Annotated in this window: 47 protein-coding genes, 6 tRNA genes and 1 riboswitch (1 of these 54 running past the window's edge); of the genes, 43 read left to right on the forward strand and 10 right to left on the reverse strand. The window is 35.1% G+C overall.

Annotated elements, in window-relative coordinates:
• The first annotated feature begins 331 nt into the window (after positions 1-331).
• From KKG99_16400 to KKG99_16410, 3 genes are all read left to right on the forward strand, one after another.
• The gene (locus KKG99_16400) at positions 332-766 is read left to right on the forward strand and encodes a hypothetical protein (protein MBU1014581.1); all 435 of its coding nucleotides are present in this window, start codon (positions 332-334) and stop codon (positions 764-766) included.
• An 11-nt stretch (positions 767-777) separates the two neighbouring features.
• Positions 778-3831 (forward strand): T9SS type A sorting domain-containing protein, encoded by a 3054-nt coding sequence (locus KKG99_16405; GenBank protein MBU1014582.1) that lies wholly within the window; start codon positions 778-780, stop codon positions 3829-3831.
• Positions 3832-4893: 1062 nt separating this feature from the next.
• A complete protein-coding gene (locus KKG99_16410) occupies positions 4894-6777 on the forward strand; it encodes a tetratricopeptide repeat protein (GenBank protein ID MBU1014583.1) in 1884 nt (627 codons plus the stop codon).
• Positions 6778-6937: 160 nt separating this feature from the next.
• Here the strand turns inward: KKG99_16410 and KKG99_16415 are convergent, their stop codons facing one another.
• Both KKG99_16415 and KKG99_16420 read right to left on the reverse strand, forming a co-directional pair.
• Entirely contained in the window at positions 6938-8398 is a 1461-nt protein-coding gene (locus tag KKG99_16415) for a hypothetical protein (GenBank protein MBU1014584.1), read from the reverse strand.
• A 400-nt stretch (positions 8399-8798) separates the two neighbouring features.
• Positions 8799-8873 (reverse strand) — tRNA-Val (locus tag KKG99_16420).
• 219 nt (positions 8874-9092) lie between these two features.
• Here KKG99_16420 and rpsU point away from each other — a divergent pair.
• The 18 genes from rpsU (at position 9093) to KKG99_16510 (ending at position 24229) form a co-directional block, all read left to right on the forward strand.
• Positions 9093-9287, forward strand: a complete 195-nt coding sequence (gene rpsU, locus KKG99_16425; GenBank protein MBU1014585.1) for a 30S ribosomal protein S21 — start codon at positions 9093-9095, stop codon at positions 9285-9287.
• Positions 9288-9379: 92 nt separating this feature from the next.
• Positions 9380-10255 (forward strand): tyrosine-type recombinase/integrase, encoded by an 876-nt coding sequence (locus KKG99_16430; protein MBU1014586.1) that lies wholly within the window; start codon positions 9380-9382, stop codon positions 10253-10255.
• A 16-nt stretch (positions 10256-10271) separates the two neighbouring features.
• Positions 10272-10568, forward strand: coding sequence for a ribosome-associated translation inhibitor RaiA (raiA, locus tag KKG99_16435; GenBank protein ID MBU1014587.1), 297 nt, complete (start codon positions 10272-10274; stop codon positions 10566-10568).
• Positions 10569-10764: 196 nt separating this feature from the next.
• A tRNA-Thr gene (locus KKG99_16440) sits at positions 10765-10837 on the forward strand.
• 29 nt (positions 10838-10866) lie between these two features.
• Positions 10867-10948: transfer RNA gene (locus tag KKG99_16445), tRNA-Tyr, on the forward strand.
• A 50-nt stretch (positions 10949-10998) separates the two neighbouring features.
• Positions 10999-11071, forward strand: a tRNA-Gly gene (locus KKG99_16450).
• Positions 11072-11076: 5 nt separating this feature from the next.
• Positions 11077-11148: transfer RNA gene (locus KKG99_16455), tRNA-Thr, on the forward strand.
• A gap of 59 nt (positions 11149-11207) precedes the next feature.
• Positions 11208-12395, forward strand: a complete 1188-nt coding sequence (gene tuf, locus KKG99_16460) for an elongation factor Tu (protein MBU1014588.1) — start codon at positions 11208-11210, stop codon at positions 12393-12395.
• A gap of 79 nt (positions 12396-12474) precedes the next feature.
• Positions 12475-12547 (forward strand) — tRNA-Trp (locus KKG99_16465).
• Between the two features lie 16 nt (positions 12548-12563).
• Entirely contained in the window at positions 12564-12761 is a 198-nt protein-coding gene (secE, locus tag KKG99_16470) for a preprotein translocase subunit SecE (GenBank protein MBU1014589.1), read from the forward strand.
• Positions 12762-12817: 56 nt separating this feature from the next.
• A complete protein-coding gene (gene nusG, locus KKG99_16475) occupies positions 12818-13360 on the forward strand; it encodes a transcription termination/antitermination protein NusG (GenBank protein ID MBU1014590.1) in 543 nt (180 codons plus the stop codon).
• 49 nt (positions 13361-13409) lie between these two features.
• Positions 13410-13856 (forward strand): 50S ribosomal protein L11, encoded by a 447-nt coding sequence (gene rplK, locus KKG99_16480; GenBank protein MBU1014591.1) that lies wholly within the window; start codon positions 13410-13412, stop codon positions 13854-13856.
• 50 nt (positions 13857-13906) lie between these two features.
• A complete protein-coding gene (rplA, locus tag KKG99_16485; GenBank protein MBU1014592.1) occupies positions 13907-14602 on the forward strand; it encodes a 50S ribosomal protein L1 in 696 nt (231 codons plus the stop codon).
• A gap of 26 nt (positions 14603-14628) precedes the next feature.
• Positions 14629-15150: a 50S ribosomal protein L10 gene (gene rplJ / locus KKG99_16490; protein ID MBU1014593.1), complete on the forward strand. Its 522-nt coding sequence runs from the start codon at positions 14629-14631 to the stop codon at positions 15148-15150.
• A 53-nt stretch (positions 15151-15203) separates the two neighbouring features.
• On the forward strand, positions 15204-15578 hold the full coding sequence (gene rplL, locus KKG99_16495; protein MBU1014594.1) for a 50S ribosomal protein L7/L12: 375 nt from the start codon (positions 15204-15206) through the stop codon (positions 15576-15578).
• A 138-nt stretch (positions 15579-15716) separates the two neighbouring features.
• Positions 15717-19526 (forward strand): DNA-directed RNA polymerase subunit beta, encoded by a 3810-nt coding sequence (gene rpoB / locus KKG99_16500; protein MBU1014595.1) that lies wholly within the window; start codon positions 15717-15719, stop codon positions 19524-19526.
• 79 nt (positions 19527-19605) lie between these two features.
• Positions 19606-23895, forward strand: a complete 4290-nt coding sequence (gene rpoC, locus KKG99_16505) for a DNA-directed RNA polymerase subunit beta' (protein ID MBU1014596.1) — start codon at positions 19606-19608, stop codon at positions 23893-23895.
• A gap of 16 nt (positions 23896-23911) precedes the next feature.
• A complete protein-coding gene (locus KKG99_16510) occupies positions 23912-24229 on the forward strand; it encodes a DUF3467 domain-containing protein (GenBank protein ID MBU1014597.1) in 318 nt (105 codons plus the stop codon).
• A gap of 58 nt (positions 24230-24287) precedes the next feature.
• On the opposite strand, the gene KKG99_16515 is transcribed toward KKG99_16510, so the two are convergent.
• Positions 24288-24695 carry a transposase gene (locus KKG99_16515; GenBank protein ID MBU1014598.1) on the reverse strand — a complete coding sequence of 136 codons (408 nt, stop codon included), beginning with the start codon at positions 24693-24695 and terminating at the stop codon, positions 24288-24290.
• Positions 24696-24838: 143 nt separating this feature from the next.
• Here KKG99_16515 and KKG99_16520 point away from each other — a divergent pair, with 143 nt between their 5' ends.
• From KKG99_16520 to KKG99_16530, 3 genes are all read left to right on the forward strand, one after another.
• Complete coding sequence (locus KKG99_16520; protein ID MBU1014599.1) at positions 24839-25357, forward strand: redoxin domain-containing protein; 519 nt, start codon at positions 24839-24841, stop codon at positions 25355-25357.
• 26 nt (positions 25358-25383) lie between these two features.
• Complete coding sequence (gene trxA, locus KKG99_16525) at positions 25384-25749, forward strand: thioredoxin (protein MBU1014600.1); 366 nt, start codon at positions 25384-25386, stop codon at positions 25747-25749.
• An 86-nt stretch (positions 25750-25835) separates the two neighbouring features.
• On the forward strand, positions 25836-26456 hold the full coding sequence (locus KKG99_16530; GenBank protein MBU1014601.1) for a WbqC family protein: 621 nt from the start codon (positions 25836-25838) through the stop codon (positions 26454-26456).
• Here KKG99_16530 and KKG99_16535 read toward each other — a convergent pair whose 3' ends face one another.
• Complete coding sequence (locus tag KKG99_16535; GenBank protein ID MBU1014602.1) at positions 26457-28529, reverse strand: HDIG domain-containing protein; 2073 nt, start codon at positions 28527-28529, stop codon at positions 26457-26459.
• A 194-nt stretch (positions 28530-28723) separates the two neighbouring features.
• On the opposite strand from KKG99_16535, the gene KKG99_16540 reads away from it, so the two are divergent.
• Together KKG99_16540 and KKG99_16545 are read left to right on the forward strand one after the other, a co-directional pair.
• A complete protein-coding gene (locus tag KKG99_16540; GenBank protein ID MBU1014603.1) occupies positions 28724-29503 on the forward strand; it encodes a C40 family peptidase in 780 nt (259 codons plus the stop codon).
• Between the two features lie 86 nt (positions 29504-29589).
• A riboswitch (FMN riboswitch) is annotated at positions 29590-29738 on the forward strand.
• A gap of 138 nt (positions 29739-29876) precedes the next feature.
• A complete protein-coding gene (locus KKG99_16545) occupies positions 29877-32465 on the forward strand; it encodes a TonB-dependent receptor (GenBank protein ID MBU1014604.1) in 2589 nt (862 codons plus the stop codon).
• Positions 32466-32542: 77 nt separating this feature from the next.
• Here KKG99_16545 and KKG99_16550 read toward each other — a convergent pair whose 3' ends face one another.
• Positions 32543-34516 carry a DUF5017 domain-containing protein gene (locus KKG99_16550; protein MBU1014605.1) on the reverse strand — a complete coding sequence of 658 codons (1974 nt, stop codon included), beginning with the start codon at positions 34514-34516 and terminating at the stop codon, positions 32543-32545.
• Positions 34517-34528: 12 nt separating this feature from the next.
• Positions 34529-37192, reverse strand: a complete 2664-nt coding sequence (locus tag KKG99_16555; protein MBU1014606.1) for a TonB-dependent receptor — start codon at positions 37190-37192, stop codon at positions 34529-34531.
• A 500-nt stretch (positions 37193-37692) separates the two neighbouring features.
• Between KKG99_16555 and KKG99_16560 the strand changes: the two genes are divergently transcribed.
• From KKG99_16560 to xerD, 6 genes are all read left to right on the forward strand, one after another.
• Positions 37693-39162, forward strand: coding sequence for a bifunctional metallophosphatase/5'-nucleotidase (locus tag KKG99_16560; GenBank protein ID MBU1014607.1), 1470 nt, complete (start codon positions 37693-37695; stop codon positions 39160-39162).
• Between the two features lie 387 nt (positions 39163-39549).
• Positions 39550-40425: a prephenate dehydratase gene (locus tag KKG99_16565; protein MBU1014608.1), complete on the forward strand. Its 876-nt coding sequence runs from the start codon at positions 39550-39552 to the stop codon at positions 40423-40425.
• A gap of 6 nt (positions 40426-40431) precedes the next feature.
• On the forward strand, positions 40432-41589 hold the full coding sequence (locus KKG99_16570; protein MBU1014609.1) for an aminotransferase class I/II-fold pyridoxal phosphate-dependent enzyme: 1158 nt from the start codon (positions 40432-40434) through the stop codon (positions 41587-41589).
• Between the two features lie 6 nt (positions 41590-41595).
• Positions 41596-42687: a bifunctional 3-deoxy-7-phosphoheptulonate synthase/chorismate mutase type II gene (locus KKG99_16575; GenBank protein MBU1014610.1), complete on the forward strand. Its 1092-nt coding sequence runs from the start codon at positions 41596-41598 to the stop codon at positions 42685-42687.
• A 23-nt stretch (positions 42688-42710) separates the two neighbouring features.
• Positions 42711-43547, forward strand: a complete 837-nt coding sequence (locus KKG99_16580; GenBank protein ID MBU1014611.1) for a prephenate dehydrogenase/arogenate dehydrogenase family protein — start codon at positions 42711-42713, stop codon at positions 43545-43547.
• A 43-nt stretch (positions 43548-43590) separates the two neighbouring features.
• Positions 43591-44514, forward strand: a complete 924-nt coding sequence (gene xerD, locus KKG99_16585; GenBank protein ID MBU1014612.1) for a site-specific tyrosine recombinase XerD — start codon at positions 43591-43593, stop codon at positions 44512-44514.
• Positions 44515-44713: 199 nt separating this feature from the next.
• Here xerD and KKG99_16590 read toward each other — a convergent pair whose 3' ends face one another.
• Both KKG99_16590 and KKG99_16595 read right to left on the reverse strand, forming a co-directional pair.
• Positions 44714-45178: a hypothetical protein gene (locus tag KKG99_16590; protein MBU1014613.1), complete on the reverse strand. Its 465-nt coding sequence runs from the start codon at positions 45176-45178 to the stop codon at positions 44714-44716.
• Positions 45179-45199: 21 nt separating this feature from the next.
• Positions 45200-46006, reverse strand: coding sequence for an SDR family oxidoreductase (locus KKG99_16595; protein ID MBU1014614.1), 807 nt, complete (start codon positions 46004-46006; stop codon positions 45200-45202).
• Between the two features lie 158 nt (positions 46007-46164).
• Here KKG99_16595 and KKG99_16600 point away from each other — a divergent pair, with 158 nt between their 5' ends.
• From KKG99_16600 to KKG99_16625, 6 genes are read left to right on the forward strand one after another with little or no spacing between them, the layout of a single operon-like run.
• Positions 46165-47361 carry an aspartate aminotransferase family protein gene (locus KKG99_16600; GenBank protein MBU1014615.1) on the forward strand — a complete coding sequence of 399 codons (1197 nt, stop codon included), beginning with the start codon at positions 46165-46167 and terminating at the stop codon, positions 47359-47361.
• Positions 47358-48032 carry a leucyl/phenylalanyl-tRNA--protein transferase gene (gene aat / locus KKG99_16605; GenBank protein ID MBU1014616.1) on the forward strand — a complete coding sequence of 225 codons (675 nt, stop codon included), beginning with the start codon at positions 47358-47360 and terminating at the stop codon, positions 48030-48032. Before KKG99_16600 ends, aat begins: the two co-directional genes overlap by 4 nt.
• Positions 48033-48038: 6 nt before the next feature.
• Positions 48039-48512: a nucleoside deaminase gene (locus KKG99_16610; protein ID MBU1014617.1), complete on the forward strand. Its 474-nt coding sequence runs from the start codon at positions 48039-48041 to the stop codon at positions 48510-48512.
• Positions 48513-48546: 34 nt separating this feature from the next.
• The gene (locus KKG99_16615; GenBank protein ID MBU1014618.1) at positions 48547-48915 is read left to right on the forward strand and encodes a DUF3127 domain-containing protein; all 369 of its coding nucleotides are present in this window, start codon (positions 48547-48549) and stop codon (positions 48913-48915) included.
• A 2-nt stretch (positions 48916-48917) separates the two neighbouring features.
• On the forward strand, positions 48918-49571 hold the full coding sequence (locus tag KKG99_16620) for an NAD(P)H-binding protein (protein MBU1014619.1): 654 nt from the start codon (positions 48918-48920) through the stop codon (positions 49569-49571).
• A 5-nt stretch (positions 49572-49576) separates the two neighbouring features.
• On the forward strand, positions 49577-50470 hold the full coding sequence (locus tag KKG99_16625) for a DMT family transporter (protein MBU1014620.1): 894 nt from the start codon (positions 49577-49579) through the stop codon (positions 50468-50470).
• A 120-nt stretch (positions 50471-50590) separates the two neighbouring features.
• On the opposite strand, the gene KKG99_16630 is transcribed toward KKG99_16625, so the two are convergent.
• On the reverse strand, positions 50591-50971 hold the full coding sequence (locus tag KKG99_16630; protein MBU1014621.1) for an HU family DNA-binding protein: 381 nt from the start codon (positions 50969-50971) through the stop codon (positions 50591-50593).
• Positions 50972-51769: 798 nt separating this feature from the next.
• Here KKG99_16630 and KKG99_16635 point away from each other — a divergent pair.
• The 5 genes from KKG99_16635 to KKG99_16655 all read left to right on the forward strand — a co-directional run bounded on the left by KKG99_16635 (position 51770) and on the right by KKG99_16655 (position 57043).
• On the forward strand, positions 51770-52072 hold the full coding sequence (locus KKG99_16635) for a helix-turn-helix domain-containing protein (protein ID MBU1014622.1): 303 nt from the start codon (positions 51770-51772) through the stop codon (positions 52070-52072).
• Position 52073: 1 nt separating this feature from the next.
• Positions 52074-53651, forward strand: coding sequence for a site-specific DNA-methyltransferase (locus KKG99_16640; protein ID MBU1014623.1), 1578 nt, complete (start codon positions 52074-52076; stop codon positions 53649-53651).
• On the forward strand, positions 53651-54805 hold the full coding sequence (locus tag KKG99_16645; protein MBU1014624.1) for a hypothetical protein: 1155 nt from the start codon (positions 53651-53653) through the stop codon (positions 54803-54805). Before KKG99_16640 ends, KKG99_16645 begins: the two co-directional genes overlap by 1 nt.
• A gap of 2 nt (positions 54806-54807) precedes the next feature.
• Positions 54808-55590: a TdeIII family type II restriction endonuclease gene (locus tag KKG99_16650; GenBank protein ID MBU1014625.1), complete on the forward strand. Its 783-nt coding sequence runs from the start codon at positions 54808-54810 to the stop codon at positions 55588-55590.
• 382 nt (positions 55591-55972) lie between these two features.
• Entirely contained in the window at positions 55973-57043 is a 1071-nt protein-coding gene (locus KKG99_16655) for a Fic family protein (protein ID MBU1014626.1), read from the forward strand.
• Positions 57044-57374: 331 nt separating this feature from the next.
• Here KKG99_16655 and amrB read toward each other — a convergent pair whose 3' ends face one another.
• Positions 57375-57671: the final stretch of an AmmeMemoRadiSam system protein B gene (gene amrB, locus KKG99_16660; protein ID MBU1014627.1), read on the reverse strand. Its footprint extends 789 nt past the window's final position; the window shows 297 of its 1086 coding nt (coding positions 790-1086); its start codon lies beyond the right edge, outside the window; it ends in the stop codon at positions 57375-57377.

Below are 57671 nucleotides of genomic sequence, written 5' to 3' on the forward strand. Positions count from 1 at the left end.
AAAAGATAATTCTAAAATTGTTGACAAATTATTCATATGTTGCTTAAAATAGGATTTTTAACACATTGATTGATCTGTATTTTTTTGTTAAAAAAACTAAAAAAAACCTTTTATTTTTATAAATTATATTACTATATTCGCATTTAATCCTATTTATTAGTAGGATGTATTGTTTATATGAATGCAGAAGATAAAACACCTATATATGTAATGCAATACAAGTCAATACATTACATAACTCTTAGGCTTTTAAACCAGAAAAAATATACTTAAATATTAACCATTTAAATCTTTAAAATAATAATACATACATAATAAAAAGCGATCTCATATGAAAAATTTTTACTTTCTAATTGTTTTTACAACCTTAATTCTTTTTTCAGCAAATAGTCTTTTTGCACAGCAAAGAATAAATACTGAAGATAAGATTATTGAGAGTTGTTTAACCTTTCCACCTTTATTGGAAAAAATTCCAACGATGGTTAAAGAACAAATCATGGAATACTTAATACTTGACCATGGAGTTGAATTTCAATTTTCACCAAACCTTAAAATCGATGGTAAAAGTGTTTCTTTAATTTCCAAAGACCAACTGGTACAAAACAAGCCCTACTTCGATTTTTTTACATTAAACATTGAAGTTGATAAAGTTGTTACAACATATTATTTAACGTACAACCTCGATAATGAAGAACATATAATTCCAGTGACCATTCATTTTGAAAAAAAAGATTTGGATTGGAAAGTGATTAATTATACCATCTAAAAAAAAATATCATGACACAACGAATTATAAACAAAAGTCTTAAGCTAACATTTCTTTTTGCTTTAATCATTTTCACATTCAAAGCAGCAGTGGCTGTAGGTCCACTTCAACATTTTAACAACGGACGAATTAGAATTGGAAATGGATGGCAGTACTCAATAAATGAGTATGGGAACTTATTACAACCATGGTATTATAACGGGAGTAATTTTACATGGTATAAGCTTACTTACTCTAGTTATCCTTTAGATATTAGATGGGGAGTTGGTGGTGACGGAACCAGTGAATGGAATACTAATGGAGATATGATAAACAACCCGACCATGGTCAATCAAGTGATTGACTATAGCGGTTTTACTGTGACAGATGCCGGCACAGGTGCAGGATATGGTACTATTATAACCAGAGGAGACATAACCATAGGAGGGTCAGAGTTTTTAGCAGAAAATACTTATACTTTATTACAAACAGAAGCTTATATCTCCATAAAAACTAAATTAACAAATAAAAGTGGCGTAAATGCATCAAATGTTAGGGTTTGGGTAGGTACCCGTGATGATTGGGTTGGGACTGATGATGGCCCAACTAAAGAAAGAGGGAATTTAGTTAATGGTGCATTTGAAATGATATCTAATGCTGCTGATCAGGCAAAATCAATTCTAATTTATTCGGGTAACGAAGCTGCTATGTTTTATAGCAATTCTGACAGGGTCCAGACATCGATAAATTGGTGCTGTAGTTTTACCAATTCTACCAATCAAAATCCGGCCACCAGCCAAATAACCCATGACAATGATGGATCCTATGCTATGTTTGTTAGGCTTAATGACCTGTCAGCTGAAGAAAGCGATGAATTCACCTGGTATTATGCAGCAGGATCTTTAGCAGAAATAAATGATATAATAGCGGCTGTTGCTGCTGCTGCTACTAATGTATCATATACTTCTTTTGATTATAATTACTCGTATCATCAATCAGGAACTGCTTACACTATTGTGGTTCCTGATGGATCAACGGCTCCTACGGCAGAGCAAATAAAAGCAGGTGTTGATTATACGGGTGCCACAGTTTTAATAGATACCAGTTATGTTATTACCGAAAATGTTGATACTACAATTTGTTTTACTGGCTTAACAATTAATACATGCTACGACATATACACAGTTACTGAATATGGTACTCCAGTTTCTGAGTTTTCGGTAATTAAGAAAACAAATACTTGTACATTAGAAAATGATGCACCTGTAGGTTCATTGATCGCTGATCAAACTACTTGTTTTAATACAGCTATAACAGGTCTCGCATTAAACATTACAGATGAATATCCGGGAGATGAAACCTTTACTGTTACAGGTACATCTTCTAACACTAATATTGTGGAAAACAGTGGAATAAGCATAACCGGTACCGGTGCCAGTCGATCTATTTCGATTACCCCCAAGACAGGTGCAAGTGGAACGTGTACGATAACCATTGGTATAAACGATAGCGAATATAGTCCTGCTCCACCATCCTTAAAAAATGGAGTTATTCACCAAACTACAGTAACATTTGATGTAACTGTGCGTAATGATTTCACTCCGGGAGCAATTTTAACTACCGGTGAAGCTATTTGCTATGGAAGCGGCAACCCATCCGTAATTGGAAATTCAATTGCTGCCAGTGGTGGTAATGGAACAATAACTTATAAATGGGAATCATCAACTGATGGTTTTGCTACAGCGGGATCAGTAATCGGTGGAGCAACAAATGCGACTTATGATCCTCCGGCAGGGTTAACAGAAACCACTTCATATCGTCGTTATGCACACGATGGTGCCTGCAATACTAATTTTGAAGTTTCAACAGGAACCTGGACAGTAACTGTTCAAGAACCTTTAACGGTAATTGCTCAGAATGTTATCGTTTATTTAGATGCTGCGGGAAATGGTTCAACCACTGCCGCATTGGTTAACAATGGATCATTTAGTTGTAATGGAATTGCAACGATGACTCTGAGTAAAACGAATTTTACCTGCTCAGATATTGGAGAAAACGTGGTTATTTTAACAGTAACAGACAATAGTGCTTATGTTTTAACAGCAGAAGCAATCGTTAAAGTTGTCGACAATATAATTCCAACAGTACGTACCAGAAATGTAACAGTAAACCTGGATGGAAATGGAGCTGCTTCAGTTACTGCTGCTATGATAGATAATGGATCTTATGATAATTGCGGAATTGAATCTATTGAACTATCAAAAACCAATTTTAATTGTTCAAATATTGGTTTAAACCCAGTAATCCTAACAGTAAGAGATGTAAATGGAAATGTAAACACCAGAACGGCGTTTGTAACAGTTCGGGACATTACAAATCCTCAACTTACACTGGTTGGGCCAATTGCAATACAGAGGGTAGATGGTCATTATGTAAAATATGATATTCGTCAACTTGTTGATCTTGTAACCGACAATGCAGATGCATGCTCTGGAAATCTGACTTGGGCTATTACCAAAGCTTCAAGTGATGAGCCTGATGACGCTCGAGGTAACGACGACGGCAGTACAGTGAATGATATTGTAATTCCTGGTGACGGGCAGGAAATTGAAGTACGTGCGGAAAGCTCAACCAGAGGAAACGGACGCGTTTACACAGTTTATATTGAGGCTGAAGATGCGAGTGGTAATAAAACTGAAAAAAACATGTTAATTACAGTTAATGCCAGAGGAAGATACACTGCAATAGATGATGGACCTGCATATTGGGTTTTTTCGGGTGCTGCAAGGGTTCAAGCAAATGCTGCTTTAGCAACCACTATGATGCAAAATACTCCTAATCCATTTAAAAGTACTACTACAATTTCTTTTAGTTTAGAAAACAATGAGTATGCTAATCTGGCAATATACAGTATGTCCGGACAACTAATCAAAACATTGGTTTCTGAAGTAAAACAGGCAGGGAATCATACAGTTGTTTGGGAGGCAGATGACAATAAAGGTATACTTGTACCCCCCGGTATGTACATTTATATTTTAAAAACGAAAGAAATACAGTACTCAAATAAGATCATTTTACTCAAATAAAATTTATTTGATTTCTGATTAATCTGAGCACCCCATTAAATACCATTAATGGGGTGCTTTTTTTTGAACCACATTAATGTAATTTACAAGTTTAAATAATACTGCTAAAGATTGTTTAATAATTGTTATTGCACTTTAAAATCTATCTATTGAAGCAACAAGACCTATGGGATTTTTAGAAGTTCTATGAGATGACCTTTCTCCGAACTTGCCGGGGAGGCTCATAATTGAACTCTGGTGGGGCTTACGGGATTCGAACCTGTGACCTACCCGACTTGCAGTCGGGACGTTCTGATCAAACACTTTCTGATAAAGAATTCTTGTCCTCCATAAATATTAATATAATCTCGTAAAATATATTTGACTCTATCAAAAAAAAATGGAGATTGAGGAAAAAAAACCTTTAATAATGTCATAAGTAAAAACAAGTCGCATTAATTTGAAGTTTTCTAAAAATATCATAAATTTCCCTATGGAATTTTTGAATACTCTGACAGAAGTAAACATGTTAATAAAAAATTACCTTCTCCTAAAATTATTTACAAATAGATCATTTTTAAATTTAAGGGGTAACTTGGAGGATTTTCAAAATGTATATTGTTTTAGTCGTATTAGTAACAAAATAAATAAGAGCCTACAATTAACCTAATTTACCAGTATCTTATAATAATGGTATCAGACGATTAAATAAATGGTTTCACTTGACTTTAATGTCATTTCAATCCCGCAGCAAGCGGGAAAGAAATCTAAAAGAATAAGGGATTCACATGAAAAGAGTGTTTTTCAGTTCCTTACCTACTTCTATATGGCAATCAAAAGGCTTATAAATTCTTAATTGAAAATGATTTATTCTTAGGAAGCCAAAAATATTAACATTTTTAATATATTTGATTTTCAAGTTGGAAGAAGATAATGCAAACAGATACAATATATAACTCATTCTATTTCTCAAATACTTAAAAGATGTTTTACGTTATATATCAGCACCTTAAATCATTTTTTAGCATAAGTATAGGATATGACTCCATATAGGTATTAATTATAATGATAAAAACTTTTAGATTGAAACAGAAGGATGGAAGTGAATATCAAAATCTGAACGAACCCAAATTTGTTCTGTTTACCAATGTATTCGATATTTCTAAAAATGGCATTATTTTATTTTTCTTATGCGCTGTTCCTATTGTTTTATATTATCGAACAATCAATTACGAATTTGTTTGGGATGATATTCATCATTTAATCACCAATCAATATCTTAATCCCGTTAATTTTGAGAACCTATCCCATTTCTGGAAAGAAGTACATTGGGGATTATATATTCCGGTAAGCTATACTTTATGGGCTTTCATTAAGGAGTTATCTCTTTTACTTAATCAAACCCCTGATTCCACCCATCTATTTCATCTTGTCAATATCTTATTACATATTATTAATGGATTATTGGTATTTACTTTATTAAGACAATTTATTAAAAATTCTTGGTATGCATTGATTGGTGCACTCTTCTTTTTATTACATCCCATTCAGATAGAAACCGTTGCTTGGATTTCAGAATTTCGTGGCTTACTATCGTTTACTTTCGGGTTTTCAGCCTTGTACCAATACCTAAAAGGGTGTTATTACAAATACAATGATCATGATTTAAAGTTATCCCTACGATATTATATTTATGGTTGGTTACTATTTGTTGCTGCATTGTTAAGCAAACCTTCTATGGTGGTTATACTCTTTTTTGCTCCAATTTTAGAATACTATTTATATCACACTCCGCTAAAAAAACTACTTATTCGAATTTTACCATATTTATTGCCTGTTTTGGTCATCACTATTGTTACAATGCTAGAACAAGGAAATACTGCAACTCATCCTTATCCATTATGGATAAGGCCCTTTGTTTTTAGTGATTCTTTACTTTTCTATTTGAAAAAAATTTTCGTCCCCTTCGATTATGCTGCGTCTTATGGCCGTACCATGATTTATCTAGAGGGAAAATGGTGGTTTTACTCATCCTGGTTATTGTTGTTAGGGTTAGGTGCACTTATGTATAAGTTTCGAAAGAAATACCAATTAATTATCCTAGGTGCAGTTTTATTTGTATTTGGTCTTTTGACGGTATCTGGTTTAATTAGGTTTGATTTTCAGGTATGGTCAAATGTTGCCGACCGTTATATATATATTTCCATGTTTGGTATGGCACTCATCTTATCCTCTTTTCTGGAACAAATGAGTTTTAATAAAAAATATTTTTTTTTGATATCTTCTATATGTTTAGTTGGTCTATCAATGGTTACCTGGCTGCAAATACCTGTTTGGAAAAACGATCTTACATTATGGAGCAACGGTATCAGAATAGTACCTCAAAATTCTTATTCGTGGAATAATAGAGGCGTGTATTATTTTGGACAGAAACAGTATGATGAAGCACTTATTGATTTTCAAAAATCTATCGAATTAGACTCAAACTTTTCTCATCCATATTATAACAAGGGTCTTATCTATATTGAACTCAATAAATATGATGAGGCAATTCTTAATTTAAATCTTGCCATCAGCTTTGATCAAAGTAATGATAAAGATTTTTTTATCAAAAGAGCCGAAACTTATATTCAACTAAAGAGATACGAAAATGCTATTCAGGATTATAATCGTGTAATTGTGATGGGAGGAGGAAATACAGTTTTATACAACCATTTAGGTTTCACAAATTTAATGGCAGGGAGCTACGATTCTGCTATAATGAACTTTAATAAGAGTATTCTTTTAGATCCAAAAAATGAAAGTGCTTATTATAATAGGGGTATTGCTTATACGAATTTGAAAAAATATGATTTAGCTATTCAAGACTATGAAAAGGCTATTCAATTAAACCCACGATATGAAAAGGCTATCAGTGCCTTAGAGATGGTTTCCAAAATTAAACTCAATACTCAGACTGAGAAGTAATTTATGTAAAACCTGATCAGGAAATTATCAATAATATTTTTAAATATTATTGATTCAGGCTGGCACAATCTCTTATCTTAGATGGTGAATACTGAGTTATCTAAACTCTAATGCGGGTTTTAACGCTGTAAAAAGCCATCAAAAAATGTTATATTACATACTATATTCTTGAAAAACGTTTAATAAAAAGTTTGAAAAGTAAACTAGCCAAAAGTAGTGGAATGTTTAATATGAGGAATATATGAATGTTTTTCAAATAAGGGAATTCACCAAAATGAAAAGCTCTCCCAAAATAATGGTTACATATATATACTTCTCTGATAAAACTCAATATTATAATGACAACTACGATAGTAAACCAGATGATTTTTCTTTTTTGAGGTAAATAACTAATCCAATTCAGGAAAAATATAAATGGCATAAAAAGCAGCATATGAACCGTAAAAATGTGTCTCACAAGAGTTGTGACATGAAAAGATGCGATAAGCACAGAGATAATAATCAGTGATAAGAATAATAGAGATTCCTTTTTATGGTGTTTAAAGAATGGAATAAAACCCAAAATTGAAAAAATGAATACCGGATTTGAAACCAAAAGACCCGGGGTATTATTTTCTGTTCCCAACGACCAATTTATATATGAATGGATGTTATTAAAACTTGTAAATAAATTATCAATCCCACTAAAAAAATTGCCGGATAGAGAGGTGAAAAATGATAATTCTTCTTTGAAGAAAGGGTTGTACTTATTGCTTTTCAATATAAGTTCGCCAAACGCTGAATAATTATAGAAAAGCAACAGACCAATAAATAAGCCCATTATAAAGCTGCAAATTATTACCATTTTTATGGTAGACTTGAAGTTTTTAAAGATAGCGTATTGATTTATAGTTATCACATAAAAAAAGAGAGGTATAAAAAATAGTATATTTTGCAATTCTACAATTGTAGCATACCCTAACACAGCCGAAATCGCGTAAAGGTATAATTTCCAATGCTTTGAATTTTTGCTGAATAAAGCCAAGGTTACTGCCAGTGTTACGCTCATCATTGAAGGAGCATGCGAAAACAAGTGGATACTTTCAAGGTGGTTTAGGGTGGCAATACCTGCGATAATCATAACAATCAGACAGGTCCAAAATCTAAATAAAAATATTTTAAAACATATTAAAAAGAGCAGAAGCAATCCAATCACTCCACATATGTTGGGTAATAGGGTTGATGTAATGATATCGAAATTAGGGTTATTGGCTAATTTTTCAGGAATGATTAATTTGATAAAATCTGCATAAGCGAGAAATGGAATTATGCTGAATGCATTTCCAGGCAATCTATCAGAGTATAGTTTCCCATCTTTAACGGCATAGTCTGGCGGGAAAATTAATACCATCCAATATTTTTCAACTGATAATTGATGATCATGGTAGATAGAACTAGCCAAAGCCATATGTCCGCTATCATTGCTTGAATTAATACCGGAAGAGCTGATGAAATAATAAAAATACAGCAAGAAAAGAACCAAAATAAGTATCCATTTTTGCGGATTGGTTAAACTTGCTCCCTTAATATTATAACTTTTACTAAGAATATTTTGTTGCTGATCAACTTTAGTAATTTTCATTGATCTCATATTTGATTTTTACCTTTAAAACCTACATGTTTTATTAAATTATTTGCAAAAACTCGATAATCCTACTTAAAATTTTATCTCTATATTAAGAATATCTTGTAACTACAAATATAACAGAATGCTTCTGATTCAATTTAGTCAAGATATTTATTGATAACCCATCTATCATTTTATAAATATTTCTATTCCATATTCTGTAAAATTAAATATTCAAATAAATATAAGGCTTTTAAATGTAAAAAAATTTAACTTCTACAAAATTGCAATTTGATCAATATCAAAAAGTTACTATTCCGGAAAATATTCTTTAGCTTTTCTATATAAAAATTATCGGTTCGGCGCGCTTCTTACTGCCATTTTTTAAGTGATATAACGGAGATATAAACTTCGGTGGGTCGTACGGGATTCGAACCTGTGACCTCATGCCTGTCAAGCATGCGCTCTAAACCAACTGAGCTAACGACCCTAAGGATTTATGAATTCAGGATCTCCCTGCTTAAAATCGGGACGCTCTAAACCCTGCCTGCGGCAGGCAGGCAACTGAGCTAACGACCCAAAATCTGCGCAAAAATATAAAACTTTCAATTAATTTTTATCATTTTATATAATGTATTTGCTTAATTTAAAACTAATATCTATTTTTGCACTCCCTAAAAAAATTAATTTTAAAAGAAAGAGGTAAAAAATGATTATTATTCCTGTAAAAGAAGGCGAAAATATTGACAGGGTTTTAAAAAAATACAAACGTAAATTTGAAAAAACCGGTGTTGTTAAAGAATTACGTGAAAGACAAAAATTCACTAAGCCATCAATTGTAAATAGAGAGCAACGATTAAAAGCGATTTATATTCAACAACTTAGGCAAAACGAGGAAGGATAATCCTTCGGATCAAGAATAAAATAAAAGAAATATTTGTTTCAGGTTGTTTATGTTGTAACTTTGAAACAGATGTTTCTTTTTTATTTTAAGTATTGACTGAGAAATTCATACAATATATACAGTTTGAGAAAAGATTCTCAACGCATACGATAAAAGCCTACCAAACTGACCTGGATCAGTTCTATCAGTATCTTGATGTTCATTACGATATTAATGACACTAAAGAAATTAACCATCATATTATCCGATCATGGATAGTTCTTTTAATAGAAACCTCGATATCAACACGTTCTGTTAACCGCAAGCTTTCAACTTTAAAAAGCTATTTCAAATTTCTGTTAAAAGAGGGTCTTATAGAAAAAAATCCTATGCAGAAAATAATAGCACCAAAATCATCAAAACGGCTTCCTGTTTTTATTGATCAAGACTCTATAGATTTATTACTTGATGAAATTGATTTTGGCAAAGGCTATTCAGCTTCGCGTGATAAGATAATAATTGAGCTGTTTTATTCCACCGGAATGAGGTTAAATGAGCTGATAAACATTAAAATATCCGACATCAATTTCACTACCAAAACGATAAAAATATTTGGGAAAAGAAACAAAGAGCGTTTGGTACCCTTAAGTTCTGAGTTCAATTTTAATTTATTGGATTATACTGAATCTCTTAAAAAAGAATACCCAGACAGTACTTATTTTTTCGTTACCAATAAAGGTGAGAAACTCTATGAGAAATTTGTATATCGCCTTGTAAATACTTACCTTAGTAAAGTAACTACTATAAACAAAAAAAGCCCACACATATTGCGACATACATTTGCTACTCACATGTTAAACAGCGGTGCTGATTTAAATGCAATAAAAGAAATCCTCGGTCATGCCAATTTATCTGCTACACAAGTATATACGCATAACACGATCGAGAAACTGAAATCAATATATAATCATGCCCATCCAAAGGCTTAAAGAAAGGAGATGAATTATGAAAGTAAGCATCAATTCGGTACATTTTAAGACAGACAAAAAATTGGATTTATTTATTACAGAAAAGCTTAACAAACTAGCGACAATTCATACTGATCTGATCGGAAGCGATGTTATGTTAAAGCTTGCCAACACGGATAATCCTGATAATAAAATTATAGAAATCAGATTATTGATTAAAGGCAATGATATTTTTGCAAAGAAACAGAGTAAAAGTTTTGAAGAAGCGACTGATCTTGCAATTGACGCCTTAAAAAAACAACTAAAAAAACACAAAGAAAAACTAAAAAATTAAAAAATCATAAGTTGAACAAAAAATATATAAATTCTTTGTTTATTAATTTTTAATATGTATTTTTGCAGACCTTTTTAAGAAGAGGTCTGTTTTTTGTTTAATGAGCATTGATTAATCTGCTAATATTGAGTTAATTGAAGGAGTTAATATAGTTGCCTGTAAACGAATATATTAATAATTCTAAATACGAATAAAGGCCGATATAGCTCAGTTGGTAGAGCAGCTGATTTGTAATCAGCCGGTCGGCGGTTCGAGCCCGTCTATCGGCTCAATTCAAAAAAATTGAATAATAATCGTTGGGGAGATTCCAGAGCGGTCAAATGGGGCAGACTGTAAATCTGTTGGCGCAGCCTTCGGAGGTTCGAATCCTCCTCTCCCCACAACAATTTTAGTGAATCGAGCATTAATCAGACTTTTAGGCTCAAAAATTGCGGGAGTAGCTCATTTGGTAGAGCGAAAGCCTTCCAAGCTTTAGGTGGCGGGTTCGAGCCCCGTCTCCCGCTCAAAAGCCGATGTAGCTCAGTGGTAGAGCACTTCCTTGGTAAGGAAGGGGTCACGAGTTCAACTCTCGTCATTGGCTCTAAATCGAAAATATTAATATTAAATCATATTTTAAAACATAATTTAAACACTTTTGTTATGGCCAAAGAAAAATTTGATCGCGCGAAACCGCATGTTAACATTGGAACCATTGGTCACGTTGACCACGGTAAAACTACGTTGACTGCTGCGATTACACTCAATCTACAAGCTTTAGGGTTAGCCGAATTTAAATCCTTTGATTCAATTGATAACGCTCCTGAAGAAAGAGAAAGAGGGATCACTATCAACACTGCACATGTTGAGTATTCTACTTACAACAGACATTATGCACACGTTGACTGTCCGGGTCACGCGGATTACGTTAAAAACATGGTTACAGGGGCTGCCCAAATGGACGGTGCTATCCTTGTTGTTGCCGCTACTGACGGTCCAATGCCTCAAACACGTGAACATATCCTTTTAGCCCGTCAGGTTGGCGTGCCTAAATTGGTTGTTTTCATGAATAAAGTTGACATGGTTGACGATGAAGAGCTTCTCGAACTTGTTGACATGGAAATCAGGGATCTTTTGACTTTCTATAAATTTGATGGTGAAAACACTCCAGTTATTCAAGGTTCAGCATTAGGTGCATTGAATGGTGAAGAAAAATGGGTTGCAAAAGTTATGGAATTGATGGAAGCTTGTGATACATGGATTCCATTGCCTCCACGTGATATTGACAAACCATTCTTAATGCCGGTTGAGGATGTATTCTCAATTACTGGTCGAGGAACAGTTGCTACAGGAAGAATTGAATCAGGTATCATAAATACCGGTGATGCAGTTGATATCATTGGTATGGGTGCTGAGAAATTAAAATCAGTTGTTACCGGAGTTGAAATGTTCAGAAAAATTCTTGATAGAGGTGAAGCTGGTGACAATGCCGGTTTACTTTTAAGAGGAATTGACAAAGATGAGATTACAAGAGGTATGGTTATTGCCAAAACCGGTACTGTAACTCCTCACAAACATTTCAAAGCAGAGGTTTACATCCTGAAAAAAGAAGAAGGTGGTCGTCATACTCCATTTCACAACAAATATCGTCCACAATTCTATTTCAGAACTACCGACGTTACTGGTGAAATTATGCTTCCTGAAGGAGTTGAAATGGTTATGCCAGGTGACAACTTAACTATTAATGTACAATTAATTTCAGAAATTGCAATGCACCAAGGTCTTCGTTTCGCTATCCGTGAAGGTGGCAGAACTGTTGGAGCTGGTCAGGTAACTGAAATCATTAGTTAATAAAAACTATATTGACAGATAAAGGTATTCTGCTTTAGGCAGTTACCTTTATCTGTCATATAAAAACATGTTTAAATAAACGGGTGTAGCTCAATTGGTAGAGTAGTGGTCTCCAAAACCATTGGTTGTGGGTTCAAATCCTACCACCCGTGCAAAAATATTAGATAAATGGCTAAATTATTAAAGTTCAATTACATTAAAGACAGCTACGATGAACTAGTTCATAAAGTGGCTTGGCCGACTTGGAGTGAATTGCAAAATAGTGCAATCGTGGTATCCATTGCTTCCCTTATAATAGCATTTGTTATTTATTTGATGGATATGTCATTTCAAACAATATTAGAGACTTTTTATAGTCTGTTCTAGTATTTGGTATCTAATATTTTATTTGATAATAAATCAATAATAATTCCAGAGTTAGTATGAGCGAACAAATAAAAAAATGGTATGTTGTTCGGGCGATTAGTGGAAAAGAAAAAAAGGTAAAAGAATACCTTGAGAATGAAATTAATCGACTGAACCTTAATGATTATATATCGCAAGTACTGATTCCGACCGAAAAAGTTTATCAGGTTAGGAAGGGAAAAAAAATCAGCAAAGAAAGAAACTATTTCCCTGGTTACGTTCTAATTGAAGCAATATTGGTTGGTGAAGTTCCACACATTATTAAAAGTATACCTAATGTTTTGGGATTTCTGGGAACTAAAGGAGAAGCCGATCCAATCCGTCAATCCGAAGTTAATAGGATACTCGGAAAAGTTGATGAATTAGCCGAACAAGGCGAGGAAGCAAACATTCCTTACATCGTAGGCGAATCGGTTACTGTTATAGATGGCCCTTTCAACAGTTTTAGCGGAATCATTGAAGAAATCAATGAGGAAAAGAAAAAGTTGAAAGTAATGGTGAAAATTTTCGGTAGAAAAACACCGCTTGAACTTGGATTTATGCAAGTTGAAAAGGAATAAGATTATCAAATATTTAGCCCAATTATAAACTCTATAAGTTTAAAACAAAATGGCAAAAGAAGTTAGTGGATTAATTAAACTACAAATTAAAGGTGGTGCTGCAAATCCTTCTCCTCCGGTAGGTCCTGCATTAGGAGCTAAAGGGGTTAATATTATGGAATTTTGCAAGCAGTTTAATGCTCGTACACAAGATCAGGCTGGTAAAATTATCCCTGTGATTATTACGGTGTACAAAGACAAATCCTTTGATTTTATTATAAAAACACCCCCGGTAGCTGTTCAAATCATGGAGGCCGCGAAAATTAAAAAAGGTTCACCTGAGTCAAACAGAACCAAAGTTGCTACCATTACTTGGGAACAAGTAACTGCAATTGCGGAATCAAAAATGGTTGACATGAATGCTTTTACAATTGATTCGGCAGCTAAAATGGTTGCAGGAACTGCTCGGAGTATGGGTGTTAGAATAAAAGGACAAGCGCCTTTTGCTAAAAACTAAATGCAGTTGCGTTTAGCTTATTAGTCAATAATTATTTAAGCAATTAGAAAATGACTAAAATTACAAAAAAAAGAAAAGAAGCCATAGCGAAATACAATAAGGACGAAGTCTATACACTCGACAAAGCTATTGAAGTAGTAAAGGATTTAACCTATACCAAATTTGATGCTTCAGTTGACATAGATGTTCGACTTGGTGTAGATCCAAGAAAAGCAAACCAGATGGTTAGAGGAACTGTAACCTTGCCTCATGGCACAGGTAAAACAATTCGCGTTTTGGTGCTTTGTACTCCCGATAAGGAAGAAGAAGCTAAGGCTGCTGGCGCTGATTATTACGGTCTTGATGAGTATATTGATAAGATTAAAGGTGGATGGACAGATATAGACGTTGTAATTACAATGCCTAGTGTGATGGCGAAAGTTGGTGCCTTAGGTCGAATTCTTGGACCTCGTGGACTGATGCCTAATCCAAAAACCGGTACTGTTACCATGGAAGTAGGAAAAGCAGTAAATGACGTGAAAGCAGGTAAAATTGATTTCAAAGTTGATAAATTTGGTATTATACATGCAGGAATTGGCAAAGTATCTTTTGATAAAGCACAACTGTTGGATAATTCAAAAGAGTTTATCAATTCAATTATCAAGTTAAAACCAACTGCTGCTAAAGGCACTTACGTTAAAAGTATCTATATGTCCAGTACCATGAGTCCTGGTATACAAATTGAACCAAAATCAGCAACCTTATAATTGACTGGTAAATAGAATTTTTAGTTATGACAAGAGAAGAAAAAAATCAGTTTATCGAGTCTTTAACGCAAGATCTGAATAACAGTAAGTATTTTTATATCGCTGATATTTCCGACTTAAACTCCGAAGCAACTACACGCTTAAGAGGAATGTGTTTTAAAAAAGACATTAAACTGAAGATGGTTAAAAACACCTTGCTTCGAATAGCAATGGAAAAAACCAATAAAGACTTAGAACCTCTTTACGATGTTCTTAAGGGAACTACTTCACTAATGTTCGCAGAGGCTGGCAATACGCCGGCAGTATTAATTAAAGAGTTTAGAAAAAAGAGCGATCGTCCGATTTTAAAAGGTGCTTATGTTGAAGAGATGACATACATCGGGGATAATCAACTTGACTTTTTGATTAATATTAAATCTAAAAATGAACTTCTTGGAGAACTCATCGGATTACTTCAATCTCCTGCAAAAAATGTTATTTCAGCATTACAATCAGGCGGTCAAACATTAACCGGTGTACTCAAAACATTATCAGAAAGGCCTGAATAATAGGCTTTAAGTACTTAAAGATTAAATTAAAAACAATTAAAAACAAAAATAAAATGGCAGATTTAAAAGCTTTTGCAGAACAATTGGTTAACTTAACAGTAAAAGAAGTTAATGAATTAGCTGGTATTCTTAAAAATGAATATGGTATTGAACCAGCAGCAGCAGCAGTGGCTGTAGCAGCTCCAGGTGCAACTGAAGAAGTAGCAGCAGAAGAACAAACCTCATTCGACGTAATTCTAACCGCAGCTGGACAATCAAAACTAGCAGTAGTTAAATTGGTTAAAGAACTTACAAGTTTAGGTCTTAAAGAATCTAAAGAATTAGTTGATTCAGCACCAAAAGCAATCAAAGAAGGTGTTAGTAAAGACGAAGCTGAAGCTCTAAAAAGTCAGTTAGAAGAAGCAGGTGCTGAGGTTGAGGTTAAGTAAGTAGTTAAGCATTATTTACTGATTAGAGAGACGAAGACTATCTTCTAATTATTATTGGATTTCGAGTCTGCTTCTGGATTTTGGTAATAAATTAAACTACTAACCAGTCCGCATTAGGCGGGCTAAAACTTGAAAACCTTGACAATTCAAAAAACTGAAAGAATAAACTTCGCATCAACCCGCATACACACGGAATACCCTGATTTTCTGGATATTCAATTAAAATCTTTTCAGGATTTTTTCCAATTGGAAACAAATCCTGAAAATCGTGTGAATGAAGGTTTGTATAAAGTTTTCGCAGAAAACTTTCCAATAACTGATGCTAGAAATAATTTTGTTCTCGAATTCCTGGATTATTTTGTAGATCCTCCCAGGTATTCAATCGCAGAATGTATTGAAAGAGGGCTCACTTATAGTGTGCCCCTTAAAGCAAAACTTAAACTTTATTGTACAGATCCCGATCACGAGGACTTTGAGACCATCATCCAGGATGTATATCTTGGTATGATACCTTACATGACCCCAAAAGGAACATTTGTAGTTAATGGAGCTGAAAGGGTTGTTGTTTCTCAACTTCACAGATCACCAGGGGTGTTTTTCGGTACCAATTATCACGCAAACGGATCCCAATTGTTTTCTGCCCGTATTATCCCTTTTAAAGGATCGTGGATGGAATTCACAACCGATATTAATAATGTAATGTATGCTTACATCGACCGAAAGAAGAAACTTCCGGTAACTACATTATTACGGGCAATTGGTTTCGAAAGTGATAAAGATATCCTTGAAATATTTAATTTGGCTGAAACTGTAAAAGTTAGTAAAGCAGCATTAAAAAGAGTTGTCGGACGTAAGTTGGCAGCTCGTGTATTAAGGTCTTGGATCGAGGACTTTGTTGATGAAGATACCGGTGAAGTTGTTTCAATTGAAAGAACTGAAGTTATCATTGATAGAGAGACTGAACTTGAAAATAAGCACATCGATTTAATCGTTGATGCCGGAATCAAGACTATCTTAATTCATCGTGATGACATTAATACTTCTGACTATAGCATTATCTTTAACACACTTCAAAAAGATACAGCCAACTCAGAAAAAGAAGCTGTTGAATTTATCTACAGACAGTTAAGAAATGCTGAGCCTCCTGATGAAGAAACAGCCAGAGGCATTATAGATAAACTCTTTTTCTCAGATAAGCGTTACGATTTAGGTGATGTTGGAAGATATAGAATCAATAAAAAACTAGGTACGGATACACCTCCTGAAACTAAAGTATTGACTAAGGAAGATATTATTTCTATTATAAAATATCTTATTGATTTAATTAATGCCAAAGCTGATGTTGATGATATCGACCACTTAAGTAATCGTAGAGTTAGAACTGTAGGAGAGCAATTATATGCTCAATTTGGTGTTGGATTAGCCCGAATGGCACGAACGATCAGAGAGAGAATGAATGTGCGCGACAATGAGGTTTTCACCCCAACTGATCTGATTAATGCTAAAACCTTATCTTCAGTTATTAATTCATTTTTTGGAACCAACCAGCTTTCACAATTCATGGATCAAACCAATCCTTTATCAGAGGTTACACACAAACGTCGTGTTTCTGCTTTAGGTCCGGGTGGATTATCACGTGAACGTGCAGGTTTTGAGGTTCGTGATGTTCATTACACCCACTACGGGCGATTATGTACAATCGAAACTCCTGAAGGACCAAATATTGGTTTGATTTCTTCATTATGCGTATTTGCAAAAATAAATAAACTTGGTTTTATCGAAACTCCTTACAGAAATGTAATTGAAGGGAAAATCGAAAAAGATGCTGAGCCCATTTATTTAAGTGCTGAAGAAGAAGAGAAAAAAATCATCGCTCAGGCAAGTACATTGCTTAAAGAAGACGGTCAAACTTTCCAAAGAGATAAAGTAAAGGCTAGATATTTAGCTGATTACCCAATTATCGAAAAGGAAAAAGTGGATTTAATCGATATTGCGCCTAATCAAATTGCATCTATCGCAGCTTCGTTGATTCCTTTCTTGGAACATGATGATGCTAACCGTGCTTTGATGGGATCAAATATGATGCGCCAGGCTGTGCCTTTATTAAATTCTGAAAGCCCAATTGTTGGAACAGGAATTGAAGGTCAGGTTGTTCGTGATTCACGTGTTTTGATTAATGCTGAAGGAACTGGTATTGTTGAGCATGTTGATGCAGACGAGATTAAAATTAGGTACGAAAGAACGGATGATGAAAGACTTGTAAGTTTTGAAGATGATGTAAAAACTTATAAACTTACCAAATTCACTCGTACCAATCAAAATACAAGTATCAATTTACGCCCGATTGTGAGAAGAGGCGATAAAGTAACCAAAGGACAAGTATTGTGCGAAGGTTATGCAACTCAAAAAGGTGAATTGGCATTAGGACGTAACCTGATGGTTGCTTTTATGCCATGGAAAGGTTATAACTTTGAGGATGCTATCGTAATTTCCGAACGCGTTGTAAAAGAAGACATCTTTACTTCTGTGCATATTGAAGAATTTACACTTGAAGTTAGGGATACAAAACGTGGAATTGAGGAATTAACAAATGACATTCCTAACGTTAGTGCCGAAGCTACCAAAGATTTGGATGAAAATGGATTGATCAGGATTGGTGCTGAAGTTAACGAAGGAGATATCCTCATAGGAAAAATTACTCCGAAAGGAGAAAGTGATCCTACCCCTGAAGAAAAACTATTACGTGCAATTTTCGGCGATAAAGCTGGTGACGTGAAGAATGCTTCACTTAAAGCACCGCCTTCATTAAAAGGAGTTGTAGTTGATAAAAAGTTATTCTCAAGAGTTATCAAAGACCGAAAATCCAAAGTTCGTGAAAAAGAAATTATTCAGGCATTGGAAGACGAGCACTTAAGAGATGCAGCCGAGTTAAAAGAAAAACTTGTTGAGAAACTTAATGTACTTGTTATTGGTAAAACTTCACAAGGTGTTTATAATAACTTTAAAGAGGAAGTCATTCCTAAGAAATCAAAATTCACTCAAAAATTATTGCTGGGCGTTGATTATTCCAATATCAATCCAAATAAATGGACAACTGATAAGGATAAAAACGATTTAATCAAATCCCTTATCAATAATTACAATATTAAGCATAAAGAATTACTTGGTGTTTTCAATCGAAAAAGATTTGTAGCAACCGTCGGTGATGATCTTCCAAATGGAATTATTCAGATGGCAAAAGTTTATGTAGCTAAAAAACGTAAACTTAAAGTGGGAGATAAAATGGCCGGTCGTCACGGTAATAAAGGTATAGTTGCAAAAATTGTACGTGAAGAAGACATGCCATTCCTTGATGATGGAACTCCGGTTGATATTGTCTTAAATCCGTTAGGTGTACCTTCTCGTATGAACTTGGGTCAGATTTATGAAACAGTTCTGGGATGGGCAGGCAAAAAAATGGGTGTTAAATTTGCGACCCCAATTTTCGACGGTGCCAGTATCGATCAAATTAACGAGTACATGCGAAATGTAGGTTTACCCGAAAATGGTAAAGTTTATTTGCACGACGGTGGAACCGGTAAACGATTTGATCAACCTGCAACGGTTGGTTACATCTACATGCTAAAACTTCACCATATGGTCGATGATAAAATGCATGCCCGTTCTATCGGACCGTATTCACTTATAACTCAGCAACCATTGGGCGGTAAAGCTCAATTTGGAGGTCAGAGATTTGGTGAAATGGAGGTTTGGGCTTTAGAAGCATTCGGTGCTGCTAATGTTTTACAAGAAATCCTTACCGTAAAATCAGATGATGTAATCGGTAGAGCCAAAGCTTACGAAAGTATTGTAAAAGGTGAAAATATGCCGACCCCAGGCTTACCAGAATCCTTTAACGTTTTAGTACACGAATTACAGGGCCTTGGCTTAAATGTAACTTTTGATTAAAACATTCTTGCGTAGGGATACTTAATGTATCTCTACGCATAAAATTTTGTTCTTTACAAATTCAATTTAAATTCATCATATGGCTTTTCGAAAAGAAAATACCGGTACCGGAACATTCACAAAAATGACCATCAGTCTTGCTTCTCCTGAAGCAATCCTTGAAAAATCAAGTGGAGAAGTTCTTAAACCCGAAACCATTAACTATCGTACCTACAAACCTGAACGCGACGGGCTTTTTTGCGAAAGAATTTTCGGGCCTGTAAAAGACTGGGAATGTCATTGCGGTAAGTATAAAAGGATTCGATACAAAGGTATTGTTTGTGATCGTTGCGGAGTAGAAGTTACTGAAAAGAAAGTTAGACGTGAACGTATTGGTCATATTCAACTTGTTGTTCCTGTTGCACATATATGGTACTTCAGATCATTACCTAATAAAATAGGTGCTTTACTTGGTTTACAAACCAAGAAACTTGACATGATCATTTATTATGAACGCTATATTGTTATCAACGCAGGGATAAAAGCAGCTGAAGGTGTCAATTATCTTGACTTTCTGACAGAAGAAGAATATTTCGAGATTATTGAAAGTCTTCCGGCTGAAAATCAATATTTGGACGATTCGGATCCGGATAAATTCATTGCAAAAATGGGTGCCGAAGCAATTCATGACCTTTTGGCCAGATTAGATCTTGACACCATGTCATTTGATCTTCGTCATAAAGCGAATACCGAAACATCTCAGCAACGTAAAGCCGAAGCGTTAAAGCGTCTTCAGGTTTTTGAAGCATTTCGTGATGCAAGGACCAGGATCGAAAACAGACCTGAATGGATGATTGTGAAGGTAGTACCTGTTATTCCACCTGAACTTCGACCATTGGTTCCACTAGATGGCGGCCGTTTTGCTACATCCGACTTAAATGACTTGTATCGTCGTGTTATTATTCGTAATAACCGTTTAAAACGATTAATTGAAATCAAAGCTCCTGATGTAATCATGCGAAACGAAAAACGTATGCTTCAAGAAGCCGTTGATTCATTATTTGATAACTCAAGAAAAGCAAACTCGGTTAAAACAGAATCGAACAGGGCACTGAAATCATTAAGCGATAGTTTAAAAGGGAAACAAGGACGATTCCGTCAGAACTTACTTGGAAAACGTGTCGACTATTCAGGTCGTTCTGTAATTGTTGTTGGACCCAATTTAAAACTTAACGAGTGTGGTATTCCGAAAGATATGGCTTCTGAATTATTCAAACCATTTATCATTCGAAAAATGCTTGAAAGAGGCATTGTTAAAACCGTAAAATCAGCTAAGAAAATTGTTGATCGTAAAGATCCTGTTGTTTGGGATATACTCGAAAATATTTTGAAAGGCCATCCGGTCATGCTGAACCGTGCTCCTACCCTTCACCGATTAGGTATTCAGGCCTTCCAGCCTAAATTAATTGAAGGAAAGGCGATACAGTTGCACCCATTGGTTTGTACGGCTTTCAACGCCGACTTTGACGGTGACCAAATGGCTGTTCACGTTCCGTTAGGAAACGCAGCAATTCTGGAAACCCAAATTTTAATGCTTGCATCCCACAACATTTTAAATCCAGCGAACGGTGCCCCTATCACAGTGCCATCTCAGGACATGGTTTTAGGATTGTATTACATGACCAAAGGCAGAAAAAGTACTCCTGAACATATTGTTAAAGGTGAAGGATTTAGATTCTATTCACCGGAAGAAGTAATCATTGCTTATAACGAGAAAAAAATTGACTTGCACGCGATGATCAGCGTTAAAACAAATGACGTTGAGAATAATGTTATAGTCAACAAAATGATTGATACTACTGTTGGTCGGGTTCTATTCAATCAGGTAGTTCCTGAAGGTTATGGTTATATCAATCAGCTTCTTACTAAAAAGGCATTAAGGGACATTATCGGAGACGTTGTTAGAAAAACCGGAACTGCCATAACTACTGAATTCCTCGACAATATCAAAGAACTTGGATTTAATATGGCTTTTGAAGGTGGTTTATCTTTCAATTTAGGTGATGTATTAATCCCTGAAGAAAAAGTTCAGTTGGTTAAAAATGCAAATTTAGAAGTTGAAGAAGTAATGAATAACTATAATTTGGGATTCATTACCAATAACGAACGCTATAATCAAATTATTGATATTTGGACACATACCAACTCACAACTTACACATACCTTGATGGCCCAGATTTCTAAAGATCAGCAAGGCTTCAATTCAGTATATATGATGCTGGATTCTGGAGCTCGGGGATCAAAAGAACAAATTCGTCAGTTATCAGGTATGAGGGGATTAATGGCTAAACCACAAAAATCAGGTGCTACCGGAGGCGAAATTATTGAAAATCCGATTCTTTCAAATTTTAAAGAAGGATTATCAGTACTTGAGTATTTTATCTCAACTCACGGTGCACGTAAAGGTTTAGCTGATACAGCACTTAAAACAGCTGACGCCGGTTATCTGACCCGACGTTTGGTTGATGTTGCACAAGATGTTATCATATCTGAACAAGATTGTGGTACTTTACGTGGATTAACAATTACAGCTCTGAAAAAGAGTGAGGAAACTGTTGAATCGTTATACGATAGAATTCTTGGAAGGACTACCGTTCACGACATCTATCATCCAATAACCGAAGAATTAATAATCAAAGCCGGTAAAGAATTAACCGAAGATATAGCCGAAATTATTGAAGCATCACCAATTGAAGCAGTTGAAATTCGTTCGGTATTAACCTGCGAATCAAAACTTGGGGTATGTACCAAATGTTATGGTCGTAACCTTGCTTCAGGTAGAATGGTTCAGAAAGGTGAATCTGTTGGTGTAATTGCTGCTCAATCAATTGGAGAGCCAGGTACGCAGTTAACATTACGTACATTCCACGTTGGGGGTACTGCTTCAAACATTACAATTTCTTCAAAAATTGAAGCTAAATTCGATGGTATCATTGAAATTGACGAATTACGATCTGTTGAATACACTAATACTGAAGGAAGTAAATTCGATGTAGTTGTCGGTCGATCTGCAGAAATGCGAATTATTGACAAGAAAACACAAATAGTGCTTACTTCCGGAAATATTCCTTACGGATCATCTCTGCTGGTAAAAAATAATACAGAGATCAAAAAAGGTACCTTGATTAGCACTTGGGATCCTTATAATGCTGTTATTTTATCAGATGTAAATGGTAAAATTGTCTTCAATAATGTGATCGAAGGATTAACCTATCGTGTTGAATCAGATGAGCAAACCGGATACAAGGATAAGGTGGTTATTGAATCACGTTCAAAATCAAAAAATCCCAGTATGTCTATATTGAATTCTGACGATATTGAAATCAGATCGTATGACATTCCTGTAGGATCTCACATTATTGTTAATGACGGAGCAAAAGTTATAGCTGGTGAAATCCTGGTTAAAATTCCTAGAGCAATTGGAAAATCAGGTGATATCACCGGTGGTCTTCCAAGGGTAACAGAATTATTTGAAGCTCGAAACCCTTCTGATCCTGCTGTTGTTTCAGAAATTGATGGTGTAGTATCTTTCGGTAAAAAACTTAAACGTGGTAACCGTGAGGTTATCATCACCTCAAAAACCGGTGAAGAAAAGAGATATCTTATTTCAACAAGTAAACAAATCCTGGCACAGGAAAATGATTATGTGAAAGCCGGAACACCATTATCAGAAGGTGTAATGACTCCGGCAGATATTCTTGCAATTAAAGGACCAATGAAGGTTCAGGAATATATTGTTAACGAAATTCAGGAAGTTTACAGATTGCAAGGTGTTAAAATCAATGATAAACATTTTGAAGTCATCGTTCGTCAAATGATGCGTAAAGTTGAAGTTGCTGATCCTGGTGATACAAAATTCCTTGAAGGAGAACTGGTTAACAAAATATCTTTCATGGACGAGAATGATGAAATTTTTGGAAAGAAAGTAATTATTGACTCAGGAGAATCTGATAATTTTAAAGCAGGACAAATTGTAAGTGCCCGTAAATTAAGAGATGAGAACTCTATGTTGAAACGTAAGGATAAGAAACTTATCGAATCAAGAGATGCTCAACCTGCAACTGCTCGTCAGATTTTACAGGGAATAACAAGGGCTTCATTACAAACAAATAGCTTTATTTCAGCTGCTTCATTCCAGGAAACAACCAAAGTTCTTACGCAGGCATCAATAATGGCCAAAACTGACTATTTAATGGGCTTGAAAGAGAACGTAATTGTTGGTCATAAAATTCCTGCTGGAACAGGACTTCGTGAATATCAAAATATCCTTACTGGTTCGAAAGAAGAGTATGATGCAATGATGGCTGCAAAAAAAGCAGTTGAGGTTTAATTTAAAAATTCGCTTTATGAATGATTCAAATAATCAAAAACAAATAAATATTGAATTGAGTGAGGAAATTGCTGAAGGTATTTATTCAAATCTCGCAATGATAACTCATTCTAATGCCGAATTTGTTGTTGATTTTATTAAAATGATGCCTGGTGTTCCAAAAGCTAAGGTTAAATCGAGGGTAATTTTAACTCCTCAACATGCCAAAAGACTGCTTCGGGCACTTCAGGATAACATTTCAAAATTTGAATCCATACATGGTAATATTATAGAATCAAATGCGGGTGAAGGCCTTCCACCAATTAGTTTTGGCGGTCCCACGGCCCAAGCATAATAAAACAAAAAAAGTGTTACTATTTAGTAGCACTTTTTTTTTGACACCCTTCAGGGTGTCACCCCTGAAAATCAAAAAGTTTCAAATCACCCTCCTGTTCAACACAATCAATAATTTTCTTTTTAAACTTCCAACAAGTCATTTGCCTATACTCAAGCTTCTTTGATAGCTCGTAAGTTGAGATACCCGGTTCTTTGCAAACGCTATAAGCAATTTGAAATGCATCAACAATATCAATTTTACAGTGATGAAAAATTGTGTGTGCCGTAGCCGACTCTTCAGACTTACATTTTGTACATCTTCTCGAATAACTGCTTTTTCCTTTACAAAAATTAGTATGTCCGCATTTACGGCATTTAAATCCATCCTGCCATTTAAGTTCTGCCAAATATTTCAGACATTTATCATTATCTGAAAATTTGTCATTAAATTGACTTATATCAAGATTGTACATTAAGATGCTCATATTATGCTTATTACATTATTCTTATTCGTGACAATTAATTAAACTGGAACAATTATTGATACAAAAATAAAAAAAATAGTGATATTAATGCGATTTAATATTGAATAATATATATCTTTGTATAAAAATTAATATTTACAAAAATGAGAACACTTAATTTAATTACTTTAATGCTGGTTGGGGTTTTATCTTTTGGCTGTGCATCTGCTAATAGCAATGAAAAAAAAGATGTAAGTAAATCTGAAGCCAAAACTAATAAGGATGGTAAAATATTACCCGAACATTTAACCTACGAATCATTTAAAGAAAAGGTATGGGATTTTGAATCTAGTCCTACCGAATGGGTTTATAAAGGAACCGAGCCTTGTATTATTGACTTCTATGCTGATTGGTGCAATCCATGTAAAATGATTGCTCCCATTATGGAAGAACTCGCAATCAATTATGAAGGAAAAGTGAAAATTTACAAAATAGATACTCAAACCGAACAAAAATTGGCCTCTGTTTTTCAAATTACCGGAATCCCTGCCATACTTTTTGTACCTGCAACAGGACAACCTATGAAGCAAACAGGTGCAATGTCGAAAGAGTATTATGAACAAGTAATAAAAGAGTTCTTGCTATCCACACCTCAAAAAGGGAACGCAACAAGTCAAAAATAATTTAACAGCGCAAAACATCACATAAAATGGAACATTTAACGAAACAAACTTTTTTAGATAAAGTATTTAATTACGAAGAAAATAAAGATTGGAAATTTGAAGGCAAATTACCATGTTTAATCGATTTTTACGCTGATTGGTGCGGCCCTTGTAAAATGGTTGCCCCAATACTAGATGAATTATCGAAAGAATATGAAGGTAAAGTGAATATTTATAAAGTTGACACAGAAGCTGAGCAGGAATTAGCTGCTGCATTTGGAATAAGAAGCATTCCTTCAATGTTATTCTGTCCACAGGATGGTCAACCACAAATGGCACAAGGAGCCTTACCAAAAGACTCTTTAAAACAAGCTATTGAAGAAGTTCTTTTAAAAACTGTATCAGCAAAATAATTGATTAAAAATTAGCAGGTTAAAAGGCCGTGATTTTTGTCACGGCTTTTTTTTTATTTTTGCACAAGCTTGATAACAGATAATTTATGGATAAAATTCTTTTAAGTACAGCATACCTCCCTCCCATCAATTATCTTTCGTGCATTGCCCTTGCAGATGAAATCACAATTGAAGCTCATGAAACCTATACTAAGCAAACTTTTAGAAATCGAAGCCATATTTATTCTCCCAATGGGTTACAAGCATTGATTATTCCAATTAACAAAGTGAATGGCAATCATACAAAAACCATCGATATTCAAATTTCGGATCATTCTGATTGGCGATTACATCATTGGAAATCGTTGCAAACTGCCTATAATACTTCCGCCTTTTTTATTTATTACAAAGATGAAATCCGGAAAACATTGCAATTTCCTTCATCGAAATTATTTGAGTACAACTTGCATGTTTTAAATTTTCTTTTGAATGAGATTGGAATAAAGAATACGATTAAAATCAGTGAAGATTACATTAATAATCCTTCTGAAATTGTAGATTTAAGAACAAGTATCAGTCCCAAAAGCAAAGTTTCAATAAACAATCCGCAGTATTATCAACTTTACAGTCAAAAATATGGCTTCCTCGAAAACTTAAGTATTCTGGATTTATTATTTAACGAAGGTCCCAATACTTTAAACTATTTGCAATCAATGGTTCAGAAATAATTATTCGGGGTATTCAATTCTTACATGATAAATATTCAATAGTTTTTTCTTTAGGATTTCTTTAATTTTTGTGATCTCACGGAAAGTAATATTTGAGTCAATAAATTGATTAGCGTCAATTTGCTTTTCGATAATACTTTCAACAAGCTTATTTAAAGATTCTTCGGTTGGAACCTTAATGCTTCTTGATGCAGCCTCAACAGAATCGGCCATCATAACCACAGCAGTTTCGCGGCTCATCGGAATTGGTCCCGGATATGAGTACAATTTCTCATCAATATTTTTAGCTTCTTTACTGTTCATTTTCATATGGTAAAAATACTCCACCTTTCTACTCCCCTGATGCGTGACGATGAAATCAATCACTTGTTTAGGCAGATCGTATTTAGTGGCAAGTTCTACACCTCTATAGATATGATCAACAATAATTTTAGCGCTTTGATCTGGAGTCAACTTATCGTGAGGATTGATTCCAGATGATTGATTTTCTATAAAATATACAGGTGCATCCATTTTTCCTATATCATGGTAAAGGGCCCCTGTTCTGGCCAGTAAGGTATTTCCACCGATCTCAAATAATATTTCTTCTGCTAAGTTTGCTACCTGCATTGAATGCTGAAAGGTACCCGGTGCTTTCGACGACAATTCCCGTAATAATTTATTATTTGTGTTAGAAAGTTCTATTAAGGTTACGTCTGTAATTAATCCAAAAACCTTTTCAAACAGATAAATCAATGGGTAAGAGAACAAGGTTAGGACTGCACTTCCGCCAAATAACAAGAAAGAAGTCCAATCAATGCCTTTAAAGCTTCCTTCCTGTACTAAGCTTAATCCTAAGTATACGGTCGAATAAGTTACAAATATCATCAATGAACTCCTAAAAAACTGAGCCCTGCGCTGCAACTGCACAACACTGATGATTGCAATGATTCCAGCTATAAGTTGAAGAAAGACAAATTCAAAACTATTAGGCACTAAAAATCCAATGATAATAATGGTGATAATATGCACATACAAAGCCGGTCGTGTATCAAAAAATGATCTTATAATTAAAGGAATAATACAAATAGGCACCAAATATAAATATCCGACATTGTATTTAATAACCAAACTGGTAATGAATACCATCATAATAATCAACAATAAAATCAAGGCAATTTTAATGTTATCAAAAAATATTTCTCTCCTGAAGTATAACAGAAAGAAGAATAATACAACCATTGATATTGAAATCAGGATAAGTTGCCCTAATAAAATTACATAGTATGTTGATGCAGAGCCCAATTGTTGTTCATACTCCTTCTTCATCGATTCTAAAATTTGAAATTTGTCCGACGATACCAACTCCCCTTTTGAAATAATTCTTTCGCCCGTTTGAACCATACCGCGCATAAGAGATAACTTGCTCAATTGCAATTGTTTTTCTTCCTCAGTTTTTACTTTATTATATTTAATATTTATAAAAAGTGTATTTTCAAGCGTGCTCAACAATATGCTTTGATCTAGTCTTGAATTTCCGGTGACCGCTTTTTGAAAATAGTCGTACGCTGATTGAATACTAAAGACTTCACTAAATCGCTTTTCTTCAGCTTTATTGCCTTTTATCATTACGAATAGTTCTTGTTTGGTCACATCCACAATTTCTGCTAAATTTTCAATAATGCCAACGGTGATAACCGAATCAAAAATCATACTGCATCTGTACCAATTCAAATTCTTTTTTTGCTCGCTCATAGGCGAATCTTTATATTTTGCCTTCCAATTATTTTCAAAATTTTCAAATAATTCATCTTGTTTGGTTAGTGTAATACCCTCATCATAAACAAAATAAGGCTTTATCTGAGCAAGTATGATTTTCCTATCCTGATCAATTTCACTCTCCGGTTTTAAAATAGCAAAATTATATGATGCGATTAAATCGTTATGCATCCACGGTCTGCCTTTTTGAAACTCATATTTAAATTTTCCTTCTTTTGGAAAAATAATTACCAGAAGAATGATTGAAAATAAAAATAGCAATCCTTTGATTATTGGGGATTTATGTATTCGTAAAAAATCGGAAACTCTTTTCATGTGTTTATAATTTATTTCTTAATTGCCACATAGCTTGTCCCGATTTTTCGGGAGAATACCAATGTATTCACACTCAGTTTGTATGACCAGTCTTATGTGCATTTCATAAAATAAAATTAACTAGTAGTAAATATAATGAAAATGCGATATATAAATAATATTTCACTAATTTTAGGAACACAAAAGTACATCATATGAACTATGGAATTTGCGAATATAGTTTGATTCCCGTTAGAAAAGAGGCAAATAATAGTGCCGAAATGGTGACTCAATTATTATTTGGTCATACTTATACAATCATAGAGAATGGAGAAAATTGGCATCAAATAAGGATATCAAATGATAATTATGAAGGTTGGATAGAGCAAAAACAAATAAGTCAGATCTCAGAAAATGAATTCAAACTATATACTTCCGAAACTCATAATATCGTTTCGGATTTGGTTCAAGTCGTTAATAATAATTCCAAAAACACCTTTTTCCCTATATTATTGGGAAGCAATATTTACGGAGAACAAAACAAAGTTTTTCAGATAAACTGGCAGGAATACACCTATAATGGGGCGTTTGTATCATCAAAACAAAAAATCAGTGCCGGCCATATCATCGAAAATGCTTTAATGTATAAAAATGCGCCTTATTTATGGGGAGGTAAAAGTCCTTTTGGAATTGATTGTTCAGGACTTGTTCAGATGGCCTATTATTTATCAGGCATCAAATTATTGAGAGATGCTTCACAACAAGCTACTCAGGGAGAAACAATTAATCTGATCACAGATGCTTCACCGGCCGATTTATGTTTTTTCGATAATGATGAAGGGGCTATTACTCATGTTGGAATTTTATTGCCAGATTCAAAAATTATCCATGCTTCAGGGTATGTTCGTATCGATTCTATTGATCACCATGGCATTTACGATTCGGTTGACCAATGTTACAGTCATAAATTACGGTTGATTAAAAAAATCATTTGAGGCAATTCTGGTTTTGCTTTCTAAACTTATTCTAAATTACAAATTTCATTTTTTTTATAAGATATTATTTTAATTTTGCAGAATAATAATTTCTTCGGGGCAGGGTGATTCGCCAACGCGAAAATTCCCGACCGGCGGTTAAAGTCCGCGACTCCCGATTTTTTAGTTAAAAAATCGGGATTGAACCTGTGAAATTCAGGTGCCGACAGTAAAGTCTGGATGGTAGAAGAAGATTATCCTTGGTTGATGCTTTCAATCATTTCTGTACCTTATATCAAATTAAGATGCATGAAGTGTTTTGATCAATAAATGATAATTCATATGCCCCGAATAATTATGTTCGGTTTTTTTATGAATTTTAATTTATTGAGCAATGAAAAAAATGATTTTTAAATTATTAAGTGTTCTCATCCTAAGTTTGATTACATCAAATATTTTTTCTCAATTTCAGATTACCGGAAAAGTAAGCGGCGGTGATTTATCAAATGCTATTTATGGGGCTAATATCTATTTATCGAGCAATCGTTCCATTGGAACTGTTACTGATTATTCCGGTCAATTTCATCTGGAAATTAAAAGGATACCGGAGAAATTAATCATCAGTTCAATCGGTTTTAAAAGCCGAATTATTGAGCTCCTCGACAACACTTCTAATAAGATTGATTTAGGAATAATAATTTTAGAACCTGAATCGACTGATCTGGTAGAAGTGAATATCATTTCATCCATTGTTACTGATAACAATACACCCGTATCTGTCTCAAATATTAAATCAGAAACTATCGAAAAAGAGCTTGGAGATCAAAGTTTTCCGGAGATCATGAAAAGCATTCCGGGCATTTACGCAACCAGAAAAGGAGGTGGAAGCGGCGATGCGGAAGTTAGTTTAAGAGGTTTTAAACAAGAAAACGTGGCATTACTTTTAAACGGGGTACCGATTAGCAGTGTTGAAAATGGGTTGGTTTATTGGAATAACTGGATTGGGCTGGCCGACGCAACTGAAATGATTCAGGTTCAAAAAGGAATAGGAGCATCAAAGGTAGCACTCAACTCTGTCGGTGGAACCATTAACATCATTACCAAATCAACAAATACTTCTAAAGGTGGAGCATTTATGCATTCAATTACCAGTTATGGAAATAAAAAAAGCACCATTAGTCTGTCATCAGGTTTACTTAAGAATGGTTGGTCGGTTTCATTTTTAGGTTCTCACACTTCAGGCCCCGGATATGTTGATGCTACTTATGTAGATGCCTGGGCTTATTTTCTAACAGCAAGCAAACAATTCAATAAAAATCATAAGGTCACTTTTACTTTATTAGGCGCTCCTGAAAAACATGGGCAACGTAATCTATTGCTTAGCAATGAAGAAACCCAACAATATGGATTAAAATTTAACAAGGATTGGGGCAGTTATAACGGAAAAATAAATAATATTTCTGAAAATTATTATCACAAACCTCAGGCAAATTTGAATCATTATTGGAACATCAATGAAAAGATGTTTTTAGCTACTTCAGCTTACTTTTCTTATGGTTACGGAGGTGGAAAATGGGCCGAATCATTCAATTACGGGCCATCTATATTTTCATTCCGAAATGCAAGTCGGCAAATTGATTGGGATGGAATTTATAATAACAACACTTCTAATCAATCAAATTATACGCTTGCAAACGGGACCATTGTAAATGGCTTCTCCAATACCATTCAAACTGATTTTTTAGCAAGTCATATCTGGACTGGAATTCTCTCAAATTTTGATTATCAGATCAATGAAAAATTTAAATTCATTGGGGGTATACATCAAAGATATTTTAAATCGAAGTTACAGGAGAAAGTAAGGGATTTATTGGGTGGCCAATTTTGGATAGATACTTACGCCTGGGCAATTGACGGAGTTGGTGGAAGAAATCAAATCAAAAAAGTGGGTGATATTACCAAAGTTGATAATGGCGCCATTATTCATTTCACTAATTTATTTAGTCAAATAGAATACACTCACAATAAACTGAACAGCTTTGTGGCCTCCAGTATTTCATATACCAGTTATCAGCGCGAAGACAGATATAATTATATTAACGACATCAAAAGTGAAAGCATTGGTAAAATAGGATTTGATATCAAGGGCGGATTGAGTTATCATTTGAATTCAAAAAACAAAGTTTATTTAAACTCATCTTATTATTCTAAAGCACCGTATTTTAAGTTCATTTACGGCAATTGGACTAATACACCATCCCTCAATATCAATAATGAAAACATCTATTCTATTGAACTTGGTTATGGATACAAAGATCATAATCAAAAATTTAGCGTGAATGCTTACTATACTAATTGGCAGGATATTTCATTCTTATCAAAAGAATATATCCTTTTGGAAAATCAATCTCAAACCAGGGCTCTGGTAAGAGGATTAGATGCAGTTCACAAAGGAATAGAAATAGAATTTGAAAAAATAATCAGCGATAAATTTTCTGTTGGACTTATGGCCTCACTTGGCAATTGGAAATGGAAAAACGATGTTGTAGCCGAACTTTATAACGAACACAATGTTGTAGTTGATACCACCGAAGTTTATGCCAATGGGCTTTTTGTTGGCGATGCTCCCCAAACTCAATTAGGTGTTTTCGTGAAAAGTAAAATAATCGATCTGTTCGATTTTAGCTTTAACTATACCTATAATGATCGTTTGTATGCCGACTTTGATCCTGCCGCGCGTTACAATCCAACTGACCGGAAACAATCGTTCAGGTTGCCATCATACAGTCTTTTAGATGCACACCTTGGATACACCTTTAAAATATCAAACCATGATGTTTATACCGGCCTGAGTTGTTATAATTTGTTAAATAAGGAATACATCACCAGAGGTGAAGACGGATCAAATCATGATCTCTCTACTTTTCAAGGAAATTGGGGCTTTGGGCGCACTTTCAGCCTCAATTTAAAAGTTAACTTTTAATGAAATGAGTGCTTAAACAGGCAGAAATAAAAAAGGAGGCCGATCGACCTCCTTTTTTATAAAATTTAAATAAATCTTTAGTTTACAGTTCTGTCAGAAACGTATTCAAAAGTTGGAGGATTACCAGATCCAGTGCATTTGAAAACATATTCATGGTATTCATTTCCGGCATTCACTCCTGTGGGATAATAAAGATAAGTTGTTAAATAATAATAAACATCCACTCCACTAACCTTAGCTACAGCATTTGGGTAACGTAGCTGAGCAAATTTCTCCATACCTTTTTTTAATCGTTCCCATAAGAGTGCTACTTTAGCTGCATCAGTGCTTGCTGCATACAATTCAGCGTCACCGGATGCTGGGAATCCATAAGCCTGTCCACTGAAATATGGATTTCGATAACTTAAACGGAAGCTTACATTTGAATACCTACTTCCAAATCCATAGTAAAACTCCTCATTCTTGTATTGTGGATTAGCAAATTTTGCAATTGCAGGAGTAGCCAAGACATAATCAACCATTAATTGATAATCTGATTGCTCCATGACCATTTTAACAGTTGGGTCAAATAACCATCCAGCATTCGAGTAAACAAATTGTTCAGTCCTTGTAATTTTGAAAGAATTCGGCACCCATGTTCCATTTGTTAACTTAAATTGAGCAGCACCTGAGTAATTTGGATTACTTGAAGATTTGTAAATAACAGTTTTTATATTACCTTCCAGCGCATATGGGAATTTTTGACCAAGGTAGTTAGGAATATATAATGGAACGTTAGCAGAAGAAATATAACTAAATCCTATGGTAGTATAATCTACAGGTTGTAGAGCTACAAAAGTATTGTCTGCGGGTACCCAAGCACTTCCATTGAACTTATAAGTCACATATTGTTTTTCTGAACTTGCAACAGACAATGCAACTTTTTCTTCCGATACTTTTACATTATCAACCTGATAAGTAGTAGTTTTTGCAGGGTCAGTTCCTCGATTCGCAGCAGATCTGCCATCGCCATCATACCTAAAAGCGATTCGAACTTTTTTACCTGCATATGCAGTTAAGTCAGCGACGCCGGCATTTGCACTTACACTGTATCCTGACGGTGATTGTGGGAGTGTGAAATTAGATGAAATATCTGTCCAGGTAGCTGTGCCTATACCTGCTTCTGTTCCATCAAAATTTTCAGATATCCAAACGGTCAAACAATCTGCATTAGAATAACCAGCTACAATATTAAAAGTAAATAAAGGAGCCACAGCTGTTTGTAGGTTAATTTCCGGAGAGATCATATAGACTTGATTAATAGCACCACTATTGTAAGAAGAAACCTGTGCATAATTATTACTACTATAGGTTCTGCAGAACCAGTTAAGTGATCCCAGTACATCTTTACTCATCCAACCAGCTTCCGAAACAACAGTATATGGAGAAGAGGTAACAGTATGTGTACTCCAATCATATGCATAATAACTTACTTCTGTAATATCGGTAACTGCATCTATTGCTGAATAATTATACTCAACAAATTTGTATAGACCATTGGCAGCTGTTGGAAATTTTGCGGCTAAAATTGCCGGAATCTTAGCAGCAGGAGTAAAAGTAGGGGTAAATGCACTTACATAATTACCTCCACCCCATGCTGATTGATAATCTGCATTATTTAAAATATTAACTGTTCTCAAATCATTCAAATAAGTAGGTTGATCTTCGCCCAAAGTATAAGTAATCATAGCAGTTGAACCTAAGTCGCCATAAGGATATTTGGTTTTTAGCAAATACGGTACGTATTCGGATGCTGGAGCTGAGTTTGTAAAGAACTTATTTGTCCCTATACTCGTTGCAAGAGCAATTTTAGCGGGATCTGTTGTAGCAGCTTTGGCGGCACTGCTAATTGTAGTATAATCAGCACTTGTCAAAGTATATGTATAAGCTGCGACATTTGTAAGTTTGGTCATATCGGCAAGTCCCTCGAATTGATCGTTGAATTTCTCACAACCACCAAGAAGCACAGCAAAAGCCAAACCTAAAATCAATGAATAAAATATCTTTTTCATGTTTTTCAGTTTTTAGAATTTAATTTTTAGAGAGACTGAACCGGTTCTTCCGAAACCATAGAATACAGGTGAAGTTTTCCAGTCGTGATCGACACCATCAGTAGCATCAGTGATGTACTCGGTATCAAAAAGGTTTTGAATATTGCCATAAACCGTAGCATCCAAATCGCCTATTTTGAAACGATAGCTTGCATTGAAATCAAATGTTGTAGCATCAGGAATCTGCCAAGGTTGAGAAAAGTTCGTGGGACTCAAACTTGAACTTACTGTTGAAATACTAAAATAGGCATAGTTTTTTCCAAAATAATTTGCATCTAAACCTAAATTAAATCCTCTCACTAACTCATATCTAACTCCAATTGCAGCTGTTGTTTGTGCCGAATTACCAACCTTGATTCCTCCAATATTGACATCAATCTTGGCATGATCCGGTCCTTGTAATGCAACTACATTACCATTTGCATCTGTTGGTTGTCCATTGCGGTTATAAAGATAACCTGAGGCATCATTTTGCCAGGTATAGTCTCCCAACGAAATCATACCGGTAACTTGCAATCCATATATTGGTTTTGAAACAAAATCAAGTTCAATCCCCTGATGAAGTGCGTTCACACCTTCCATGTTTGCAACTAAACTTTCCGGACTGTTAGCGTTAAGTGCACGAACCATTGTTTTATCTTTCCACTGAGTACGATAGATATTCAAATTGGCAGAAATTAGTGTAGAACGGTAGCCATAACCCACTTCTGCTGATATTGCTTTTTCGTTAACCGCATTAGGGTTGGTAATATTACTGGTAGTTGATTGCAGGAATGCACCTCCCGAGAAGAATGGAGCACGTGAAATCACTCCAACATTAGCAAATACATTATGTCTGTCACTCAAATTATAGTTGGCTCCTCCCTTGGCACTATATCCTATGAAGTTGATTTTTTCAGATTTTGCATCTTTGGCATCATAATAGAAACGATCGTATCTCCATTGAGATGTGTTTGATCCGGATAAAGAAATAAATGATGTAAGATTATTCTTGTTATACTCCGCTTGCATAAATACTCCTTGGCTAAAAACAAAACCATCATAATCACGGTAAACAACATCCCCAACTCCTAGTTTATTTGTTTTCCAACTGGTACTGGTTAAAAGAGGTCGTGATGAACTTGCATCAATAAAAAACTTACCACCGTATAAGTCAGTAATCTCATTGGTATGTACTCCTTTATAATACCTAAAATCTAATCCCCCAAAAAGTTCAATATTGTCTGTAAGTTGTGTTGTATACGTTGATATTGCACCATACCATTTGTGTTGGTTCACACTTTTCGACAATACCATTTTAGAACCAGATTCACTTGCCATATTTATAGCATAAACAGCTCCGTAATCAAAGGTCCCGTCTTCTGCACGTAATGCTGTATTTGGCTTACCATAAGATGCACCATACCATAATGAACGGTCGGCAGATGAAAAACCTTGACCGCTGGTACCATAGCCATCCCCAATTGAAGCATAAACTACAGTAGCAAGACTTGATTTGTCATTAATGGTCCAGAAATGATTTAACGACAATTGTGGTTTGTTATATACGTTTCTTGATGACATTCTGCGTTGACCATTCATGTCGAATCCATAGCTTGCATTATATAGATACTTCATTGGTTGCTTTTGCCACTCTGAGATCAACAATTTATCATTATTATTTCGTTGATTGTGCCATTGTGGTGCACCAAATCCAGTAAACGACAACATATGTTTGTCATTTATTTTCTTTGAAATATTCACAAAATATGAATAGGATTCAAATTCTGTTCCTTGAATATAGCCATCTCCATAGGTCTTAGCACCTAATAAAGTGATGGCCCAATTATTTTCGGTTAATCCGGTAGAAACAGAGAATCCAATTTTGTTGTATCCATCACTTCCTACTCCATAAGATATTGAGCCACCCTTTTTGGCATCGGTTGAGCGGGTTACAATATTGAGTGAACCACCTAATGATGGGGCCGCTAATTTTGAAGCTCCAAGTCCGCGTTGTACCTGGAAGGTACGAGTAACGTCACCTAAACCAGCCCAATTGGACCAATACACACCACCCCATTCCATATCATTAACGGGTACTCCGTTAATCATTACAGCAACGTTGGCAGATTCAAACCCTCTTAGGTTTACACGAGAGTCGCCAAAACCGCCACCTTGTTTGGTAGCATAAATACCGGGAGTTGCTTTCAGTACTTCAGGAAATTCCTGAGTCCCTATTTTTTCTTCAATTTGAGTTGCTCCAATAGAAGACATAGCTACAGGGGTTTTTCGATAAATACCAATAGAAGCAAATACCGTAACTTCATCTAAACCAACTTGATCACCAACCATAGCGATGGTTCCTAAGTCTATAGTTTGTCCATTGTTAACAGTAGCAGAAATTTCCTGATTAACAAAACCGACAAATTGAACAAGCAATATATGTTGTCCGGCCGGAAGTTGTAATGTAAATCTGCCATTAAGGTCAGTCGTAATTCCTGTTGTTGTTCCTTTTAACACAACAGTTGCCCCAACAAGGGTTTCCTTTGTTGATCCGTCAGTTATAATACCTTTAACATAGCCTTGAGCAAAAAGACTACTACTAAAAAGCATGAGCATAACTGCCACGGCAATACTTTGTAGCATTTTTTTCATAATAAATCGGTTTAGCATAAATTTTAGTTTAATTAATTCATTGTTTCTTTTACGGTAGACAAGGTAAAAAAATAAAATTGCTCAATTATTACATGTTAATAAATGTTAATAAAAAATTCTATCGTAAACTCATTAATAGAACAAACTGATAATAAGGAATTTTGCATTTAAAACCACAACATGTTTACATCAAAATTACATTCCTGTAACCTTGGTTTCTGATAAAGTGTTAAAAAAAAGGGAATAAAATGATCATATCTGCACTATATTTGTCAGAAATGTATGATTTCGTAAAAAATAATCGCAGAGAAAAACTCAATTATTTTTAATTTTATGAAGCTTAGTTAATTTAGTTTTCTCTATTCTTTTTTTTCAAGAGACTAATAAAATAACTTAAAAATTAGGCCAAATTGAATCAGCATCTGGCCGGCTATTTTACTTTGAAAACAGGCGATTTAACTTTAATTTTGAAGAACAATTTAATGATCTTAATATTTAAACTAATGAAAAGAATTTCCCAACTATTTATTCTTTTGCTCATCATCTTTCAAATTTCCTGTTCAAAAAAGGCAGGAGAGCCAACCACCGACCCTACAGTCGATCAAAAAGCGAGCCTTGTTATTTTATACACCAACGATGAACATGGTTGGATGGAAGCTGATAATACCTTTGGTGGTGCTGCCGGAATGTTTGAGTTATGGAAAACCAGAGAAGGATATAATAGTGCCGATTCATTTCTGGTTGTTAGTGGTGGCGATATGTGGACAGGTCCGGCAATTTCAACCTGGTTTCAGGGAGAATCGATGATTGAAGTGATGAATAAAATGGAATATGATGTTGCAACTATTGGAAATCATGAGTTTGATTTTACGATTGAAGGATTGCTTAAAAACAAACAATTACTTGAATTCCATTTGATCGCTGCAAACATCCGTACTAAAAGTACCGGAGAAATCCCCTCTTTCGCACTGCCCTATGTCATTGAAAATGCCGATGGTGTAAAAGTTGCTTTTATCGGCCTTGCATCCAGGAGTACACCTTATACAACCTTTCCTGCATTTGTGGCAGACTATGAATTTACTGCTTATGAAGATGCTTTAAATGAATATGTCCCGGCTGCCAAATTACAAGGCGCCGAAGTAATTATCGTTGTTGGTCATATTGGCGAAGATGAAATGACCCAGTTAGCTCCATTAGCAAAATCACTTGGCGTTATATTAATTACAGGAGGCCATACCCATCAAAAAGTATCCAAATCGTTAGATGGGGTCACACTCATTCAATCAGGATCGGGCCTGAAAAATTATTGTAAGGTTGTGATTGAATATGACAAATCAAGAAAAATTTCAAAAGTACTTTCAAATGAAATCGTAAACAATCCTTCGGTTGTTAGAAGTGTTAATGAAGTGCAAACCATTGTTGATAAATGGCAACTAAAAACCGAAGAAGATCTGGCAATGGTAATTGGCTATTGTTCACAAAAAATTTACAAATCCTCTCCTGAAATGATGAATATGGTTGCTGATTCATGGCTTTATGCCTACCCAAAAGCAGATATCTCGATGACAAATTCAGGGGGAATCAGGCAAGACATCATGCCGGGAGATATAAAATTAGAAACCATTGTAGGGCTTTTGCCTTTTACCAATACGCTTATTGAATTAGAGCTGACAGGTACTCAAGTTATCGACTGCATTGGCAATTTGGTAATTGGTGGGATGACAACAGTTGGAGGATACAGGCTTGCTGATGGAAGTCCGATTGAGGCAAATACGATTTATTCAGTTTTAACAACTGATTATCTCTATTCACTGCCATATAATAATGGTCCTTCAAAATTTGCTCAATATGATTCTGATCCTTATAATACCTCAATTTTATATATGCAACCAACAGTGGATTGGATCATCTCAAAAAATTCCAATGCACAAAATCCGATAAATAATTATTTGGATCCTATACCAAGACGTTAGAATTGTTTCAATCTGTTCTTTATCATGATATTAGATCGTTGGAGATTTAACCTTAATTTTTTTATTAAAAAAATTGGATTTCCGATATAAAACGTCTTACATTTGTCGCCACAATACAAAAGCATGAAAAACACATTTTATACCTATTTCTATTTTTACTTTTATCTAAAAGGATAGATGGGAATTTGTATATAATAATATAAACTTAAGGTCCCATCAATACGATGGGACTTTTTTTTTGACATAAAGCAATATGAGAAATTTCAACACACATTTTGGTTTTTATTTTTATTTCTTCTTTTATCCACACAGGATTGGAGCGGTGTTCGTATAATAAAAATCTATTTATTAACCAATCCGCTCTAAAGGCGGATTTTTTTTTGAAAAATTATGAAGAAAGTAGGAATTCAAGGGTATTATAATTCATTTCATGAGATTGTGGCCCATCAATATTTTATAAATGAAGAAATTGAAATTGTGCCCTGTATGACCTTCGAAGGTTTGTTTGATGCCATTCACTCTTCAAAAGCCGATTTTGGAATTGTAGCAATAGAAAACACATTGGTGGGAAGCATACTGGGTAATTACACCCTGCTTCGCGAGTCGAATCTCTTAATTCGTGCCGAACACAAACTAAGGGTAAAACATAGTCTGCTCGCTTTAGAAGGTCAGAAGATTGAAGATATTACTGAAGTCCATTCACACCCAATGGCCCTGCAACAATGCGGCGAGTTCTTTAAGAGATATCCACATATTAAACTAATCAATAGCGATGATACTGCTTACAGTGCCTATGAAATTAGTCAGAACCAAATACTGGGAAGAGGTGCAATTTCGAATGAAATAGCTGCAAAGAGTTTTGGCTTAAAACTGCTTGCAAGAGGGATTGAAACCAATAAGCGCAATTTTACCCGATTTTTAATCGTGAGCCCCATCGACGAAACTGAAAAACAATTTAAAATTAAAGGTGAAATTAATAAGGCATCATGGGTTGTAACATTATCGCACCGATCAGGAAGTTTAGCACAACTTCTTACTGTTTTAGCAGCATTCGATATTAGTCTTACAAAAATCCAATCTCTTCCGTTAGTTGGACAAGAATGGACCTATTTGTTTTATATCGACATGATATTTGATAAAAATGATCAATACCAACGAGCGGTCCAAAGCATTGGGAAATATGTGGAAGACCTTAGAATATTGGGTGAATACCCGGCAGCAATAACTCCGGTTGAGCATCAACAAATAAGTACACTTCACTAATATAAAATGATTATACCGGCTAAAAGAGTTAACAGTATCAATGAATACTATTTCTCACACAAATTAAGGGAAATTGCCAGGAGAAATGCTTCAGGCGAAGATATCATCAATTTAGGGATTGGCAATCCTGATCTGTTGCCGTCCGATTCAACTATCGAAACTTTACAGGTTGAAATTTCAAAAACAGACTCGCACGGTTACCAGCCTTACAAGGGAATTGACGAACTAAGGAACGCTTTCTCAAGTTGGTACAAATCAAAATTTAAGGTTGATTTAAATCCTGAAACTGAAATTTTACCCCTTATTGGTTCGAAAGAAGGGATCTTACATATATCCATGGCTTTTTTAAACCCGGGCGATAAAGTTTTAATTCCAGATCCGGGATACCCCACTTACAAGGCCGTTAGTGAACTGATAGGTGCAACTCCATTAATTTACAAACTGGAGAAAGAACTCAACTGGTTACCCAATTTGGGGAAATTAAGCAAACTGGATTTATCCGGAGTTAAACTGATGTGGGTAAACTATCCGAATATGCCTACAGGTGCTCAAATCAACAAAGAAGGCTTTAAAAAATTGTTGGACTTTGCACGTTCAAACAACATTGTGATCTGTAACGATAATCCTTACAGTTTCATATTGAACGAGAAGCCTTTGAGTATTTTATCAATACCGGGTGCAAAAGAAATTGCGATTGAGTTAAATTCTCTGAGCAAATCGCACAATATGGCAGGATGGCGAATTGGAATGCTTGCTTCAAACACCCAGTTTATTCAATACATCCTTAAAGTAAAAAGCAATATGGATTCGGGCATTTTTAAACCTTTACAAAAAGCGGCTGCAAAAGCCCTGAACAATCCTGATTTCTGGTATCAGAATTTGAATCACGAGTATGCGGAAAGACAAAAAATCGGCTTTGAGATACTCGATATATTAAAATGTAATTATCAAATAAATCAGGTGGGAATGTTTATCTGGGCAGAAATCCCTAACTCTGTATATAGTTCCGAATCATATGCCGAACACATCCTGAACAAAGCAAAAGTATTCATTACACCCGGATTTATTTTCGGGGTTCAGGGCGAACGATATATCAGAATTTCATTAAGCAACTCTCGCGAAAAATTACTACTAGCCAAATCAAGAATTTTATTAAACATCTAAATTATTATGAATCCGTCTATCGAAATTGAAACATTAAAAGTCAATAATCAGGAATTAAAAAGGCCGCTATATATAGCCGGGCCATGCAGTGCCGAAACCGAAGAGCAAACCCTTGCTACAGCCGGGGCATTGGCAGCGATGGGGATAAAAGTTTTCAGGGCCGGTATTTGGAAACCCAGAACACGCCCGGGCTCTTTTGAGGGTGTTGGTACAAAAGGCCTTCCCTGGATGAAAAAGGTGAAGGAAGAAACAGGGATGCTCATTGGCACCGAGGTTGCCACCGCTGTTCATGTTTATGAAGCATTAAAATACGGAATGGATATGCTGTGGATTGGTGCCCGGACAACCGCCAATCCTTTTGCTGTTCATGAAATTGCTGAAGCTATGCGTGGAGTTGACATTCCTATCTTAATTAAAAACCCCGTGAATCCTGATTTGGATTTATGGATCGGAGCTATTGAACGAATAAATCAGGTGGGAGTTAAAAAAGTGGCAGCTATTCATCGTGGGTTTTCATCTTATAACAAAGCAAAATACAGGAACGAGCCAAACTGGCAAATTCCGATCGACTTAAAAAGAACCATTCCGGAGATTCAACTTATCGCTGATCCAAGCCATATTTCCGGAAAGCGGGATTTAATTTTAGAAGTTTCTCAGCAAGCCATGGATTTAAATTTTGATGGACTCATGATCGAAACACATATCGATCCGGACAATGCATGGAGCGATGCCAACCAACAATTAACTCCTGAAGGGTTAAAAGCTTTTTTTGATCAGTTGGTAGTCAGAAATACGAATAACAATCCAAAAGTCAATTACGATCTGGAAGATTTACGACACGAAATTGATCAACTGGATATCAGCATTCTTGATATGTTGGGTAAACGAATGCAGGTGGCTGAAAACATCGGACGATACAAAAGGGATAATGATGTAACAATTTTTCAACCCGGCAGATATACGGAAATCATGGAGAAAAGAGCCAGACAGGCCATCATCAATGGATTAAGCCGAGAATTTAGCGACCAGATATTTAAGTCCATACACGAAGAATCCATCTTGCATCAAAAAATGATCATGAACAAAAATAAAATCTAAAAAACTTTTTAAAAAACATATCAATGAAAATATTAATTGTAGGCGCAGGAAAAATGGGCATTTGGCTCTCCGACGCACTTTGTTTGCAACATGAAGTAGCAATTTTTGATCGGAATATGGAAAAGCTCAAGTACGTATTTAATACGGAAAGATTAATAAACTTACAGCAGATTCAGGAGTTCGATCCCGAATTATTGATTAATGCTGTCGACTTAAAAAATACTATACAGGCCTTTGATGAACTAACTCCCTATTTGTCTCAGCAATGTATTCTTGCAGATATTGCATCCGTAAAAAATGGCCTTAGAAATTACTACCTGGAAAGCGGATTCCGATTTGTATCAACACATCCGATGTTCGGGCCTACTTTTGCAAGTTTAAGGGATTTAAAAAATCAACATGCCATTATCATCAAAGAATCAGATGAAATTGGAAAAAATTTCTTTCATTCATTTTATGAATCATTAAATTTAAGCATTCATGAATATTCTTTTGTTGGTCACGATCAAACGATCGCTTATTCATTGGCAATCCCTTTTTCGTCAACCCTAGTTTTTGCTGCTTGCATGCGGAAACAAGATGCACCCGGAACGACTTTCAAAAATCATCTAAAAATTGCCGAAGGCTTACTTTCGGAAGATGTTTTCCTGATTTCAGAGATTTTATTCGGGCCCCACAGTGCATTTCAATTGGAACGGATCAAAGATCAATTAATTCATTTACTTGAAATCATAAAAAATAAGGATACTGAAAAACTTCATCAATATCTCCATGATATAAAAAAGAATTTGAACTCCCCGGCCATAAGGCCGGAAGAATTCATTGAAACCTTAAATAATATGGAACACGGCATCATTTAAAAATTTAACAAATCCATTTCAGCTTTAAATTTTATATTTGTTCATGAATTGGGACTTGCATATAAAAGGATTTAGGTCATTTTTATCTTTCGAAAAGTCATTGTCGAAAAATTCTATAGCCGCTTATACAACTGATGTTGAAAAGTTAGCTTCGTATTTTGATCAATCGGATATTGATATCTCTCCCGACAAGGTAAAGCATGAGGACTTAAAAGGGTTTATTATCTGGATAAACAAATTGGGGGTAAGTTCCAGCACTCAAACACGCATCATTTCAGGGATCAAGGCATTTTACAAATACATGCTGATGGAAGAAATCATCAGTCAGAACCCGACAGAACTTTTAGAGTCGCCACGAATTGGACGTAAATTGCCCGATACCCTCAATTTAGATGAAGTGAACATGCTCATCGACAGCATTGATTTGAGTACTGAAAACGGTCAGCGAAATAAGGCAATTCTTGAAACCTTATACGGCTGTGGCCTTCGTGTAACGGAGTTAATTGAATTAAAATTATCCAATTTACATTTTAAACAAGGTTATATAAATGTTGTTGGTAAAGGAAATAAAGAGCGACTAACACCTATCGGCTCGGTGGCAATGAAAAATATCCAGCTTTATATCGATAATTACAGAAATCATCAAACAATACAGTCGGGTGAAGAAGACATCGTTTTTTTAAACAACCGGGGTCACAAACTTTCGCGAGTCATGATTTTTTTAATCATCAAAAAACAAATGGAACTGATTGGCTTGAGAAAAAAAGTAAGTCCACATACGTTAAGGCATTCATTTGCCTCACATTTAGTGGATAAGGGTGCTGATTTAAGGGCCGTACAGGAAATGTTAGGTCATGAATCAATCACTACCACCGAAATTTACACTCACCTTGATCGAAATTATTTAAAGAAAACCATTGAGGAATTTCATCCACGATCAAAAAAGAATAGAAAATCACGGGTATGAAACCCCAAAGCCCCGAGAATTCGGGAGAAACAAATACCGTAGCAGAGTTGCGGGAAACCTGACTGTTGTCAGGTAAGTTAAACCGCATGATATCCCTCGACTATCGCTCGAGATCCCAGCCTGCCCTCATTCGGCGGGTATAACGTTTGGTTGGAGTTCGGCTAAATGATTTTGAGAATCAAAATCATAGTCTCACTAATTAAAACTCTTCAATCTCGCCGTGTTCATCAACAAGAACACCCCAATTCACAGCAATTAATTCTTTATCTTCAAAGAAAAAATCAATCATGCCGTCCTCAAAAGAAAGCCTGTATTCTCCATTTTCTTCAATATCGGTTTCAATATCGGAAAAACCATTGGCTTTCATCAAATCGGTAATTTGCTTTTCGTTCATTTTAAAAACCAATTCACCAAATAATAAGGTATTGGCATTATCGGTTTCAAAACAAGAAACGATTGATTTCTCAGCCCCCCTACCTTCAATAAAAACAGACAATCCCAGATTCCAATAATTCATTATTACGGTATTGAAATCTTCATCTTCCTGAATATTTTCAATATCTTCAGCATCGCCAATGGTTGCAACCACCTGCTCAATGGTGAATCCAAAATTAATTTCCCCGAATCCGACTTTGGGTTTAATATTAAGTGTTAATTTACTCATGTTATGATTAATTTATTTTATCTATTTAAATGGTGAATTAGGTTCTTTTGCCATGTGATTATAAACCATTTTATCCAAATATTTTGGAAAGAACTTATTTATCAGCACAGTCATTTTCCCTTGAAAGGTTAAAACTAATGAATTTTTTCGTTTCATGATCGCTTTATAAATTCTATTTGCAACTTCTTCAGCCGACATCATTTCTGCTTCATCCCGCGGAGACTCTCCTTGCTGCGATCCGTCACTTCCCAGAGCGGTTGTCCTGATATTTGATGCGGTAAAACCCGGACATGCAATTAAAACATGTAAGCCTTTTTTTAAATTCTCAATTCTCACCGTTTCCAAAAAACCATGAATTGCAAATTTAGAAGCGGAATAACCGGTACGTCCGGGTAATCCTTTATATCCTGCAATGGATGAAACCCCGACCAAAGACCCTTTTGAGGCTAAAAGATAAGGCAATGCATATTTCGAACAATAAACGGTTCCCCAAAAATTCACATCCATTAATTTCCTGATTACGTTTAAATCCAAATCTTCAAACAGAGCACGCATCGAAATACCTGCATTATTTATTAATACATCTATTCGACCATATTTATCAACAGCCTTTTGAATCAAATTCTTGCAATCTTCCTCTTTACTCACATCTGTCATCACAGGAAGAATGTCTTTGAAATTTCCACTCAATTCCTGAACAAGTTCATCAAGTTTATCGATGCCGCGTGCCCCCACTACCAAAGCGGTCCCGGGTTCGGCAAATCTTTTTGTCAATGCTTTCCCAATCCCTGAAGAAGCGCCGGTTATAACTATTACTTTTTTAATCATCTATTTTACTAATGTATGCCTGCAAGTATAAATATTTTTATTTAATAAAGGTCGGTTTGTGTATTTTATTTATTAAATATAATTTTTATCTACATCATTTAATCATTGAAAAAAGCATCAATCAAATCTTTAATCTATTTTTGTATAAAATAAAGGACATGCTCACGAACCGACAATTATTTACATTAAATCTTGCTTGCCCGGCTGCCACGCCAATGGCTCTGGAAATTGTGCGTGCTGAAGGCATTTATATGTTCGATGATAAAGGCAAAAGATATGTTGATCTGGTTTCCGGAGTAGCAGTAAATAATATAGGGCACAGGCATCCAAAAGTCATTGAAGCCATTAAAGATCAATTGGATCAATATTTACATTTGATGGTTTATGGGGAATATATCCAAAGTCCACAAGTGCAATTAGCAAAGCTTCTTACCGATAATTTACCTGTCAGTTTAAATTCTGTTTATCTGGTAAACTCAGGGAGCGAAGCCATTGAGGGTGCATTAAAACTTGCAAAGCGTGTTACGAACAGAAGCCGGATTTTCTCCTTCAAAAATGCCTATCATGGCAGTACGCATGGCGCATTAAGTGTTTTGGGAAATGAAGAATTAAAAAATGCCTACCGTCCGTTGTTACCCGATGTACATTTTCTAAATTTCAATAACGAAGATGATTTAGAAAGGATCAGCAACCAAACGGCGTGTGTGCTTGTTGAGCCAATACAGGCCGAAGCAGGAATTATTTTACCCGAAAATAATTATTTAAAAAAGCTCAAGGATCGTTGCATCGAAACCGGTGCACTGTTAATATTTGATGAAGTTCAGATGGCTTTCGGCCGAACGGGGAAATTGTTTTCATTCGAGAATTTTGATGTAATTCCTGATATAATATGCCTGGCTAAAGGCATGGGCGGAGGCATGCCCATTGGTGCATTTATTGCCTCCCGGGAAATGATGAATACCCTCACCAACAAACCTGAATTGGGGCATATCACAACTTTTGGCGGTCATCCGGTTTGTGCCGCAGCAGGGCTGGCAAGCTTAAAAGTAATTATTGAAGAAAAGCTTGCTGAGAGTGCCAATGCAAAAGGCGAATTATTCAAAAAGAACCTTACCGGACTTCCCGGGATAAATCACATCAGAGGAATGGGTTTAATGTTGGCGATTGAAGTGGAAACCCAGGATTTGAACAATATAATCATTAATCAATTACTGGATAAGGGACTCATTGTCGATCGTTTTCTATTTAATCAAAATGCCTTTCGGATTGCCCCACCCCTGACAATAACTGAGGACCAGATTGAAGAAATATCGGCAAATGTGGCTCAGTGTATCATTGATGCTAATCAAAGATGACCATATTTGCACTCACAAATGAGCTAATTTTCCCTGATCCGGGCTTGGCAAATGAGGATGGATTGCTGGCGGTAGGTGGCGATTTAAGTCTGGAACGCTTGCTTTTGGCTTATCAGCATGGTATATTTCCATGGTACGACGATCATTCACCCATCCTTTGGTGGGCATTAAATCCGCGTATGGTTCTTTTTCCAAATAAATTTAAGGTCTCAAAAAGCTTACGTCAGCTTATCAATAAAGAAATTTTTGAAATCAGGATGGATCATAATTTTAAAAAAGTGCTGGATCAATGCAGCCTGGTTCCCCGTAAAGATCAGCATGGAACCTGGATTAACGATGAAATGAAAAATGCTTACGTAAACCTCTTTGATTATGGATTTGCACATTCTGTTGAAGTATATTTAGATCAAGAATTGGTTGGCGGATTGTATGGAGTTGCGATCGGGAAAATATTTTATGGAGAGTCCATGTTTCATCTGGTAAACAATGCTTCAAAAGTTGCCTTCTATTATTTAATACAAAAACTAAATTCGTTAAATTACAATCTAATTGACGCACAGATGGAGACCCCGTTAATCAAGAGTTTGGGTGGAGAATTGATCCCTTTGGAAGCATACAGGGCAATACTGAAATCATCTATCGACAATACAAATTTTCAATGCAAATGGTGAAATAAAATGAGTATGGAAAACAAATTTATGCAAAGGGCCATTGAGCTTGCCCGATCCAACATTACCAATTTAAAAGGCGGGCCATTTGGAGCGGTAATTGTGAAAGATCATAAAATTATCGGAGAAGGATGCAATGAGGTGATTTCGAATAACGACCCCACGGCACATGCTGAGATTGTGGCCATCAGAAATGCCTGCAAGAACCTGAACAGTTTTCAATTGGACGATTGTGAAATCTATACCAGTTGCGAACCCTGCCCCATGTGCCTGGGAGCAATTTATTGGGCGAGGCCGAAAAAGATCTATTTTGCTGCAACAAGAGAGGATGCAGAACAAGCAAATTTTGATGATTCTTTTATTTATAAAGAAGTATCTTTGCCCATTGATCAGCGAAAAATTCCAATGGTTCAGATGATGAAAGTTGAATCAAAAACAGTATTTACTGAATGGAACGCACAAAACATTAAAATCGATTATTGATTATTTTTTATTGAATATAAATATTATACTTATTATGAGTTTTGAATTATCAGGAAAATTAATTGAAAAATTAGAAACCCAACAAGTTACCTCAACTTTCAGAAAGCGTGAATTCGTTCTGGAAAAGAAAGAATCTGCTTCTGGAAGGGAATTTATTGAATACATCAAATTCCAGCTTAATCAGGATCGTTGCGAGTTATTGGATAGCTGCAAATTAAACGACGAACTGAATGTTAGTTTTAACATTAAGGGCAGGAAATGGGAAAAAGATGGAAAAGTGAGCTATTTCTTAAACCTTGAAGCCTGGAAAATTGATAAAGTATTAGGCGAAAATGGTCAGTCGGCACCTCCGCCATCCATGGCAGATATTCCACCCGAAATGGATGACGATTTACCCTTTTAAATATGAATAACAGATCAGCATTGGTTTTTGGAGGAAGCGGTTTGGTTGGGACCGAATTACTGAAGCTTTTAATCTACGATTCTACCTATCATACGGTAATTTCAGCAGGAAGAAGGAACTTAGCGATCCAACATCCTAAACTTAAGCAACTCATCCTCGATTTCGATCAATTGGAGTCACAACAGGAATTATTTGCCGGACACGACGTTTATTGCTGCCTGGGCACCACCATCAAAAAAGCCAAAACCAAAGAAGCATTCCGAGCCATTGATTTTGGTTATGTAACAAGAATTGCTGCGATGACTGCAACGAATGGCATTGGGAATTTCGCGCTTGTCTCCTCCATCGGAACGGATAAAAATTCTGGTAATTTTTATTTGAGAACCAAGGGAGAAATGGAAGAAGTGGTCAGGCAACTAAAATTTAATACGCTGGTAATTCTTCGGCCTTCCTTTTTATTAGGGGATCGAACCGAAAAAAGATTTGGTGAGCGAATTGCTAAAATTGCCATCCAGTTATTTAGTCCCTTACTCATCGGAAAACTAAGGAAGTATCGGGGAATTGAAGCAAAAGCAGTAGCAAAAAAGATGATGAACATGATCCTTGAGGGCAATACAGGAACCTTCATCATTGAGTCTGATTTGATTAACAAATAAAAATATTGAACAACAAAGTAAAGGCACACCTTGCACTGATTGGCGGTAACCTGATTTATGGGTTGAATTATGTGGTTGCCAAAGGCATCATGCCCGATTACATTTCCCCAAAAGGAGTTATCTTTTGGCGGGTGCTGATTGCTTTTATTTTTTTTAATGTGTACAATTTATTTTGGGGTAAAGAAAAAGTTGATAAAAAAGATTTACTCCGACTGGCTGTTTGTGCCCTTTTTGGGGTTGCCATTAATCAAATCATGTTCTTCGAAGGGCTAAACCTCTCCACCCCTATCAATGCATCCATCTTAATGACAAGCACACCCATCATTACCACAATCTTTGCTTTTTTTCTTATTAAAGAAAGACCTAACTTACTGAAAATAGTTGGTATTATTATGGGAACAAGCGGAGCAACCGCCATTATTTTAATGGGAGGTAATTTCTCGTTAAGCTCCGATTTATTTGTTGGCAATTTATTTTTATTCCTGAATGCTGTTTCCTTTGCGTTTTATCTGGTGATTGCCAAACCTTTGCTGGTCAAGTACAAAACCATGACCGTTATCAGATGGGTTTTTAATTTTGGGATCATATTTGCATTGCCTTTCTGCATTAAACCGGCTCTGGAAGTTAATTATCAGTTATTTGACTTTAGGGTTTGGGCCTCCATGTTCTATATCTTGTTTGCGGTAACTATTTTGGCTTACTTGCTGGTTAGTTCTTCGTTAAGGCATGTGAGCCCGATTGTTACCAGCTCCTATATTTACACCCAACCCTTTATCGCATCAGTAGTATCCGTATTTATCATGCACGAAAAACTCACCCTTATTGAAATCATTTCTGCTTTGCTTATTTTTTCAGGGGTTTATTTTGTGAGCAGGCAGAAGCGGAAAGCATTAGCCTAGCTTAGATATCCCAATTAAACATATTTAACAATATTTTGATAAACCGAAGCGGACGCGAAGGAGAATAAAAAAAGCCCATCAAAAAATGGGCTTTCGCTTTTTAGATGCTTTTTGTTCTGTTTAAACTTTCTCCACATGGAAAGCTTCAACCAGTGATTTTAACCCTGCACTTGGACGATAATGAAGCTTAAGTTGTTTTACATTGTGAGAACTGACTTCTTCGGCAGTTGCCATCGAATCGCTGTTTACATTTACACTAAAACTTCCCAGATTACCCAGCCTGACTATTTTTCCTTCTTCCAAAGCCTGAGGAATTACTTCGGTGAGGGCGATCAGTACCGCGTAAACATCTGTTTTGCTAACAGTCGACATCATAGAGATTTGCTTTGACAAACTGTCAAGGGTTATATCACCCTGGTTAACGGCTACGGCATAAAACCTTTTGGCTGTTGCCGGATCACGCGGATTGATGCGTGTGATTGCTTTAATTTTAATTGACATAATAAAAGTTTTTAATGAATATTAGGTTGATTTTTATAGTTAATACCAAATATTATTTATTTGTCGCACCTCCATTGCAAAAAATATTATCTGATGATTACCTATCATTCTAAATATCAGGACTGTTGAGCGGCATACCACCGCTTATAGATTATCACAAATTTTTTTGTACTATTGGAAAAATGGTATTAAAAAGAAGCAGATAATAAAACCTTTTGAGTAACCGACAAAAACCTTTTGAGTAATCAACAAAAACCTTTTGAGTAAAGTGGGAAAACCTTTTGAGTAATTTCCAATTTAAACCTAAGAAATGATAAAAACATAAAACCTTTACATTGAGCGAAGACGAAGTGCGAAACCTTTACACTGAGCGAAGTCGAAGTGCGAAACTTGAAAATTCTTGATACATAATAAATAAAATAATATATTTACTAAAAATAAACAGAATGCTTCCTCGTATCGCCTATCTGACTCAAGATGGATGTATTTACGATACACCTTATCGCATATAAACAAGTTATCGTTCATTGTAAAAAGACAGAAACAGACGACAGAATGATGAAGAAATTTTTGCTGCATAAAAACAAAAAAAAAGAAAACTCACAGCACATTCAGGCACATTTTGCTGCCCCAATGCACGGGCGACCGCTTCACAGACAAAAGAGTCATCATTTTGACAACGCATCAACCTGTTGAAAATTGATTATTTGATTGTTAATAAGTTTTAAATCTTTGTTGTTCATTGATTTAAAAAAGAATCTTATAATTGACAATTATTGTCAAGTTAATATTTTCAAATTGAAAACGACCGGAGAAATAATTAGAACCAAACGAGAAAAGAAAGGGTTGCTATTGCGACACGTTTCTGCTCAACTCGACATTGACACAGCTATTCTTAGCAAAATTGAACATGGCGAAAGAAAAGCGACAAGAGAACAAATAACTAAGTTGGCTGAAATTCTCGAAATCAACAAGAAATCATTGCTAGTTCAGTATTTGAGTGAAAAGATTCTTTATGAACTTAAAGATGAGGAATTAGGAATTCAAGCACTAAAAGTTGCTGAAAAAACTATCAAGTACGGAGTAATTAAAAACAAATAAAATGACAGAATTATTATCCATAAAAGAAGCAAGTCTTTGGGCTACAGAATATTTAGAAAAAAATGTTACGACTTCTAATATTTCATATCTTATTCAGTATGGTAGGATTAAAAAGGTTGGTGATAATGGCTCAACTCAAGTTATCAAAGAAGAACTTATAGAATATTATAAAGACAAAAATAAATCACGACAAGAGGAATGGAAAGAACAATTAGGAAGTGATTTAAATTGGGCATTGTCTTTTGAACAATACAAAGAAGCTGAAACAACTAAGCATGTTCACAGACTACATCCATACAAAGGAAAATTTATTCCGCAATTAGTAGAATACTTTTTAGATGACCATACGGATAAATTTAAGAAAGAAGTTTACTTTAAACAAGGTGACATAGTTTATGACCCATTCTCAGGCAGTGGTACAATAATGGTTCAAGCATGTGAACTAGGAATTCATGCAGTTGGAAATGACGTTTCGGCTTTCAATGCTCTTATTGGAAATTGCAAAGTGACTAAATATAAGCTCGTTGATGTTCAAACTGAAATTGACAGAATTTCAAGAGTACTAAAATCTTTTTTATTAGCCCACAAAACACTTGAATTTGAAGACAAGCTTTTAAAAGAGTTGAATGTGTTCAATAATAAATATTTTCCAGTACCAGAATATAAATACAAAGTAAAACATAAAGAGATTGACGAGAAAAAATATGGTGAGGAAAAAGAAAAAGAGTTCCTTCCTGTCTTCAACAATCTAGTTAAGGAGTATAAAATTAAACTACGCCAAGACAAGGAAGATTCATTCCTTGATAAATGGTATACTCAACATATTCGTGATGAAATACAAGTTGTATTTAATGAAATCAAAAAGATAGAAAATCTAGACACAAAAAAAATCGTTAGTGTTATTCTAAGTCGAACAATAAGAAGTTGCAGAGCAACGACTCATGCTGACTTGGCGACTTTGATTGAGCCAATTACTTCCACTTATTATTGTGGTAAACATGGAAAGATGTGTAAACCATTATTCTCAATTCTTAAATGGTGGGAAACATATACCAAAGACACAATTAAAAGATTAGTACAATACAATAAACTCAGAAAAGATACTTTCCACACTTGCTTAACAGGTGATAGCAGGAATATTGACATCATTGAAGGACTTAAAAAACTTAACCCTGAATTTTCGAAGCTTGTTGAAATGAAAAAAATCAATGGAATATTTTCATCCCCACCTTACGTTGGTTTAATTGACTATCATGAACAACATGCATATGCTTATGACTTATTTGGTTTTGAACGCAAAGATGAATTGGAAATTGGTCCTCTATTTAAAGGGCAAGGTAGAGAAGCAAAACAAAGCTACATTGAAGGAATAAGTGCAGTATTGAATAATGCAAAGAGATTTTTCATTGATGAATATGACGTATTCCTTGTAGCAAACGATAAATACAATATGTATCCAATAATTGCCGAATATGCCGGAATGAAAATCGTTAATCAATACAAACGACCAGTTTTAAACAGAACCGAGAAAGATAAAAGTGCATATTCTGAAATAATTTTCCATTTGAAATCCAAATAATGAAACAATTACTAGATAGATTACAAATATCAATTGAACATCTTAAGTGTCTTGATGAAGTCTTTGCAGAACATAATAAGGAATATCAAAGAATAAGTGATCTATTGAGTTCAGATGAATTCAATCCAATTTACGAAGAAATTTCGAGGGAACTATATGCCGGAGGAAAAACTGCTTCTAATAGCAGAGTAAAATTGAATCGCCAAATGATACTTGGCGACATTATAGAATATATTTTCTCAGGTAGGGCCTATTATTATGCTGCTAAATCAGACGAACATTTAAAGAATTTTTACAAACTAATCTTCTACTCTGTTAATCAGATGTTGTTGTTTGACACAATAACAGTTAACCCAGATTTAAGGAGAGCATACATTGAAAAACTTGAAGAAAAAATACCTTGTGAAATACTTTATGAAAAACCAGGTGATAAGAAATTAGCAGAGCAAATAAAAGAAAGTGAAGTTAAAATATGGCAAACAGAATGGACTTCGGCCATTGATGATTTTATTGATTCACTTTTGCCGAAAACATTAGGTGCACCAAAGGAGTTAATTGTATTTGCAGAATTTATTCGATTACGATTTGGAATAATAATCCCTTTGTTACTTATTCAGAGAATTTTTGGAAATAAAAACCCCATTGCACCACCTGACTTTCTAATTCTTCAAAACAATAAAGAAATATATGGAATTGAAGTTGGCTATAAAAAGGAACTTCAAAGTCGTGAGTTTTCGATAAGAACTTCGATTCCAACATTTGCTGTTGATTTAAAGCGAAACATGCATAACAGATGTCCAAAATGTGGTGAGAATATTTTATATTGTGATGTGTTGATTGAGAATTATTCTAATGGAACTTTAAAAAACGTTCTTGTTGAACGTGATGGTGAAAGAAAACTATTTTGTAGTGAATGTCCGAATTTTGATGATGGCAATTGTAAATTCTCCAACTATTACGGATGGGTTGAAGGAGTAAACTTTAATGGACAACCATTGGATTCAAAGTCAAATAGGCATTATCATACATGTTGTGTGAAAGATGATAATTATTTGTATCGAAGAGCACTAATGAATATCTTGGGAAATCACAGAAATGGCTTTTTTGCACAAATTCCTGAAATTGATGGAATTGAAAATCTAATAAATAAATAAAAATGGCATTAACTCAACAACAAATCCAGCAAGTAGAAACTGTTTTACGAAACAGTTTAAGACATAAATTTCAGAACTATAATCCTGAGCCTGCAGTAATGCCATTTCATACAAGGTTACTTGGTCAGGATAGAATGGCTTTGTTTTCATTTATTCATTCATTAAATACAAACTTTGGAACAAGTATTTTTGAACCGGTGGCTAAAGCATTAGCATTGTCAAGTTTCGCAAGTGCAGAATCACAACAAACTTCTGGCAATCAAATTTCATCTGAAGCACATAGAGTTATCCAAAATATTATGGATGGACTTTCTGTTGCAACTTCTTCTCCGAATAAAATAGAAGAAATAAAAGCAATTAGGGCAGTTTGCATGTCTGGCGAAATGAAAACAGTGAAACCAACTAAAGTGGATGTTAAACTCGTTGGACATAACGGAACTATTTACTTGTTCGACATTAAAACGGCTAAACCCAATGCAGGTGGTTTTAAAGAATTTAAAAGAACTCTTTTAGAATGGGTAGCGACGACACTTGCAGCAAATCCAGAAGCAAATGTTCAAACAATTATCGCTATTCCATATAATCCATATGAGCCACAACCATACAACCGTTGGACAATGAGAGGAATGCTTGACTTAGACAATGAATTAAAAGTTGCAGCAGAATTTTGGGACTTTCTTGGTGGTCAAGGAGCTTATACTGACTTGCTTGATGTTTTTGAGAGAATTGGTTTAGAATTGAGACCAGAAATTGACGCGTATTTTAAAAGATATAACAGGCAATAACCAACAAACTTGGTGGCAAATTTGTATTTTCAGCAACCGCACAAAGCCAAACAAGAAATCCAAAAGAGCCAACGCACGGACAGAAAGATAATGCAGCAAAAATAAAAGACAGTACAACGAAAGACAAGCACCGCAAGTGCATAACACGCGGTATATTTTATTGCCGAGTTAGTGGGTATTTCAGCGTTTCTGCATCTAATAAACTTTTGTGTAATTTGAGAGGAAAGTGCTTTGATTCGCCGCGGCGAACAGCAACAAAAACATACTACCAATCCGTTAGGGTACACTGTCTGAAAATTCGATTTATAGATATTTTATGGATACATTATAGATGGATTAATAAAAATCTTTTATATTTGTATGGATAAAATATGGATACGATATGGACAAATATATAAATAAGATAAACTTTGATTTCCAAACTAATCAGCTGATTTTAAAATCGATTAGTTTTATCGACTCATTTAAGGGGAAATGGAATCTTGTTGAGAACAAAGAAAATATTTTCTTAAAGGAATTAAGGAAAATTGCAACCATTGAAAGTATAGGTTCATCAACACGGATTGAAGGAGCAAAACTTACGAATAAAGAAATTAAAGAACTTCTTGAAAATGTTAAAATAACCGAATTAAAAACCAGAGATGAGCAAGAAGTAGTTGGTTACTATGACGTTCTTGAAATCATCAATGAAAACTTTGAGAATATAAATATTTCAAAGAACTATATCCAACAACTTCATCAAAACTTACTGAAATATAGCACCAAAGATGATAGGCACAGGGGCACTTACAAGAACTTATCGAATAAAGTTGTAGCAAATTATCCTGATGGAACGCAAAGGGTAATCTTTAACACCACAGAACCGCACCTTGTGGAAAGTGAAATGGACGACTTGATTGATTGGACAAACAATCAATTAAAATCAGAAGCACTTCACCCTTTGATTGCAATTGGATTTTTTATATACGAATTTTTATCTATTCATCCATTTCAGGATGGCAATGGACGGTTATCAAGACTATTAACCAATCTATTGCTTCTAAAAAGCGATTATCTATTTATTCAATATGTTTCATTTGAAAACCTAATTGAACAGAAGAAGAAGACTTACTATGAAGCTTTAATGGATGGTCAAAAAGACAAAAATTTAGAAAAGGAAAAGATTGACAAATGGATGCTTTTCTTTTTACAATCTCTTGAAGCTTTAATACATCGATTAGAACAGAAATATGATGTTTTCAAATCTAAAGGCGGTTATTTAAATGAAAGGCAAAAGAAAATTAAAGAGTTCATTAAAACTAATCAGCCTATTAAATTAGCTGATTTAGTTAATATGATGCCTGATATTTCTATTAATACCCTGAAGAAAGATTTGCAGTATATGAAAACTGAACAAATAATTGAATCAATTGGAAAAAATAAAGGGACTGTATATATGCTGAAAGAGAGATAAGTACGTGCCCTAACACGTTAGGTTGTTTGTATAAAAAAGTTCACTTTAGTGATTGAATAATAACATTTTGACCCCTTATCCTTCCTATAAGCCAGATGCTGAATATTCTGTTTACTTAACAACAAAAGAGACTTCATATTTTAATGAACTGGGTTCCCCTCACTAACTAAAAGCAGCGTATTTTATGCCACGAACTTCCAGTCCACCTCAGCATAAGAAAGTCTAAAAGCCAACAGCGAATAGCTTGAGGCCATCAACAATTAGAAACTCAAATAATCAATAAAGAAAATTCTTAAAGTTGACTATCCCTGTGGCGAATTCAGCTTATTAATTAGCGGTAGCCCAAAGCCGCATAGCCAACCCAATGGCAAGGAGTAGCAATTGCTGTCCGTCCAAAACCTAAATCATCAACAGGGATATGCTCACAAGTGATGCTGGTTGCATAGCCTATAAATTCACCATGCAGTGTTTGTGCATTGTTTAAATAATAAGTCGTCCATAAAGTTGTCGGAACACTGTAACGGCCGCACCAATACCAGATATATTGATGAAAATCGTTTGCATCCAAGGTGTATTCACTAAAACGTTTGATATTTTCCGGGTTTACCTCTCCTTTTAAACAATTTTC

It is taken from the genome of Bacteroidota bacterium (genome assembly GCA_018816945.1).
Taxonomy (GTDB): Bacteria; Bacteroidota; Bacteroidia; order Bacteroidales.

Excerpts from the sequence above, each read along its gene's own strand:
- KKG99_16400 (MBU1014581.1), top strand. The coding sequence starts at position 332 with ATGAAAAATTTTTACTTTCTAATTGTTTTTACAACCTTAATTCTTTTT.
- KKG99_16405 (MBU1014582.1), top strand. The coding sequence starts at position 778 with ATGACACAACGAATTATAAACAAAAGTCTTAAGCTAACATTTCTTTTT.
- KKG99_16415 (MBU1014584.1), bottom strand. The coding sequence starts at position 8,398 with ATGAAAATTACTAAAGTTGATCAGCAACAAAATATTCTTAGTAAAAGT.
- rpsU (MBU1014585.1), top strand. The coding sequence starts at position 9,093 with ATGATTATTATTCCTGTAAAAGAAGGCGAAAATATTGACAGGGTTTTA.
- raiA (MBU1014587.1), top strand. The coding sequence starts at position 10,272 with ATGAAAGTAAGCATCAATTCGGTACATTTTAAGACAGACAAAAAATTG.
- tuf (MBU1014588.1), top strand. The coding sequence starts at position 11,208 with ATGGCCAAAGAAAAATTTGATCGCGCGAAACCGCATGTTAACATTGGA.
- secE (MBU1014589.1), top strand. The coding sequence starts at position 12,564 with ATGGCTAAATTATTAAAGTTCAATTACATTAAAGACAGCTACGATGAA.
- nusG (MBU1014590.1), top strand. The coding sequence starts at position 12,818 with ATGAGCGAACAAATAAAAAAATGGTATGTTGTTCGGGCGATTAGTGGA.
- rplK (MBU1014591.1), top strand. The coding sequence starts at position 13,410 with ATGGCAAAAGAAGTTAGTGGATTAATTAAACTACAAATTAAAGGTGGT.
- rplA (MBU1014592.1), top strand. The coding sequence starts at position 13,907 with ATGACTAAAATTACAAAAAAAAGAAAAGAAGCCATAGCGAAATACAAT.
- rplJ (MBU1014593.1), top strand. The coding sequence starts at position 14,629 with ATGACAAGAGAAGAAAAAAATCAGTTTATCGAGTCTTTAACGCAAGAT.
- rplL (MBU1014594.1), top strand. The coding sequence starts at position 15,204 with ATGGCAGATTTAAAAGCTTTTGCAGAACAATTGGTTAACTTAACAGTA.
- rpoC (MBU1014596.1), top strand. The coding sequence starts at position 19,606 with ATGGCTTTTCGAAAAGAAAATACCGGTACCGGAACATTCACAAAAATG.
- KKG99_16510 (MBU1014597.1), top strand. The coding sequence starts at position 23,912 with ATGAATGATTCAAATAATCAAAAACAAATAAATATTGAATTGAGTGAG.
- KKG99_16515 (MBU1014598.1), bottom strand. The coding sequence starts at position 24,695 with ATGAGCATCTTAATGTACAATCTTGATATAAGTCAATTTAATGACAAA.
- KKG99_16520 (MBU1014599.1), top strand. The coding sequence starts at position 24,839 with ATGAGAACACTTAATTTAATTACTTTAATGCTGGTTGGGGTTTTATCT.
- trxA (MBU1014600.1), top strand. The coding sequence starts at position 25,384 with ATGGAACATTTAACGAAACAAACTTTTTTAGATAAAGTATTTAATTAC.
- KKG99_16530 (MBU1014601.1), top strand. The coding sequence starts at position 25,836 with ATGGATAAAATTCTTTTAAGTACAGCATACCTCCCTCCCATCAATTAT.
- KKG99_16535 (MBU1014602.1), bottom strand. The coding sequence starts at position 28,529 with ATGAAAAGAGTTTCCGATTTTTTACGAATACATAAATCCCCAATAATC.
- KKG99_16540 (MBU1014603.1), top strand. The coding sequence starts at position 28,724 with ATGAACTATGGAATTTGCGAATATAGTTTGATTCCCGTTAGAAAAGAG.
- KKG99_16545 (MBU1014604.1), top strand. The coding sequence starts at position 29,877 with ATGAAAAAAATGATTTTTAAATTATTAAGTGTTCTCATCCTAAGTTTG.
- KKG99_16550 (MBU1014605.1), bottom strand. The coding sequence starts at position 34,516 with ATGAAAAAGATATTTTATTCATTGATTTTAGGTTTGGCTTTTGCTGTG.
- KKG99_16560 (MBU1014607.1), top strand. The coding sequence starts at position 37,693 with ATGAAAAGAATTTCCCAACTATTTATTCTTTTGCTCATCATCTTTCAA.
- KKG99_16570 (MBU1014609.1), top strand. The coding sequence starts at position 40,432 with ATGATTATACCGGCTAAAAGAGTTAACAGTATCAATGAATACTATTTC.
- KKG99_16575 (MBU1014610.1), top strand. The coding sequence starts at position 41,596 with ATGAATCCGTCTATCGAAATTGAAACATTAAAAGTCAATAATCAGGAA.
- KKG99_16580 (MBU1014611.1), top strand. The coding sequence starts at position 42,711 with ATGAAAATATTAATTGTAGGCGCAGGAAAAATGGGCATTTGGCTCTCC.
- xerD (MBU1014612.1), top strand. The coding sequence starts at position 43,591 with ATGAATTGGGACTTGCATATAAAAGGATTTAGGTCATTTTTATCTTTC.
- KKG99_16590 (MBU1014613.1), bottom strand. The coding sequence starts at position 45,178 with ATGAGTAAATTAACACTTAATATTAAACCCAAAGTCGGATTCGGGGAA.
- KKG99_16595 (MBU1014614.1), bottom strand. The coding sequence starts at position 46,006 with ATGATTAAAAAAGTAATAGTTATAACCGGCGCTTCTTCAGGGATTGGG.
- KKG99_16600 (MBU1014615.1), top strand. The coding sequence starts at position 46,165 with ATGCTCACGAACCGACAATTATTTACATTAAATCTTGCTTGCCCGGCT.
- aat (MBU1014616.1), top strand. The coding sequence starts at position 47,358 with ATGACCATATTTGCACTCACAAATGAGCTAATTTTCCCTGATCCGGGC.
- KKG99_16610 (MBU1014617.1), top strand. The coding sequence starts at position 48,039 with ATGAGTATGGAAAACAAATTTATGCAAAGGGCCATTGAGCTTGCCCGA.
- KKG99_16615 (MBU1014618.1), top strand. The coding sequence starts at position 48,547 with ATGAGTTTTGAATTATCAGGAAAATTAATTGAAAAATTAGAAACCCAA.
- KKG99_16620 (MBU1014619.1), top strand. The coding sequence starts at position 48,918 with ATGAATAACAGATCAGCATTGGTTTTTGGAGGAAGCGGTTTGGTTGGG.
- KKG99_16630 (MBU1014621.1), bottom strand. The coding sequence starts at position 50,971 with ATGTCAATTAAAATTAAAGCAATCACACGCATCAATCCGCGTGATCCG.
- KKG99_16640 (MBU1014623.1), top strand. The coding sequence starts at position 52,074 with ATGACAGAATTATTATCCATAAAAGAAGCAAGTCTTTGGGCTACAGAA.
- KKG99_16645 (MBU1014624.1), top strand. The coding sequence starts at position 53,651 with ATGAAACAATTACTAGATAGATTACAAATATCAATTGAACATCTTAAG.
- KKG99_16650 (MBU1014625.1), top strand. The coding sequence starts at position 54,808 with ATGGCATTAACTCAACAACAAATCCAGCAAGTAGAAACTGTTTTACGA.
- KKG99_16655 (MBU1014626.1), top strand. The coding sequence starts at position 55,973 with ATGGACAAATATATAAATAAGATAAACTTTGATTTCCAAACTAATCAG.